The 57,671-nt window shown below is 68.0% G+C and carries 43 protein-coding genes (2 of these 43 cut by a window edge); 25 read left to right on the top strand and 18 right to left on the bottom strand.

Going from position 1 to position 57,671, the window contains the following annotated elements; genetic code table 11:
• Nucleotides 1-353, bottom strand: the 5' portion of a protein-coding gene (locus ACEN9H_RS10145; RefSeq protein ID WP_056135426.1) for a GNAT family N-acetyltransferase. The gene continues 163 nt to the left of window position 1, outside the view; only the first 353 of its 516 coding nucleotides appear in the window; it begins with the start codon at nt 351-353; its stop codon lies off the left edge, out of view.
• A gap of 203 nt (nt 354-556) precedes the next feature.
• Here ACEN9H_RS10145 and ACEN9H_RS10140 point away from each other — a divergent pair, with 203 nt between their 5' ends.
• The 3 genes from ACEN9H_RS10140 (at nt 557) to ACEN9H_RS10130 (ending at nt 3,413) form a co-directional block, all read left to right on the top strand.
• Nucleotides 557-1,573 carry a sulfate ABC transporter substrate-binding protein gene (locus tag ACEN9H_RS10140; RefSeq protein WP_413674663.1) on the top strand — a complete coding sequence of 339 codons (1,017 nt, stop codon included), beginning with the start codon at nt 557-559 and terminating at the stop codon, nt 1,571-1,573.
• A 235-nt stretch (nt 1,574-1,808) separates the two neighbouring features.
• On the top strand, nt 1,809-2,780 hold the full coding sequence (locus ACEN9H_RS10135) for a serine hydrolase (RefSeq protein ID WP_413674662.1): 972 nt from the start codon (nt 1,809-1,811) through the stop codon (nt 2,778-2,780).
• A gap of 69 nt (nt 2,781-2,849) precedes the next feature.
• The gene (locus ACEN9H_RS10130; RefSeq protein ID WP_413674661.1) at nt 2,850-3,413 is read left to right on the top strand and encodes a DUF2939 domain-containing protein; all 564 of its coding nucleotides are present in this window, start codon (nt 2,850-2,852) and stop codon (nt 3,411-3,413) included.
• Between the two features lie 4 nt (nt 3,414-3,417).
• Here ACEN9H_RS10130 and motA read toward each other — a convergent pair whose 3' ends face one another.
• Nucleotides 3,418-4,278: a flagellar motor stator protein MotA gene (gene motA / locus ACEN9H_RS10125; protein ID WP_413674660.1), complete on the bottom strand. Its 861-nt coding sequence runs from the start codon at nt 4,276-4,278 to the stop codon at nt 3,418-3,420.
• Between the two features lie 139 nt (nt 4,279-4,417).
• On the opposite strand from motA, the gene ACEN9H_RS10120 reads away from it, so the two are divergent.
• A complete protein-coding gene (locus ACEN9H_RS10120) occupies nt 4,418-4,975 on the top strand; it encodes a DUF1697 domain-containing protein (protein WP_413674659.1) in 558 nt (185 codons plus the stop codon).
• A gap of 121 nt (nt 4,976-5,096) precedes the next feature.
• On the opposite strand, the gene ACEN9H_RS10115 is transcribed toward ACEN9H_RS10120, so the two are convergent.
• The 8 genes from ACEN9H_RS10115 to ACEN9H_RS10080 all read right to left on the bottom strand — a co-directional run bounded on the left by ACEN9H_RS10115 (nt 5,097) and on the right by ACEN9H_RS10080 (nt 20,907).
• Nucleotides 5,097-5,987, bottom strand: coding sequence for a ribose-phosphate pyrophosphokinase (locus ACEN9H_RS10115; RefSeq protein WP_413674658.1), 891 nt, complete (start codon nt 5,985-5,987; stop codon nt 5,097-5,099).
• Nucleotides 5,984-7,513 (bottom strand): thymidine phosphorylase family protein, encoded by a 1,530-nt coding sequence (locus ACEN9H_RS10110; protein WP_413674657.1) that lies wholly within the window; start codon nt 7,511-7,513, stop codon nt 5,984-5,986. Before ACEN9H_RS10110 ends, ACEN9H_RS10115 begins: the two co-directional genes overlap by 4 nt.
• Nucleotides 7,510-8,868 (bottom strand): MBL fold metallo-hydrolase RNA specificity domain-containing protein, encoded by a 1,359-nt coding sequence (locus ACEN9H_RS10105; RefSeq protein ID WP_413674656.1) that lies wholly within the window; start codon nt 8,866-8,868, stop codon nt 7,510-7,512. Before ACEN9H_RS10105 ends, ACEN9H_RS10110 begins: the two co-directional genes overlap by 4 nt.
• A 101-nt stretch (nt 8,869-8,969) precedes the next feature.
• Nucleotides 8,970-9,236: a UBP-type zinc finger domain-containing protein gene (locus ACEN9H_RS10100; protein ID WP_413674655.1), complete on the bottom strand. Its 267-nt coding sequence runs from the start codon at nt 9,234-9,236 to the stop codon at nt 8,970-8,972.
• 15 nt (nt 9,237-9,251) lie between these two features.
• On the bottom strand, nt 9,252-11,201 hold the full coding sequence (gene recD, locus ACEN9H_RS10095; protein WP_413674654.1) for an exodeoxyribonuclease V subunit alpha: 1,950 nt from the start codon (nt 11,199-11,201) through the stop codon (nt 9,252-9,254).
• Nucleotides 11,191-14,841, bottom strand: a complete 3,651-nt coding sequence (gene recB / locus ACEN9H_RS10090) for an exodeoxyribonuclease V subunit beta (RefSeq protein ID WP_413674653.1) — start codon at nt 14,839-14,841, stop codon at nt 11,191-11,193. Before recB ends, recD begins: the two co-directional genes overlap by 11 nt.
• Nucleotides 14,838-18,227, bottom strand: a complete 3,390-nt coding sequence (gene recC, locus ACEN9H_RS10085; protein ID WP_413674652.1) for an exodeoxyribonuclease V subunit gamma — start codon at nt 18,225-18,227, stop codon at nt 14,838-14,840. Before recC ends, recB begins: the two co-directional genes overlap by 4 nt.
• 70 nt (nt 18,228-18,297) lie before the next feature.
• Entirely contained in the window at nt 18,298-20,907 is a 2,610-nt protein-coding gene (locus ACEN9H_RS10080) for a CHASE domain-containing protein (RefSeq protein WP_413674651.1), read from the bottom strand.
• Nucleotides 20,908-20,994: 87 nt separating this feature from the next.
• On the opposite strand from ACEN9H_RS10080, the gene ACEN9H_RS10075 reads away from it, so the two are divergent.
• On the top strand, nt 20,995-23,034 hold the full coding sequence (locus ACEN9H_RS10075) for a prolyl oligopeptidase family serine peptidase (RefSeq protein ID WP_413674650.1): 2,040 nt from the start codon (nt 20,995-20,997) through the stop codon (nt 23,032-23,034).
• A 165-nt stretch (nt 23,035-23,199) separates the two neighbouring features.
• Nucleotides 23,200-23,475 (top strand): helix-turn-helix transcriptional regulator, encoded by a 276-nt coding sequence (locus ACEN9H_RS10070; RefSeq protein ID WP_056135468.1) that lies wholly within the window; start codon nt 23,200-23,202, stop codon nt 23,473-23,475.
• On the opposite strand, the gene ACEN9H_RS10065 is transcribed toward ACEN9H_RS10070, so the two are convergent.
• Nucleotides 23,450-24,181 (bottom strand): helix-turn-helix transcriptional regulator, encoded by a 732-nt coding sequence (locus tag ACEN9H_RS10065; protein WP_082577398.1) that lies wholly within the window; start codon nt 24,179-24,181, stop codon nt 23,450-23,452. The genes ACEN9H_RS10070 and ACEN9H_RS10065 overlap by 26 nt on opposite strands.
• 392 nt (nt 24,182-24,573) lie before the next feature.
• On the opposite strand from ACEN9H_RS10065, the gene ACEN9H_RS10060 reads away from it, so the two are divergent.
• Nucleotides 24,574-29,487, top strand: a complete 4,914-nt coding sequence (locus ACEN9H_RS10060) for a response regulator (protein WP_371766487.1) — start codon at nt 24,574-24,576, stop codon at nt 29,485-29,487.
• Nucleotides 29,487-30,353 carry a CheR family methyltransferase gene (locus ACEN9H_RS10055; protein ID WP_413674649.1) on the top strand — a complete coding sequence of 289 codons (867 nt, stop codon included), beginning with the start codon at nt 29,487-29,489 and terminating at the stop codon, nt 30,351-30,353. The genes ACEN9H_RS10060 and ACEN9H_RS10055 overlap by 1 nt, the downstream gene beginning before the upstream one ends.
• A gap of 111 nt (nt 30,354-30,464) precedes the next feature.
• On the opposite strand, the gene ACEN9H_RS10050 is transcribed toward ACEN9H_RS10055, so the two are convergent.
• On the bottom strand, nt 30,465-31,088 hold the full coding sequence (locus tag ACEN9H_RS10050) for a glutathione S-transferase family protein (protein ID WP_413674648.1): 624 nt from the start codon (nt 31,086-31,088) through the stop codon (nt 30,465-30,467).
• Between the two features lie 159 nt (nt 31,089-31,247).
• Between ACEN9H_RS10050 and ACEN9H_RS10045 the strand changes: the two genes are divergently transcribed.
• Entirely contained in the window at nt 31,248-33,938 is a 2,691-nt protein-coding gene (locus ACEN9H_RS10045) for a M1 family metallopeptidase (RefSeq protein WP_413674647.1), read from the top strand.
• 10 nt (nt 33,939-33,948) lie between these two features.
• Here ACEN9H_RS10045 and glpD read toward each other — a convergent pair whose 3' ends face one another.
• A complete protein-coding gene (gene glpD / locus ACEN9H_RS10040) occupies nt 33,949-35,496 on the bottom strand; it encodes a glycerol-3-phosphate dehydrogenase (RefSeq protein WP_413674646.1) in 1,548 nt (515 codons plus the stop codon).
• A gap of 166 nt (nt 35,497-35,662) precedes the next feature.
• Here glpD and ACEN9H_RS10035 point away from each other — a divergent pair, with 166 nt between their 5' ends.
• Together ACEN9H_RS10035 and ACEN9H_RS10030 are read left to right on the top strand one after the other, a co-directional pair.
• Entirely contained in the window at nt 35,663-36,289 is a 627-nt protein-coding gene (locus ACEN9H_RS10035; RefSeq protein ID WP_413674645.1) for a phosphohydrolase, read from the top strand.
• Nucleotides 36,286-37,101 (top strand): SIR2 family NAD-dependent protein deacylase, encoded by an 816-nt coding sequence (locus ACEN9H_RS10030; RefSeq protein WP_413674644.1) that lies wholly within the window; start codon nt 36,286-36,288, stop codon nt 37,099-37,101. The genes ACEN9H_RS10035 and ACEN9H_RS10030 overlap by 4 nt, the downstream gene beginning before the upstream one ends.
• A 337-nt stretch (nt 37,102-37,438) precedes the next feature.
• Here ACEN9H_RS10030 and ACEN9H_RS10025 read toward each other — a convergent pair whose 3' ends face one another.
• Together ACEN9H_RS10025 and ACEN9H_RS10020 are read right to left on the bottom strand one after the other, a co-directional pair.
• A complete protein-coding gene (locus tag ACEN9H_RS10025; protein WP_413674643.1) occupies nt 37,439-39,538 on the bottom strand; it encodes an ATP-dependent helicase in 2,100 nt (699 codons plus the stop codon).
• Nucleotides 39,539-39,906: 368 nt separating this feature from the next.
• On the bottom strand, nt 39,907-40,125 hold the full coding sequence (locus tag ACEN9H_RS10020) for a hypothetical protein (RefSeq protein ID WP_056135495.1): 219 nt from the start codon (nt 40,123-40,125) through the stop codon (nt 39,907-39,909).
• Nucleotides 40,126-40,325: 200 nt separating this feature from the next.
• Here ACEN9H_RS10020 and ACEN9H_RS10015 point away from each other — a divergent pair, with 200 nt between their 5' ends.
• The 9 genes from ACEN9H_RS10015 (at nt 40,326) to ACEN9H_RS09975 (ending at nt 47,867) form a co-directional block, all read left to right on the top strand.
• Nucleotides 40,326-40,502: a hypothetical protein gene (locus ACEN9H_RS10015; protein WP_181158672.1), complete on the top strand. Its 177-nt coding sequence runs from the start codon at nt 40,326-40,328 to the stop codon at nt 40,500-40,502.
• Nucleotides 40,503-40,562: 60 nt separating this feature from the next.
• Entirely contained in the window at nt 40,563-41,168 is a 606-nt protein-coding gene (locus tag ACEN9H_RS10010; protein WP_413674642.1) for a chromate transporter, read from the top strand.
• Nucleotides 41,165-41,812 (top strand): chromate transporter, encoded by a 648-nt coding sequence (locus ACEN9H_RS10005; protein WP_413674641.1) that lies wholly within the window; start codon nt 41,165-41,167, stop codon nt 41,810-41,812. The genes ACEN9H_RS10010 and ACEN9H_RS10005 overlap by 4 nt, the downstream gene beginning before the upstream one ends.
• A 74-nt stretch (nt 41,813-41,886) precedes the next feature.
• Entirely contained in the window at nt 41,887-42,729 is an 843-nt protein-coding gene (gene fghA / locus ACEN9H_RS10000; protein WP_413674640.1) for an S-formylglutathione hydrolase, read from the top strand.
• Between the two features lie 215 nt (nt 42,730-42,944).
• On the top strand, nt 42,945-43,412 hold the full coding sequence (locus ACEN9H_RS09995; RefSeq protein WP_082577399.1) for an Hsp20/alpha crystallin family protein: 468 nt from the start codon (nt 42,945-42,947) through the stop codon (nt 43,410-43,412).
• Between the two features lie 114 nt (nt 43,413-43,526).
• Entirely contained in the window at nt 43,527-44,246 is a 720-nt protein-coding gene (locus tag ACEN9H_RS09990) for a phosphoribosyltransferase (protein ID WP_413674639.1), read from the top strand.
• Complete coding sequence (locus ACEN9H_RS09985; protein ID WP_413674638.1) at nt 44,218-45,396, top strand: SRPBCC family protein; 1,179 nt, start codon at nt 44,218-44,220, stop codon at nt 45,394-45,396. Before ACEN9H_RS09990 ends, ACEN9H_RS09985 begins: the two co-directional genes overlap by 29 nt.
• A 7-nt stretch (nt 45,397-45,403) precedes the next feature.
• Nucleotides 45,404-46,747 carry an erythromycin esterase family protein gene (locus ACEN9H_RS09980; protein ID WP_413674637.1) on the top strand — a complete coding sequence of 448 codons (1,344 nt, stop codon included), beginning with the start codon at nt 45,404-45,406 and terminating at the stop codon, nt 46,745-46,747.
• 136 nt (nt 46,748-46,883) lie between these two features.
• Nucleotides 46,884-47,867: a CsgG/HfaB family protein gene (locus ACEN9H_RS09975; protein WP_160407597.1), complete on the top strand. Its 984-nt coding sequence runs from the start codon at nt 46,884-46,886 to the stop codon at nt 47,865-47,867.
• Here the strand turns inward: ACEN9H_RS09975 and ACEN9H_RS09970 are convergent, their stop codons facing one another.
• Nucleotides 47,868-50,228, bottom strand: coding sequence for a diguanylate cyclase domain-containing protein (locus ACEN9H_RS09970; RefSeq protein WP_413674636.1), 2,361 nt, complete (start codon nt 50,226-50,228; stop codon nt 47,868-47,870).
• A gap of 165 nt (nt 50,229-50,393) precedes the next feature.
• Between ACEN9H_RS09970 and ACEN9H_RS09965 the strand changes: the two genes are divergently transcribed.
• From ACEN9H_RS09965 to ACEN9H_RS09955, 3 genes are read left to right on the top strand one after another with little or no spacing between them, the layout of a single operon-like run.
• Nucleotides 50,394-50,876, top strand: a complete 483-nt coding sequence (locus tag ACEN9H_RS09965) for a (2Fe-2S)-binding protein (RefSeq protein ID WP_056135516.1) — start codon at nt 50,394-50,396, stop codon at nt 50,874-50,876.
• On the top strand, nt 50,873-53,128 hold the full coding sequence (locus tag ACEN9H_RS09960) for a molybdopterin cofactor-binding domain-containing protein (protein WP_413674635.1): 2,256 nt from the start codon (nt 50,873-50,875) through the stop codon (nt 53,126-53,128). Before ACEN9H_RS09965 ends, ACEN9H_RS09960 begins: the two co-directional genes overlap by 4 nt.
• Before the next feature lie 4 nt (nt 53,129-53,132).
• Nucleotides 53,133-54,635 (top strand): tetratricopeptide repeat protein, encoded by a 1,503-nt coding sequence (locus ACEN9H_RS09955; protein WP_413674634.1) that lies wholly within the window; start codon nt 53,133-53,135, stop codon nt 54,633-54,635.
• 77 nt (nt 54,636-54,712) lie between these two features.
• Here the strand turns inward: ACEN9H_RS09955 and ACEN9H_RS09950 are convergent, their stop codons facing one another.
• On the bottom strand, nt 54,713-55,318 hold the full coding sequence (locus ACEN9H_RS09950; protein ID WP_413674633.1) for an isochorismatase family protein: 606 nt from the start codon (nt 55,316-55,318) through the stop codon (nt 54,713-54,715).
• Between the two features lie 52 nt (nt 55,319-55,370).
• Nucleotides 55,371-55,730 carry a hypothetical protein gene (locus tag ACEN9H_RS09945; RefSeq protein WP_056135524.1) on the bottom strand — a complete coding sequence of 120 codons (360 nt, stop codon included), beginning with the start codon at nt 55,728-55,730 and terminating at the stop codon, nt 55,371-55,373.
• Nucleotides 55,731-55,932: 202 nt separating this feature from the next.
• Between ACEN9H_RS09945 and ACEN9H_RS09940 the strand changes: the two genes are divergently transcribed.
• Together ACEN9H_RS09940 and ACEN9H_RS09935 are read left to right on the top strand one after the other, a co-directional pair.
• Nucleotides 55,933-57,102: a pyridoxal phosphate-dependent aminotransferase gene (locus ACEN9H_RS09940; RefSeq protein WP_413674632.1), complete on the top strand. Its 1,170-nt coding sequence runs from the start codon at nt 55,933-55,935 to the stop codon at nt 57,100-57,102.
• 4 nt (nt 57,103-57,106) lie between these two features.
• Nucleotides 57,107-57,671, top strand: the start of a protein-coding gene (locus ACEN9H_RS09935) for an ATP-binding protein (protein WP_413674631.1). 1,676 nt of this gene lie beyond the right edge of the window; only the first 565 of its 2,241 coding nucleotides appear in the window; its start codon is at nt 57,107-57,109; its stop codon lies beyond the right edge, outside the window.

Below are 57,671 nucleotides of genomic sequence, written 5' to 3'. Positions count from 1 at the left end.
TGCACCTTGCTGATGTTCCACGCGCGCGCCTGCGTTTCCAGCGCCCGCAGCAGCGCGCGCCCTACGCCCTGGCGCAACAGGTCCGGGCGGACATAACAGAGGGGCACCTTGCCGGCCTGGTTCAGGAGTGCGAAGCCAACCACGTCCCCATCACGCTCCGCCACGACGGCGAAGTTGCTGGGCGACGACAACCAGCCCAGCACGTTCTGGGTCGTCTTGTTGCCGAGCCAGGCTTGCAGGACGTCGGGACGGCCGCCGTGGTCGGGCACGCAGCCCTCTTCGATCGAACGGCGCAGCAGGCGGCATGCGGCCGGCGCGTCATTCGGTGTTGCGTGGCGAATTTCGATACCCATTGTTTTCAGCATCAACCCGGAAAAAACGATGTTTCGGCGAAGGCCGGACTATACCCCAAACGGGACATGGCTGCTTTGTGGCGGCCCGTAGCGTATGCATGCCACATACGCCGTCTAAGCATATGATAAAAATGTTCTTTTGTTTTGCTATTTTTTAACGGATCATCGACCGTCCCTAGAGAGTCTTTACAAGGAAAAACAATATGGCGATCCCATCCGTTTCCTCGCTGCGCCGCGCGCTGCTGGCGCTGGCGCTCGGCAGTGCCGTGGTGCCGTTTGCCGCACAGGCCTCCGACGTGGAACTGCTGAACGTGTCCTACGACGTGGCACGCGAGCTGTACAAGGACATCAACCCGGCCTTCGTCGCCGAATGGAAAAAGTCGACGGGCGACACCGTCACGATCAAGCAATCGCATGGCGGCTCCAGCAAGCAGGCCCGCGCCGTCGCCGACGGCCTCGAAGCGTCCGTCGTGACGATGAACCAGGCCAACGACATCGACATGCTGGCCGACCGCGGCCTCGTCGCGAAGGACTGGGCCAAGAAGTTTCCGGACAATGCGGCGCCCTATTACTCGACCATGGTGTTCCTGGTCCGCAAGGGCAATCCGAAAGGCATCAAGGACTGGGCCGACCTCGCCAAGCCGGGCGTGAAAGTCGTCATCCCGAATCCGAAAACCGCCGGCAACGGCCGCTACACCTACCTGGCGGCCTGGGGCTCGGTGATCAAGAAAGGCGGCAATGAAGCGCAGGCGCGCGACCTCGTCGGCAAGATCTTCAAGAACGTGCCCGTGCTGGACGCCGGCGGCCGCGCCGCCACCACCACCTTCACGCAGCGCCAGATCGGCGACGCCCTCGTCACCTTCGAGAACGAAGTGAACCTCGTGCGCGCCGAGTTCGGCAACGACTTCGAAGTCGTGTACCCGTCCATCTCCGTGCTGGCCGAGTCGCCAGTGGCCGTCGTGGACAAGGTCGTCGACCGCAAGGGCATCCGCAAGCAGGCCACGGGCTACCTCAACTTCCTGTACTCGGAAACGGGCCAGACGATCGGCGCCAAGCACTATATGCGCGTGCGCAACGAAAAAGTCATGAAGCAGTTCGCCGCGAACTACAAGCCGATCAAGCTGTTCACGGTGGATGATGTATTCGGTGGATGGCGTGCCGCGCAGAAACGTCACTTCGACGATGGTGGAGAATTCGATAAGATTTACACGTCGAAATAAGACATTTCACAAAAATCTGTTCAAAAAGAAGGCCCTGCGGAAACGCGGGGCCTTTTTTCTTGTAGAATCTTGCCGTTGGACTCGATATTTCACTGAATGACATAGACATATGTCAATCTTTGGTGCTATCGTTCAATTTTGTTGCTGTATAGCATGTCGCTATCTGCCAACCCGACGTTTTGATGCTCCGCCGCCGTCCGGCGCCCGACCATTAACCGTACCCAGACAACCATCCATGATCAAAAAATTCCTCGCTGCCGTAGTGATGACGATCTCCGGTGCAGCGGCCTTCGCCGTGCCGTTCGGATCGCAATCGGTGCTGGTGGTCGAAGACGACACCGGCAAGGTGCTGTTCGAAAAGAACGCCAGCACCGTCGCGCCGATCGCTTCGCTGACCAAACTCATGACCGCCATGGTCGTGCTCGATGCCCACCAGGACATGAACGAGCCGATCGAGATCGAAAAGCAGGACGTCGACATGCTGAAGCACAGCACGTCGCGCGTGCCCGTCGGCGCCACCATTCCGCGCCGCGACGTGCTGCAGCTGGCCCTGATGTCGTCGGATAACCGCGCCGCCGCCGCGCTGGCCCGCACGTATCCGGGCGGCATCGACGCCTTCCGCGCCGCCGTCAAGCGCAAGATCGCCGCGCTGGGCATGACGCAAACCGTCATCGAGGAACCGACGGGCCTCTCGCCGAGCAACCGCTCGACCGCCGCCGACCTCGTCAAGATGGCGACCGCGGCATCGAACTACGCGGAGATCACCCGCATCACGACGTCGTCGAAGGACCTGATCAACATCAAGGGCCGCGACGTCGAATACCACAACACCAACCGCCTCGTCGGCGCCAAGGGCTGGGACATCGGCCTGTCGAAGACGGGCTACACGCAGGAAGCGGGCCGCTGCCTGATCATGCGCGTGAAGGCGGCCGGCAAGAACGCGACGATGGTGCTGCTGAACGCGGGCGCCTCGTCCGTCCGCATCCTGGACGCCCTGAACATCCGCCGCCACGTGCTGGGCGACGCCGGCCCCGTGGCCACGCGCGCCGTGGCCACGGCCGACGGGTCCCCGCGCGTGCGCGCTTCCGCACGCGGCCCGCGCATCCGCGCCAGCGCGGGCGGTCCGCGCATCCGTGCAAGCGCCGGCGGCACCACGCGCCGCAGCCACAAGCACGTGACCGTCACGCGTCACCGCCGCCATCGCTGAGCCGGCGACTCATATCAATACCGATGGCCGGGACGGGCGACCGTTCCGGCCTTGTCATTTGCGATGCCGATGAACCGTACCCGAATCCTCACCGCCGGCGCCGTCGGCACCCTCCTCGTCGTGGCCGCCACGAGTTTCGCCAGCCCCTGGTGGACATTGAACCGGCTGCGTGCGGCAGTGGAACGCCATGATGCCGAGGGCGTCTCCGCCGAGGTCGACTTCCCTGCCCTGCGCGACAGCGTGAAGAGCCAGCTGCTCGGGTCGATCGCCCGCGACGCAGGCACCAATGCCTTCGCCGCGATCGGCCAGGCCTTCGCACGGGCCGTCGCGGATCCGCTCGTGGACGCGATCGTGTCGCCGGCCGGTGTCGCGGCCATGGTCGAACACGGCAAGGTATCGATCGCCGAACCCACCCGGGACGCCGGGACACCCGACGCGGAGCCGCCACGGGACAATCCGCCGCAGCACAAGCCGCCGCAGCACAAGCCGCCGCAGCAGAAGCCGAATTATGCGCTGCACTACCGCGGCTGGCGCCATTTCGCCGTGACGGCGGAGGACGGCGGCAGCTTCGTGTTCCGGCGCGCCGGCCTGTGGAGCTGGAAGCTGGCGGGGATCGAGCTGCCGCGCAACTGAGAACTCAGCGCGACTTCAACTGGCGCACATGGCCTTCCAGTTCGGCGAAGGTCGGGCGCTCCGTGGCCGAGATGACCTTGCGGCCGAATTCCACGGCGATCGTCGGCGCATAGCTGTTCATCGAGGCCAGCAGCGTCACCTTCACGCATTGCAGCGCCTTGACGACTTCCTGGTGGCGCCGGTGCAGCAGGCTGCCGAGCGGCGCGACGAGGCCGTACGACAGCAGGATGCCGAGGAACGTCCCGACGAGCGCGGCCGCGATCAGGCCGCCCAGCTCCGCCGGCGGCCGGCCGATGGACCCCATCGTGTGCACGACACCCATCACCGCGGCGACGATGCCGAACGCGGGCATGCCGTCGGCCAGCTTGTGGATCGCCTGCACGGGGATGTCGGCGTCTTCCTGGTACGTGGCGATCTCGTTGTCCATCAGGTTTTCCAGCTGGTAGCTGTTCATCGTGCCGGACACCATCAGGCGCAGGTAGTCCGTGATGAAATCCATCAGGTGATCGTCGAGCAGGATGATGCGGTACTTCGTGAAGATGGGGCTTTCGTACGGCGCGTCGATCTCGTTCTCGAGCGCCATCAGCCCTTCCCGGCGCACCTTCGTCAACAGGTCGAACATCAGCGCCATCAACGCCATGTACAGTTCGCGGGTGTAGCGCGAGCCGTGGAACAGCATCGGCAGGCTCCGCCACGTGAGGCCGATCGCCTTGCGGTCGTTGCCGATGACGAAGGCGCCCAGCGCGCCGCCGAAGATCATCAGGAGTTCGTAGGGTTGGAACAGCGCGGCCAGGTGCCCGTCCTGCAGCACGAAGCCGCCGAACACTGCCAGCAGCACGATGACGAAACCCACGACGATCAGCACGATACTGCTCCGATAACTATTCCCAGAACGCAACTTTAACATTGTTGCCGCAGAGAAAGCAAAGAATGTGCGTGAAAGTTGGTCGATGTATTGCGATATAGCAGGTATCGAAGTACGCTCACGTTTTGGTGACGCCGATATGCCGATGAAATTTGCCGCGTTCTTTCGCAATCTAAACCTGGGTCGTCCGCCCGCGCCGACCCGGTCCGTGCTCGAAGCGGCCTTCGCGGCGGCCGGCGCCGTCAACCCCTGCTCGTTCCTGACGAACGGCACGGTGGTGTTCGAAGCAGGGTCGCCGGTCAAGGCCGCGCGCATCCTGACAACCGCGCAGGCCACGTTGCGGCGCGACGGCTTCGACGAACCCGCCGCGCTGCGCGACGTCGCTGGATTGGCTGCGCTGATCGCCAGCGATCCGCTGGCGGGCGTGGCGTTGGACGACGTCTACGCGCCCTGCGCCACGTTCGTGATCGGGACGCCGGCGGATGGCGCGTCCCTGCCGGCGGCCAACCCGAAAGGCGACGTGCGGGTGGTGAGCTGGCATGACGGGATGCTGCTGTCGCTCACCTACAAGCTCGGGACCAGTGCGGGCAGTCCGAACGCGTTCGTCGAACGCACCCTGGACGTGCCGGCGACGACCCGCGTATGGAACACGGTCGTACGGCTCGTACGCAAGCATGGGCCTGGGGCGGCTTCGTGACCGATGGTCGGGCGCCGAGCCAGGACGGCAGCCGCGCGGCCGGTCGACACCGATCGACCTGCGGCAGCCCGCGGCCACCGCGATCGACATCACGGCGTCTGAATTCGGCATCCTTGCGCCGTCACTCCCCCAGCAGGCTGGCCGCGGCCACGCCGAGCAGGGGCGCGACGTCGATCCGGTTGCTTGCATGCGCGATGGAATTCGTGCAGGCCACCCCGGCGACACCGGCCGCCTGCAGTTCGGCATACGCGTCGGCAGCGAACAGCGCGTGGACGGCGATGCAGACGGGTGGGTCCATGCCCGCCTCGCGCACGCGCGCGACGGCGGCGATCATCGTCCGCGCCGTGGAGGCGATATCGTCCACGAGCACGGGCGTACGGCCGCGCCACTGCGCGAGCGCCGGAACGGACACGGTCACGTCGCGGTCGCCGCGCCGTTCCTTGCGCAGCGTGGTGTACGGACAGCCGACCAAGCGCGCCACGTCACCCACCCACTGGTCGCTCTCCTCGTCCGGCCCGATCAGCAGGGGATTGCACACATGGGCGCCGACCCAGGCCGCAATGGCGGGCGCGGCGGCGACCACGCGCGTCGGAATGGCGTAGATCTCGTCCAGGCTGTGGATCCGGTGCAGGTGGGGATCGACGGTCACGAGCCAGTCGCCCGCCATGCCGAGCAGGCGCGCGAAATGCTGCGCAGTGACGCCCTCGCCACCGTGGAAGCGGGCATCCTGGCGCATATAGGCGAGATAGGGGACGACGAGGCCGATGCGTGCCGCGCCCAGTTCGCGGGCCACGCACGCGGTCAGGTAGAGCGGGACGGTCTTGTCGTTCGGACGATCGAGGCTGCACACGAGAACCAGGTCCCTGCCCGCCACGTCGGACAGGAACCGCACATGGCTTTCCCCATCCGGGAACGCGCGCAGTTCCCAGCGCCCCTGTTCCCAGCCGCGCAGCCGGCACAGGTCGGCGCCCAGCGTCTCGTTGCCGGGCAAGGCAAACAGCAGGGGCGTCATTCGTCCTCCACGATGGCGATGATGTCGGGGTGCGTGGCGGCATAGGCCACGGCTTCGGACAGCGTCCCCGCCGAGGCGGCGTGGATGGTGTACAGCGGTCCGCCCGCCTTCACGGTGCGGCCGACGGGCGCGAGGAACAGTACGCCGGCCCCGGCATCCTTCGGCGCGCCGGCCAGCTTGGCCACGCGCGCCAGGCGCCGGTTGTCGATCGCCGCGACATAGCCCGTGCGCCGCGCGAGGACATCGTGCCGGAACGCGCCGACCTCCGGCACGCGCATGCCGCCCTGGGCCGCGCAGATGGCTTCGAACTTGCGCAGGGCGGCGCCGCTCTCGAGCGTGGCACGCGCCAGCGCAAACCCTTCGCCGGCCGCGGCTTTGCCGCCCAGCTCCAGCACATGGCCGGCCAGCGTGAGTGCCCGTGTGCGCAAGTCCGCGGGCGCATCGCGCTGATTGCGCAGGACGGCGAGCGCATCAAGCGCCTCCAGCGCCGGCCCGATGCCGCGCCCGACCGGCTGGCTGCCGTCGCTGATCACGGTCCGGATCGTGAGGCCATAGGCCTGGCCGACCGCCTGGAACAGCCGGACGAGGGACTCGGCGGCCGCCTGCGAGCGCACCTTCGCGCTCGGCCCGACCGGGATGTCGATCAGCACGTGGGTAGAACCGGCCGCCAGCTTCTTCGACAGGACGGATGCCACCATCGCGGCTTCGCCGTCGAAGTCCAGCGGGCGCGAAACGCGGATCAGGACGTCGTCGGCGGGGCTCAGGTTGACGGCGCCGCCCCACACGATGCAACCGCCCTCCTGCTCGACCACGCGGCGCATGCGCTCGGTGTCCAGGTCCACCGGCGCCAGCGTTTCCATGGCGTCCGCCGTGCCGGCCGGCGACGTGATCGAACGGGACGACGTCTTGGGGATCGTCAGGCCGCACGCGGCCACGATCGGCACGATCAGGAGCGTCGTGCGATTCCCGGGCAGGCCGCCGACGCAATGCTTGTCCACGACCGGCGCCGCTGGCCACTCCAGCCGGGTGCCGGCCTGCACCATCGCACCGGTCAGCGCGAACGTCTCCTCCACTTTCAGCGGCCGGCCGGCGCAGGCGGTGATGAAGGCGGCGATCTCGATGTCGGAATACAGGCCGGCGGCGATGTCGCCGACGATCGCGTTCGCGGCCTCGACGGAGAGGTCGGCCCCGAAGATCCGCGAACGCACGAACGCGAACGAACGGGCGGGCGGCGCGAGGCGCACGCGCACTGGCTCGCCTTCGGACGCGCCGAGCCGCTGCCAGGTGAGGTCGGACAGCCCGACCTCGCCGTCGGGCACGATGTCGGCGCGGACGAGGTGCACCAGCGCCGTGACGGTGCGGCGCGCCGTGCTGACCCGCACGCGGGCGCCGGCGGGATATCTCCCCGTCCGGCATGCGCCGCCGCCTGCGGCGAGATACAGGACCGCTGCATTGCCGCTGTCGATGCCCAGCCGGCGCGCGCCCGCGACGAACGACGAAGCGAAGGCTTGCGCGTCGTCCTTCACAGCTGTTCCTCCTGCAGGTGCTCCGGCACGAGGCAGTTCCACCGGAGCTCGTGTTTGATCCGCACGCGCAACGCCTCGGAGGCGGCCGGCTCACCGTGCGTGATGAACGTGCAGCGCGGCGCCGTCTTCAACGCCGCCAGCCACGCCACGATCTGGTTGCTGTCGGCATGCGCCGACATGTTCTGCACGTTGACCACCTGCGCCCGCACGCTTACCTGCTGGCCGTGGATGCGTACCGAGTCCGCGCCTTCGACGAGCGCCGCCCCGCGCGTGCCGCCCGCCTGGAACCCGGCGAACAGGATGGTATTGCGCGGATCCTCCGCGAACGCCTTGATGTGGTGCAGCACGCGTCCGCCGGTCGCCATGCCGCTGGCGGAAATGATGACCTTGGGCGTGTTCCTGACGTCGAGCGCCTTCGATTCGTCCACGGTGTTGATGATGGTGGCCGCGTGGCACATGGCCTCGCACTGGTCGCGCGTCAGCCTGTGGTCGTCGTGGTGCCGGTGGTAGATCGCAGTGGCATCCTTCGCCATCGGGCTGTCCAGGAAGACGGGCAGGAACCCGGGGATCGCCCCGGACGCCTTCAACTGGTGCACGTAGTACATGAGTTCCTGCGCCCGGCCCACGGCGAACGCCGGAATCACGACGACGCCGCCGCGCGCCGCCGTGTCACGAATCGCCTGGCCCAGCTCGACCAGCGGATCGGTCGGTTCATGCACGCGGTTGCCGTAGGTGGATTCGACGACCAGGTAATCGGTCGGCTCGAGCGGGGCGGGTGGCGGCATGACGGGATCGTCCGGGCGCCCCAGGTCGCCGGAAAACGTGATGCTGCGACTGCCGTCGTCGAGCGCGACGGACGCCGCGCCGAGGATGTGGCCAGCCCGGCGCCAGGTTGCGGCCAGTCCGGACGCCACGACGGTATGGACGCCGAACGGCACGGCGACGAACTGGCGCAAGGCGACGCGCGCATCCTCTTCCGTGTACAGCGGCATGGCCGGACTGTGCTGCGTATAGCCATGACGGTTGGCCGCCGCCGCGTCTTCCTCCTGCAGGTGGCCGCTATCGGGCAACAGGATCTTGCACAGGTCGAACGTCGCTCCCGTGCAAAAAATCTTCCCTTTGAAGCCGCACTTGACGAGGAGGGGCAGGTAGCCGCTGTGGTCGAGATGCGCATGAGTCAGCACGACGGCGTCGAGCTTCGCCGGCTCGACAGGCAGCCGGGCCCAGTTGCGCAGCCGGAGTTGTTTGTAACCCTGGAACAGTCCGCAATCGACAAGGATCCTGGCACGACCGGACGTCAGCAGGTACTTGGAGCCCGTGACGGTTCCGGTGCCGCCGAGAAACTGGATTCGCATGATGCCACCTATTGTTGAGCGAGCACATCGTACAGCTCGCTTTCACAATAGTAAGTCGTGGCAAAGAACGCAATCCTTGATTTACATCAAGCCACTCTCTATCAGACCGGGTCCTTGACGACCCGGTCGACGTAGCACCAGCCCCACGTCTCCCCGTGCTCCTTCGAGCGGATCACGGGGTGTCCGGTCGCGTGGAAGTGCTTCGTGGCGTGCTTGTTCTTCGACTGGTCGCAGCAGCCGACGTGGCCGCACGTCAGGCACACGCGCAGGTGCACCCACGTGTCGCCCATGCGAAGGCACTCCTCGCAGCCGTCGGTATTGCCCTCGCGTGTCACGATGTGATGAAAGTGCGTGCAGTCGTTGCTCATGCCAACCTCCCGGTGTTATTTCTCGACCATCCCCCGCAACCCGCTGGCCCGGTGCGTACGGCGCAGGATCGCCTCGCCCAGCACGGCCGGCGCCGGCGTCGTCAGGGTGAACTGGCGGCTCGCGCGCGTGATGCCCGTATAGACTAGCTCGCGCGCCAGCACGGCGCCCCCCTCTTTCGGCAGGGCCAGCACCGTGTGCGCGAATTCCGAGCCCTGCGATTTGTGGACCGTCATCGCGTACGCCGTCTCCACGTGGCGCAGGCGCGTGGCCAGCACGCTGCGCACGTTGTCGCCTTCCAGGAACCACACGCGCAGCGAACCGGGACGCGCCGGGTCCGGCAACGCGAGGCCGATGTCGCCGTTGAACGTGCCCGTCGGGTAGTCGTTGCGGGTGACCATGACGGGGCGGCCCACGTACCAGTCGCCGCGCACGATCAGGCCCGCGTGCGCGAGGCGCAGTTCGATGGCCTCGTTCAGGCCTTCGACGCCCCACTCGCCTTCGCGCACGGCGCACAGCACGCGGAACGCTTCGAAGCGCTGCAGCACGGCGCGCACCCAGTCTTCGTGGCTACCATGGCCTCCGCTGCCGGCGCGCAGCAGTTCGAGATACGGGCGGTAACCCTCGTTCGCCAGCTGGATCACATGGTGCTGGTGCGCGTGCTCGATCCAGCGCAGCACGCCGGCTGCGTCGGGTGCGCGCAGCGCGGCGGCGGCGCCGTCGACGTCGCCCGCGTTGACGGCCAGCGCCAGCTTGCCGATCGGGCCGCCGAAGCGGCGGCTGTGGCGCAGCATCACGGTCTGCTGGGCGAGCGGGCCGCCCTGCCCTTCATATTCGGCGGGGATCGTCTCGCCGCTCGCGGCCCGCACGTACGCGCGCGTGTCGGCATCGTAGCGCCCGGCCTGCGCATCGTGGCACAGGTCGCCCAGCACGGCGCCCGCTTCCACCGACGCCAACTGGTCCTTGTCGCCCAGCAGGACCAGCGTGGCGCCCGCTGGCAGCGCGTCCAGCAGCGACGCCATCATTTCCAGGTGCACCATCGACGCCTCGTCGACGATCAGCACATCGACGTCGAGCGGATTGCCGCGATGATGCGCGAAGCTGCGCGTGTCCGGACGCGCGCCCAGGAGGCTGTGCAAGGTGCGCGCGGCGCCCATGCGCGTCGTCAGTTCGCGCAGCGGCAAGGCGCCGCCGACGCGGTCGGCCAGGTCGGTCAGCGCCTTGTCGATCGACTGCTTCAGGCGCGCCGCCGCCTTGCCCGTCGGGGCGGCCAGTGCGATGCGCTGGCGCGCGGCGTCCGGCGCCGTCGCGAACAACAGCGCCAGCAGCCGCGCCACCGTGTACGTTTTACCGGTACCCGGTCCGCCCGTGATGATGGCGAACGCGCCCCGCAGGGCGACGGCGCAGGCGATGCGCTGCCAGTCCGGCGTCTCGCCCGCGCGCTGGGCGCCGAACAGCGCTTCCAGCCATGTATGCGCCTGGTCGATGTCGACGTCGCGGCGCTCCTGCGCGCGCACGCGCACGCACGTGGCGACGAGCGTCTCGTCGCGCCAGTAGCGGCGCAGGTACAGGCGCGTGTCGTCCAGCACGAGCGGCTGGTCGTAATCGAGGTCGCCCACGCGCCACACCTGGTCGCATGTGGCCAGTTGCGACACCCACCCCTTCACGCCGCGCGGCAGCGGTTTCGCCGCTTTCGCGAGCGCCTTCCAATCCTCGTCGGCCCAGCCGAGCAGCGCGGCCGGATCGCCCGCCAGGTCGTCCAGCAGCAGGCAGCTGTGGCCTCGCCCTTCCAGTTCGGACAGCACGAGGGCCGCGAGCAGCAGCGGCGTCGACTTGGCGCACGCGGCCTCGCCCAGGCTCGCAACGAAGCGGGCGAACACGCCGGACAGGCGGCGCAACTCGCCCGCCTCGGTCAGGCGTTCGACTTCGGCCCAGAAGGCGCCGGTATCGATGACGTCAGGCTTCATGCGCGTCCTTTCCCAGCAGGCGATCGAGGCCGTCCAGCAGTTCCACGTCCGGCTCGATCAGGTAGCAGCCGTGCGTGGCCGGGTTGCCGATCCCGCGCAGGAACAGGAACACGGCGCCGCCCAGGTGCTCGCGCGGCGAATAGTCGGCCCCGAGGCGCGCGCGCAGCAGCCGGTGCACGGCCAGCATGTAGATGGCGCCCTGGATGTCGTAGCGGTGCCCGGCCATGCCGGCCGCCATCGCGGCCTGCGTGTACGCGGTGTCGCCCGGTCCCAGCGCATTCGATTTGTAGTCCAGCACCCAGTAGCGGCCGTGGCATTCGAACACGAGGTCCGTGAAGCCCTTCAGCATGCCGTGCAGCTGGCGCTCCGGCAGGATCGGGCGCGGCGTATTCCCCAGCATGCGCTGGCGGCACAGGCGGTCGAGCGCCGCGACGTCCAGCTGGCGGCTGGGGAACCAGAATTCCATCTCGGCCAGCGGCGCATCGATGTCCGCCAGCGCGCAGCCGACGGGCGGCAGCGGCGTGACGGCGACCATGCGCAGCCAGGCCAGCGCGTCGTCGAGGCGGTTGCCCCAGCCGGCGCGCTGGATGCGCTGCGCGAGGCGGACGCGGAACGCTTCATCGTCGACCTGGCCGAAGCCTTCCCTGGCCATCCACTCGAGTTGCTCGTGCAGGAAGTTGCCGGGACCGGCGCCGCGCGGGAAGCGGTGCCACGGCGCGTCCTCGCTGTGCGTGACCGGCACGACGCCCGGGTCTTCTTCCTCCAGCAAATTCTCTTCCTGCGGCCGCGTCGGCGGCGCGACGGCCACCGTGTTTTTCGTGAGCGACGTGAACGAGCCCACGGCCCAGTTGCGCTCGAAGCGCGCGTCGAACCGCGGCGGCTCGACGAGCTCCGGCCGCACGTCCTGCCTTGCCAGCCGCGTGCAGCCGTCCGGGCTCGCCAGCGCATGCAGCTCGATGCCGTCGACGTCGCCGCGCAGGTGTTCCCAGCGCTCGCGCACGGCGGCCGCGGGCACGGGGGCGCCGCCCGTCAGCAGATAGCCCAGCGCCGATTCGTGCAGCTGGTTCTCGCCCTTCTTGCGCGCGGCGACGGCGGCGACACCCAGCCACAGGAAATGGCGCGCCCGCGTCAACGCGACGTACAGCAGGCGCAGGTCTTCTTCCAGGCGCGCGCGGTCGACGGCTTCCAGCGCCGCGTCGGACAGCGCGAGGTCGATGCGGCGCTCGCCATCCTCTTCCACGTATTCGAAGAATGCGCGGTTGCGGCGGTCCGTCTTGCGCGCGGTGACGGCGAACGGCAGGTACACGAGCGGATATTCCAGGCCCTTCGATTTGTGCACCGTGACGACCTTGACCAGTTCCGCGTCCGACTCGAGCCGCAGCACCCGTTCGTCGCCGCCTTCTCCCACGCCTTCCACCTGTTCGGCGAACCAGCGGATCAGCGCCTGTTCGCCATCCAGTTCGCGGCTCGCTTCCTGCAGCAGTTCCGCGAGGTGCAGCAAATTCGTCAGGCGGCGCTCGCCGCCAGGCGCCGCCAGCAGCTTGGCGGGCAGGCCCAGTTCGTGGATGAAGCGGCGCAGCATCGCCAGCACGCCCTGCCGCTGCCACGCCTGGTGCAGCGATTTCAGTTGTTCGACGCGGAGTTCCCACGCCAGTTCGTCGCTCGCGAGCTGCGCCAGTTCCGCCAGCGGCAGCGCGCACGTCCCGGTCGCGAACGCGGCGCGCGCGAGCGTGACGTCGAGCGGGTTCGCCACCGCCTGCAGCCAGCGCAGCACGTCGCGCGCCTCGTCGCTCTCGACGACGGAATCCTGGTCCGACAGGTACACGCTCGCGACCTTGCGCTGCACGAGCGCGCGCCGCACGGCCGCCGCCTCGCGCCGGTCGCGCACGAGGATCGCGATATCGGCCGGCATCAGGCGTGTCAACGTCCCGGCGTCGTCTTCGAAGCCGACGCGCGCATCGTTCAGCAGCCGGACGATGTGCTCGGCGCAGTGCTGGGCGAAGAATTCGCGGTAGTCGTCCGCGCGCAGGTCGTCGATGTCCGCCAGGCCGACGGCCAGCGCCTGGAACGGTCCGTCGACGCCGACGAGCTGCTGCTTGCGACCCGCCGCGTCGACCGCGTCGAACGGCAGCGGATTCTCGTCGCCCTTGCGGAAGCGGAAGGCGCCCGCCGCATAATTCCCTTCCGCGTGGCGGAACAGCTGGTTGACGGCGGCGACGAGCTGGCGCGTCGAGCGGTAGTTCGTGCCGAGCTGGTAGTGGCGGCCGTGCGTGGCCCGGCGCGCCGACAGGTAGCTGTGGATGTCGGCGCCGCGGAAGCCGTAGATCGACTGCTTCGGGTCGCCGATGAGGAACAGGCCGCGCGCCGGATCGTTGTCGGCCACGCGGTACAGCAGGTCGAAGATGCGGTACTGGTCGGGCGACGTGTCCTGGAATTCGTCGACCATCGCCACCGGATACTGGTCGAGGATGCGGCGGCGCAGCGCCTCGCCGTTCGGCCCCTCCAGCGCATCCTTCAGGCGCGCCAGCATGTCGGCGAAACCGAACTGGCGGTTGCGGCGCTTCAGTTCCGCCATGCGGTGCGCGATGGCGCAGGCGGCGTGGCGCAGCAGCGCGTGCGCTACCGGCGCGATCGCATCGAGTCCTTCCTTGAGCGCGGACGTGTGCTCGAAACATTCGGGAATCGGCGCGGCGTGATCCTTGCTGAACGCATCGAGGATGCCGTCGGGCGTCAGGCGGGCCCACAGCGCGTCGGTGAGTTGCGGATAGTGGGCTTGCGGGTCGTCCGCCCAGCGGCGCAGCGCATCGAACGCTTTCGCCAGCGAATCCGGACGCATCTTGTTGCCGTTGAACGCCTTCGGATTCACGCTGCGCTGCGCCGCGATCCACGATTCCATCGCGTCGGCGCGCGCCTGCCAGCCGTCCTTCAGCCGCTGCAACGCATCGCGCTGCCCGCGTTCCGCCTCGGCGATGATGGCGCCCAGCGGCCGCTCGCCCAGGTTGCCGATGCCGTCGTCGATGCGGCCCGCGCGCTGCACCAGCTCGCGCACGGAGCGCTTCAGCGCGTCGACGTCGCTCCAGCAGGACAGGAGGCTCGTGAGCGCCGCGCCGGACAGCGGGTACACGTGCTGGCGCCAGTAATCGTGCGCGGCATCCTCGAACAGCGCGCGCTCGTCGCTGACGAGTTCTTCGTCGAACAGGCTGCCGCTGTCGAACGCGTGCTCGCGCAGCATGCGCTGGCACCACGCATCGATGGTGAAGATCGCCGCCTCGTCCATCGTCTCGGCCGCGAGGACCAGCCGGTGCGCGGCGACGAGGCGCGACGCTTCGTCGTCATACGCGTCGGCCAGCGCTTCGAGATAGGGATCGTCCGGCTCGATCTCGCCGCGGAAGCACGCCGCCGCCTGCACGAGACGCTCGCGCACGCGGTTCGACAGCTCGCGCGTGGCCGCGCGGGTGAAGGTCATGACGAGGATCTCGGGCGGCATCAGCGGACGGGTGAAACCGTCGTCGCCGCCGTGGCCCAGCACGAGGCGCAGGTACAGCGCGGCGATGGTCCACGTCTTGCCCGTGCCCGCGCTGGCCTCGATGAGGCGCGAGCCGTGCAGCGGGAAGCTCAGGGCGTCGAGCAGCTGGCTCATTGTTCGCCTCCTTCGAAGCGGGTCACCGTCACGCTGTCCTTCAGCCATGCGACCAGCGGACCGTACAACGCTTCCGCCACGAGCGGCCAGCCGCCGGCGGCGCGCAACAAGGCGAATTCGGGCCACAGGCGCGCGAGGCACGGGTCGGTGACTTCGCCGTCGATTTCGAAGCCGCCGTCATACGTCTCGCGCGCGTCGCCGCCGGAGAAGTGCGCCAGCGCCGTCTTGCACGCGACGGGCAGCGGCCGGTCGAGGTTCGAGCGCCACAGCGCCACCAGCGTCTCCAGTTGCGCGAGCGCCTGGCCACGTTCCAGCGGCGCCATCGCGAGGCTCGCGTCGCGCGCGACGAGCACGCCGCCCACGCGCTCGCCCATCGCGGCGGCGGCCAGCTGGCGCAGCCACGGGCCGATCAGTTTGTCGCCGCGCGGCTCGCCCTTGCGGTCCAGCACCTTGGACGACATCTGCAGCAGCCACACGGTGTCCTCGTCGTTGCTGCGCAGGCGGTCGATCCAGTCGTCGATGCGCACGCCGCCCGCCTCCACGCTGACGACGAGTTTCGGCGCCGGTGTCGGATAGCGCGCGCCCAGCGCGAGCCAGGCGCGGCGCACGGGCACGAGGTCGTCGACGAGCTGCTGCTGCCATTGCCGGCCCACGAGGCCGATCGGCAGCACGCCTTCGCGCGCGAGCCGCGCGGCGCGCGTCTCCAGCACCTGGCGCACGTCGTCCGGCGCTTCCGGCGTGCCGCTGTCGTCCAGCAGCGTGTCTTCCAGGAAGTAGCGGTCGAGCGCATCGAGCGAGAACGGTTCCTCGTCCTCGCCGACGACTTCCAGGTCCGTGAACGTCACGCCGAGGCGGCGGCGGAAGAAGAAGCGCGCGGGCTGGCGCAGGAAGCTCGCCAGCTCGCCCAGGGTGAGCCGGTAGTCGGCATCCAGTTCGAACGGCGGCAGCACGTCGTCGCCGACGCCTGCAGCTTCGGCGCCGTGCGCCGACCGCCACTCGCCCGCATACGTGAGCAGGCCGCCGCGCTCGAAATAGCGGCGCGAGAACGGCTGCAGCGCGTGCACGGTCGTGCGCTCGGCCAGGTCGAGGTCCCAGCCGGCGGCAAGATAATCGCGCAGTTGCGACACGAGCACGGACGCCGGCTGCTCCGTATTGTCGCGCACGTTGCGGCCCACCCAGCTCACGTACAGCTTGTCGCGCGCGGCCAGCACCGCTTCCAGCATCAGGTAGCGGTCGTCGTCACGGCGCGAGCGGTCGCCCGGGCGGCTCAAACCCGGCAGAGCCAGCAGGTCGAAATCGGACTGGTGGCCGCGGCGCGGGAAATCGCCATCGTTCATGCCGAGCAGGCAGACGACGCGGAACGGCACGGCGCGCATCGGCATCAGCGTGCAGAACGTGACGCCGCCGGATACGAACTGGTGCGACAGCGCCGGCTGGTCGAGCTGGCCGAGCCACGCCTCACGCATCACGGCGAGCGGCACGGGTTCGTCGAACAGCGCGTTCTCGCAGATCTCCAGCCAACATTGCAGCGCTTCTTCCAGCTGGTGCAGCATCAGGCGGTCTTCCTCGTTCGTCGCGCGGAAGAACCGTGCCAGCAGCGCACGGGCGCAATCGCCCCAGGCCATCGGGGTTTGCACCCTGTCGAGGTCTTCGCGCCATGCGAGCAGCGCTTCGACCAGTTCCGCCAGCGAGCCCGCGAGCGCGGCATCGAGGCCGCCCACTTCCGGATACGGTTCGATATCGCGGAAGCTGGCGCCGTGACCGGTCGCATAGCCGAGCAGCATGCGGCGCACGCCGAACAGCCAGGAATTCTGTTCGCCGGCCGAGCCGAGGCCGAGTCCCGCGCGGTGGCGCTGGTCCAGGCCCCAGCGCACGCTGGCACCCTCGATCCAGTGGCCGAGGATCGGCAGATCGGCTTCTTCCAGGCCGAAGCGGGCGGCCAGCGCGGGCACGTCGAGCAGGTCGCGCACCTCGCTCTGGCGGCAGCGCTGCTGCGGCAGGCGCAGCAGCCATTCGAGTGCGACCAATAAAGGATTGACGCTGCGGTCCTTGACGTCGCCGATCTCGAACGGGATGTAGCGCGGGTCGCTGCGCTTGTGCTGGTCGAACACGGCGTGGACGGCGGCCGAGAAGACCTCGATGTCCGGCACCATCACGACGACGTCGCGCGGACGCAGGGGATCGTCCCCCTCTTGCGCGAACCACGACAGCAGCTGGTCGTGCAGTACCTCGACTTCCCGCTGCGCGCTGTGGGCGATATGGAACTCGATCGACCGGTCGCCGGGCGGAGGCGGCGTGTGCGGATGCTCCGACAGCGGCAGCAAATCGCGTACGGCGGCCTGCACCTGGCCGAGCAAGGTCTCGGGCTCGTCATCGGAGAACAGGTCGATGCGCAGGTTGCCGAATTGCGCGCCTTCTCCGTTGTCGAATTCGTCGAGCATGCGCACGAAGTCGCGGCCCTGCCGTCCCCAGCTCGCGAGCAGCGGGTGGCTGTGCGCGTGCAGCTGTTCGACGGGGATGTCGGACAGGTCGCTCCCGTTGCGGTGCTGTTGCCGTTTATAGGTCGCGCGCAGCAGTTCGCGGCCTTCGATGATGTCGCCCCAGTAGAACTGGCACGGATTCGGCACGGCCAGCAGCACCTGCGTGTGGCGCGACAGGCCCGCCATTGCCTGGATCGTCTGGTACGGCAGGGTCGACATGCCGAACAGGATCACGCGGCGCGGCAGGCGCAGCACGGGTTCGCGGTCTTCCATCACCGCCGCCATGAATTGCTGGTGGATCGTCGCGCGGCCGGACCAGCGGCGCTCCGGCGGCAGGCTCGCGTGGATCTCGCGCCAGAGTTGCGCCTGCCAGCACTGGTCCGGCGCCAGCGGGATCGGCTCGCCTCCGGGGCGGCGCAGCTGGTCACGGTCTTCCGCCCAGTCGGTGAGCCAGTCGGCGCGGTAGACCTGGTACTGGTCGTACAAATCCGCGAGACGTTCGGCCAACTGCAGGCGGCGCTCGGCGTCGCCGTCGGAGAGAAAATGGCGCAGCGGTTCGAATTTATCCTTTTCCAGCAGCTCGGGCAGCAGGCGCATGAGACGCCACGTGAGCGCGTCCTTGTCGAACGGCGAGCGGCGCGGCACCCGTTCCGGACCCAGCATGCCGCGGTACGCCTCCCACTGGAAGCGCGCCGGCAGCGCCACGCGCGTGGCCGCGCACACGCCCAGCTCTTCCGCCAGCGCGATCTTGAGCCACTCGGCGACGCCGTTGGACTGGACGAGCATGATCTCTTCTTCCAGCGGACCGAGCGGATTGTCGCGCAGCCAGTCGAAGACGGCGGCGCGCAACAGCTCCATCTGGTTGCCGTGCAGGATGAGGAGGCCGGGGCGGATCGGGGATGGCATGACGGGACGTGGAGAAGCGACTCGCGCAGCATACTACTTCCGGGGCTCCGGCGGTAGAGCTGACCGGCGTTCAGGCCTGGTGATCCTGCTGGCGCGTGTCCACGCGGCCGAGCGCGCGCGCGATCGTCGCGATCAAGGCCTCGGGCGCCGCCGGCTTCGTCAGGAATTCATCCATGCCGGCCGCGAGGCAGCGGGCCTGGTCCTCGATCCCGGCATTCGCCGTCATCGCGATCACTTTCACGCCGGCCAGCCGCGCATCCGCACGAATGCGGCGCGTGGCCTCGTAGCCATCCATCACGGGCATCTGCACGTCCATCAGGACGCAGTTGACGGGCCCTTCCGCCAGCCGGTCCAGCGCCTGGGCGCCATCGTCCGCGACGACGACGCGCGCGCCGGCATCCTCCAGCAGTTCGCGCGCCACCAGCTGGTTGAACGCATTGTCCTCGACGAGCAGGATCGTGCAGCCCGCGAGCGCCGCCGCTTCTGCACCCGCCTTCGCCTGCGGTGCCGGCGCTGCAGGGCGCAAGGCCGTCAACGGCCGCAGGCGCGCCGTGAACCAGAACGTGCTCCCCTGCCCCGGCACGCTCGTCGCACCGGCCTCGCCGCCCATCAACTCCGCCAGCTGCTTGCTGATGACGAGGCCCAGGCCCGTGCCGCTGTGCACGCGCGTCGACGACGGGTCGGCCTGGTGGAACGGCGTGAACAGCTGCGCCAGGTCGTCCGCGGCGATGCCGATGCCGCGGTCCTCGACCTCGAAGCGCACGAGCACGTCGGCCCCCACCGTCCGTTCGACGCGGGCCCGCACGTGGATGGTGCCCTGGTCGGAAAACTTGATGGCGTTGCCGACGAAGTTCAGCAGCACCTGTTCCAGCCGCAGCGGATCGCCGCGGACGGGCCACTTCAGCTCGGACGCCACGTCGAACACGAGTTCCAGGCCCCGCGCCGACGCCTGCGCGCCCAACTGGCTCTCGACGTTGCGCTTCAGCGCGTCGAATGTGAAGTCGCGCAGTTCCAGCTCGACCTTGCCGGCCTCGATCTTGGAAAAGTCGAGGATGTGGTTGATGATGCCCAGCAGGTGCTGCGCCGAATGCTGGATCTTGCCCAGGTAGTCGCGCTGCTTCGGGTCGTCCGCGCGCTTGCCCGCCAGGTAGGCCATGCCGATAATGCTGTTCATCGGCGTGCGGATCTCGTGGCTCATGTTGGACAGGAAGTCGCTCTTGGCGCGGCTCGCCGCGTCGGCTTGCGCCTTCAGCGCGTGCAGTTCGGTCACGTCCGTCGACACGCACAGCACCGCCCCGGCGTCGCCATCGCCGGCGAAGCGCACGGGCACCCTCACGCTCCACACCTGGCGCGGGACGCCGTCGCTGCCGGCGAAGGCGTTCTGCACCGCGCGTTTTTCGCCCAGTTCCAGCACGGGCTGGTCCAGCGTCCACAGCGCGTCGGCCTGCGCGGACGGCATCACCTCACGGTCGCGCCGCCCCACGATCTCGTGCGCCGGCAGGCCGCAGGCGGCGGCCATCTTCGCGTTGACGTAGCGGTAGCGGCGGTCGCGGTCCTTCAGGTAGACGTAGGCGTCGACGTTGTCCAGCACGAGGTCGAGCAGCCGGCGCTGGTCCACGGCCGTCTTGCGCGAGCGGGCCAGGTTGAGGAACAGCGCAAACGCAAGGAATGTCGCGCCGAAGCCGCCCGCGCCGGCCAGCCAGGGGAAGACGCGGCCGAAACCGTCGACGAGGTCGGCGCGGCGGGCGACGAAGCGGGCTTTCCACAGGTTGTCGTCGAAGCGTACGGGCAGCACGGTTTCCATCAGATCGCCGGCATTGTTCAGCGCCGCGCCGGCGCCGTCGTACAGCAGGTTGTCCGCCTCGTTGACATGCAGCGGGCCGGCCGCCCGGTTGTCGGCGGCCGCATACAGCTGCAGCGCGACCGGTTGGTCGCCGCCCGGCAGCGCGCCGCGCACGAGGGCCGGCACGGAAAAGCCGATGCCGACGGAGCCCGCATACGCGGCGCGCCGGCCTTCGACGTCGGGCGGAACGGCGCCGTCCGTGCGGTAGACGGGCATGCGCAGGCCCAGGCCGAGATGGCGCACGGGATGCTCCACGACGATCGGCTTGCCGGATGCCGTCATGCGGCCGCTGTCGCGCGCCCGCTCGAGCGCCTGCGCGACCGCGGGCGCGCCGCCCGCAAGGTCCGCACCGGCCTTCTCGGCCAGCCACGGCTCCAGGTAAGTCAGCACGGTGTGCGCGGGACGCCGCACGGCGGGCCGGATCGTGAAGTCGGGATAGCCGGCCGGGTCGAGGCTGCGGTCCGCGCGCACGCCCGCAACGAACGCGTCGCGCGCGCCGGCCTCCACGTACGCTGCGTAGTTGACCGATTCGAGCGCCGGATAGTGCTCGGCCACGCCCAGCGTCTGGACGTAGCGGTGGAATTCCAGCCGCGTGACGGTGCCGCTTGCCTGGAACAGGCCGGCCAGGCCCCGCACGACGTCCGCGTAGGAGTGCACCGCGCCGGCCAGTTGCTGGCGGCCGGTGCGCGCCAGGTGGTCGAAGCGGGCCTGGGTCTCGATGTCGACCGCGTGCGCCGCGCCCAGATACAACCCGGCGCCGGCCAGCAGGGCCAGTGCGGCCCCGCCGGCCCAAAGCGCGGCCGTCTTTCCCGTGTTGCGCGTCGTGATGCCACCCATGGCTTAATTGCCTGAAGGAAATCTTTAGATGTTTGCTAGTATGTCCGAATCAGGCCTAAATGGCGAGTTCAACAATAAGGAATACATATGCGTGAAGCGGATAATGGACAACTCGACCCCTGGTTGTGGCTGGAAGACGTCGATTCCGGCCGCGCGCTCGGCTGGGTGGCCGAACGCAACGCGGAGACGGAGCGCGAACTCACCGCCCTGCCCGGCTACGCGGCCTTGCGCACGCGGCTGAAGACGATCCTCGATGCGCGCGACCGCATCCCCTACGCCGGCCACCACGACGGCCGCTTCTACAATTTCTGGCGCGATGCCGACCACGAACGCGGGATCTGGCGCCGCACGACGCTGGCCGAATACCGCAAGCCGGCGCCCGCCTGGGAAACGGTGCTGGACCTGGACGCCCTCGCCCGCCTTGAAAACGAGAACTGGGTGTGGGCGGGCGTCTCCTTCCTGGAACCGCACGGCACGCGCTGCCTCGTCTCGTTGTCGCGCGGCGGCGGCGATGCCCACGTCGTGCGCGAGTTCGACGTGGCGGCACTGTCCTTCGTCGACGGCGGCTTCACCTTGCCGGAAGCGAAGTCGAGCGTCGGCTGGATAGACGCGGATACCCTGTTCGTCGCGACGGACTTCGGGCCGGACTCGATGACGGAATCGGGCTATCCGCGCATCGTCAAGGCGTGGAAGCGCGGCACGCGCCTGGAAGACGCCGCGCTCGTCTACGAAGCGCAGGAAGACGACTTGTCCGTCTCCGCCTGGCACGACCCGACCCCGGGCCACGAGCGCCAGTTCGTGCTGCGCCAGATCGATTTCTACAGCAGCGAGCTGTTCCTGCGCGATCCCGCGAGCGGGCAGCTCGAGCCCATCGACAAACCGCTGGACGCGAACGCGTTCGCGCTGCGCGACCAGTTCATCGTCGAACTGCGCTCGGACTGGACGCTTGGGGACCGCACGTGGCCGCAGGGCGCCCTGCTCGCCATTGCCTTCGACCGCTTCCTGGATGGCAGCCGCGATTTCGACGTGCTGTTCGAACCCTCGCCGACGACGTCGCTGGACGGCATCGCGGCGACGCGGGGCGCGCTGTTCCTCACGATCCTCGACAACGTCAAGAACCGGATCATCGAATGGCAGCGCGCGGATGGCCGCTGGCAACGGCGCGACGTGGACGCACCCGGCATGGGCGCGCTGCACGTCGCCGCGGTCGACGAGTACGAGTCCGACCATGCGTTTCTCACCGTGACCGACTTCCTCACGCCGAGCAGCCTGTATCTGATCGAGGCCGGCCGCGACGGCCGCGAACTGTTGAAGTCGATGCCGGCGTTCTTCGACGCGTCGCCGTATGCCGTCAGCCAGTTCACGGCGCAATCGCCCGACGGCACGCACGTCCCGTATTTCGTCGTGATGCGCAAGGACGCGCCGCTGGACGGCACGCATCCGACCCTGCTGTACGGCTACGGCGGCTTCGAAGTGTCGCTGACGCCGTTCTACAGCGGCACGACGGGCGAGGCGTGGCTCGCGCAGGGCGGCGTGTATGTCCTCGCGAACATCCGCGGCGGTGGCGAGTTCGGGCCGCGCTGGCACCAGGCGGCGCTGAAGGAAAACCGGCAAAAGGCGTTCGACGATTTCCTCGCGGTCGCCGAGGACGTCATCCGCCGCGGCATCACGACCCCGCCCCACCTGGGCATCATGGGCGGCAGCAATGGCGGACTGCTCGTGGGCGCGGCACTGACGCAGCGGCCGGACCTGTTCGGCGCCGTCGCCTGCCAGGTGCCGCTGCTGGACATGCGCCGCTATCACGAGCTGCTGGCCGGCGCGTCGTGGATCGGCGAGTACGGCGACCCGGACGATCCCGACGAATGGGACTACATCGCCCGCTACTCGCCGTACCACAACGTTTCGCCGGACAGGCAGTATCCGCGCGTGCTGTTCACGACGTCGACCCGCGACGACCGCGTCCACCCCGGCCACGCGCGCAAGATGGCGGCGCGGATGCGCGACCAGGGGCACGACGTACTGTACTGGGAAAACACGGAGGGCGGCCATGCCGGCGCGGCGAACAACGAGCAGACGGCGACGATGTGGGCGCTGACCTATGCGTTTCTTTTGAGGGAACTCAAGTAATTGCACTTGGAAAACGCTGGACATGACCCGTTCCGCCGGTAACCATCAGTTAGCGAGCTAACGCAACCGGCACATTCGATATGAAACTAGCAGGGTTGCTAGGACGCTAAATGAATGTTGCATGGAATACTTGTTTCTCACACATCTTTCCATGGAGGAGCGGCGATGGCTAATGATTTCGTTACCGAAGCAAGCCTGCGGGAACCGTCGGCAGGCACCCTGATGATGAAAACGCCCGCATCCCTGGCGCCCTCCGTCAGCGACCTGAAAAAATACCGGATCAGCAAGCGCGAAAGCCAGGAAAAATTCTGGGGCAGATTTGGCGTCACGCAATCCAGCGGCAGCCGCTTCGAAACGGGCCTGGCCATTCCGGCCCCGGTCGCGCTGCTGTTGAAACTCTATGTCAACGGCAAGCTCAACGATGGTGATCTTCTGGGGTAATCAACCCCAGCGAGATGGCCCGCACGACCGCCTGTTGCCGGGTGTTGACGTTGAACTTCTGGCGAATATTGCCCATATGGAAGTTCACCGTCGCCTCGGAACAGCCGGTGATTTTTGAAATTTCCCACGACGATTTGCCCACCATGACCCAGTTGAGCACCTCCAGCTCGCGCGGGGTCAGGCGCGGCGCCGCCTCCTGCGCAGGCGGCGGACAGAAACGCACGCCCGACGCGTACGCATAATCCCGCACCAGCGCCAGATCGGCCAGCATGCTCGACACGTCGCGCAGGAAGGCGCCATCCGCCGCCGTGTCGACGGCAAAACTCAGCAGGCCGAACTCCCCGTTCGGACCGTGGATCGGAAACGTCACGCCGGCGCGGATGCCGTACGTGCAGGCCTCTTCATACAGCGCGCGCTGGGCCGGGCTGCGGAAGATTTCCGGCTGCCAGATCAGCGGCAAGGTGGTGGCGAGGCAATGGCTGACGACCGGATCGACATAGGCGAACCGCTCGGCGTCATAACGTTCGCGCCATTTTGTCGGGTAATTACTCTGTATAAATGCGTTCTCGAGCCGCGCGTGGCGCGAGCCCGACATGCCGAACAAGACCTTCTCGAACCCATAGTGGCGGCCGAGGGCGAACAGCGCTTCGCCCCAACTGGACGCGGTGTCGGTATGTAACAACTCGTCCAAATCGACGGTCTTCATGGATGCCTCGCGCTGTTTGAATGGGGTGTAATGACACCCCGCTATGCTAGTTGAGTTGTAACCAAAAAGCACGAAAAATTGGTCTTTTATTCATTATGGCAGAGCCCTGACATTGGATCAGTTGTCGTTCCGATACATGTTGAACATCGTCCGCCATCGAAGCGTGCGCCAGTCTTTACGATTTTCGAATATCCTCGCGCGAATTGTCCATTTAAAATTTCAAAAATGCAAGTTTATGGTGGATTCGAAACAATCCTGTCGGCCTGGCCATATGCATGCTTGACTCGACCGAACACGGGTGTATCGTTGCGTTTCCTTAGCATTTAACAATGCGCGTTGCCTGAAAACCATGCGCCAGCCCCTTCCGCTTTCTCTTCGAGGATCTTTAGTCAATGAATAACATGACCGACATGGCTGAACAGCTCGATGTCAAGCTGCTGCTGTCCACGCTGATGGCGCTGAAAAAAGGCGACTTCTCGGTACGCATGCCGTCCGACTGGACCGGCGTGTCCGGCAAGATCGCCGACACCTTGAACGACATCATCGAGACCAAGGAAAAAATGGTCGAGGCAGTCACCGAAGTGTCGCGCGTGGTGGGCCGTGAAGGCCATCTGACGCAGCGCGCCTCCGTGCCCGGCGTCGTCGGCGGCTGGTCCACCATCATCAGCTCGGTCAATACGCTGATCGACGACCTCGTGCGCCCGACGACGGAAATGGCGCGCGTCATCGGCGCCGTCGCGAAGGGCGATTTGTCGCAGACGATGGCGCTGGAAGTGGACGGCCACCCGCTGAAGGGCCAGTACCTGCGCGCGGCGACCACCGCGAACACGATGGTGGAACAGCTGTCGTCGTTCTCGTCCGAGGTGACGCGCGTGGCGCGGGAGGTCGGTACCGAGGGCAAGCTGGGCGGCCAGGCGTACGTCCCCGGCGTCGCAGGCACGTGGAAGGACTTGACGGACTCCGTGAACTCGATGGCGGGCAACCTCACGTCGCAGGTGCGTAACATCGCGGAGGTGACCACCGCGGTGGCGAACGGCGACTTGTCGAAGAAAATCACGGTGGACGTGCGCGGCGAGATCCTGCAGCTGAAGGACACCATCAACGTGATGGTGGACCAGCTGCGCTCCTTCGCTTCCGAGGTGACCCGCGTGGCGCGCGAGGTCGGTACCGAAGGCAAGCTCGGTGGCCAGGCGTACGTGCCTGGCGTCGCGGGCACGTGGAAGGACTTGACCGACAACGTGAACTTCATGGCGTCCAACCTCACGGGCCAGGTGCGTAACATCGCGGCCGTGACGACCGCGGTGGCGAACGGCGACCTCGGTAAAAAGATTACCGTGGACGTGAAGGGCGAGATCCTCGAGCTGAAGAACACCATCAACGTGATGGTGGACCAGCTGTCCTCGTTCGCATCGGAGGTGACCCGCGTCGCCAGGGAGGTCGGTACGGAAGGTAAGCTCGGCGGCCAGGCAATGGTGAAAGGCGTCGCGGGCACGTGGAAGGACTTGACGGACTCCGTGAACTCGATGGCGGGTAACCTCACGGGCCAGGTGCGCAACATCGCGGACGTGACCACCGCCGTGGCGAACGGCGACTTGTCGAAGAAGATCACGGTGGACGTGAAGGGCGAGATTCTCGAACTGAAGAACACCATCAACGTGATGGTGGACCAGCTGAACTCCTTCGCGTCCGAGGTGACGCGCGTGGCCCGCGAAGTGGGTACGGAGGGCAAGCTGGGCGGCCAGGCGAACGTGCCGGGTGTCGCGGGTACGTGGAAGGACCTGACGGACGGCGTGAACTCGATGGCGGGTAACCTGACGGCGCAGGTGCGTAACATCGCCGACGTGACCACCGCCGTGGCGAACGGCGACCTGTCGAAGAAGATCACGGTGGACGTGAAGGGCGAGATCCTGGAACTGAAGAACACCATCAACGTGATGGTGGACCAGCTGTCCTCGTTCGCTTCCGAGGTGACCCGCGTGGCGCGCGAGGTGGGTACCGAGGGCAAGCTGGGCGGCCAGGCGTACGTGCCGGGTGTCGGCGGTACCTGGAAAGACTTGACGGACAACGTGAACTTCATGGCGTCGAACCTGACGGGCCAGGTGCGCAACATCGCGGCGGTGACCACCGCCGTGGCGCGCGGCGACCTGTCGAAGAAGATCACCGTGGACGTGAAGGGCGAGATTCTCGAACTGAAGGACACCATCAACGTGATGGTGGACCAGCTGTCCTCGTTCGCCTCCGAGGTGACCCGCGTGGCGCGCGAGGTGGGTACCGAGGGCAAGCTCGGTGGCCAGGCCAACGTGTCCGGTGTCGCGGGTACGTGGAAGGACTTGACGGAGAACGTCAACCAGCTCGCGGCCAACCTGACGAACCAGATGCGCGCGATCGGTGAAGTGGCGACGGCGGTGACGCGCGGCGACCTCTCGCGTTCCATCCAGGTGGAAGCGCGCGGCGAGGTGTCCTACCTGAAGGACAACATCAACGAGATGATCCGCAACCTGAAGGAGACGACGCAGAAGAACGCGCAGCAGGACTGGCTGAAGACCAACCTGGCGCGCTTCACGCGACTGCTGCAGGGCCAGCGCGACCTGCAGGCCGTGACGAAGCTGATCCTGTCCGAACTGGCACCGCTGGTCTCCGCGCACCACGGCGTGTTCTACATGATGGATTCGCAGGAAGCCGATGCGCGCCTGCGCATGATCGCGTCATACGGCTACCGCTCCAGCCGCAAGCTGCCGACGTCGTTCCTGCCGGGCGAAGGCCTCGTCGGCCAGTGCGCGCTGGAGAAGACCCGCATCTGGCTGACGGACGTCCCGCGCGACTACATCGTCGTGTCGTCCGGCCTCGGTTCCGCGCCGCCGACCAACATCGTCGTGCTGCCGATCCTGTTCGAACAGCAGGTCAAGGCCGTCATCGAGATCGCGTCGCTGGACCGCTTCACGGAGACCCACCTCTCCTTCCTCGACCAGCTGATGGAATCGATCGGCGTCGTGCTGAACACCATCGAGGCGAACAGCCGTACGGAATCGCTGCTGACCCAGTCGCAGTCGCTGGCGCAGGAACTGCAGCAGACGAACCAGGAGCTGGCGGAAAAGGCGCGCCTGCTGTCCGAGCAGAACATCGAGGTGGAACGCAAGAACCGCGAAGTGGAACAGGCGAAGCTGGCGCTGGAAGAAAAGGCCACGCAGCTGGCGCTGTCGTCGAAATATAAATCCGAGTTCCTGGCCAATATGTCGCACGAGCTGCGCACGCCCTTGAACTCGCTGCTGATCCTCGCGCAGCAGCTGTCCGACAACCCTGAGGGCAACCTGTCGTCCAAGCAGGTGGAATTCGCGAAGACGATCCACGGCTCCGGCTCCGACCTGCTGACCCTCATTAACGACATTCTCGACCTGTCGAAGATCGAGTCGGGCACGGTCACGCTGGACGTGTCGGAATACCGCTTCTCGAACCTGCGCAACTACGTGGACCGCACGTTCCGCCACATGGCCGAGGCGAAGCACCTCGGCTTCTCGGTGGAGCTGGCGGAGAACCTGCCGACTGCCGTCATGACCGACACGACGCGCCTGCAGCAGGTCCTGAAAAACCTGCTGTCGAACGCGTTCAAGTTCACCAGCCACGGCAACGTGTCGCTGACGATCAGCCTCGTGACGAGCGGCTGGACGGCCGACCACCCGCACCTGCTGCATGCCGACGCCGTGCTGGCGTTCTCCGTGCGCGATACGGGCGTCGGCATCCCGGCCGACAAGCTGCAGCTGATCTTCGAGGCATTCCAGCAGGCCGACGGCTCCACCGCCCGCAAGTACGGCGGCACGGGCCTGGGCCTGTCGATCTCGCGTGAACTGGCACGCCTGCTGGGCGGCGAAATCCGCGTGGAATCCACCGTGAACATCGGTTCCACGTTCACGCTGTACCTGCCGTACAACCGCGCGGGCTTCATCAACTACGAGCAGACCCGCCAGCCGCAACCGGCGCGCCTCGCGCCGCCGCAGCCGCAACCGTCGGCCCTGCCGGCGCCGACGATGCTGCTCGAAGCGGAACCCGAAGCAGTGACCAGCGTCGCCCTGCCCGACCCGTCGGCCAGCCTGGTCGAATACGCGGCCATGCTCGACGACCGCGGCCTGATCGTGCCGGGCGACCCGTCCGTGCTGATCGTCGAGGACGACGAGCGCTTCGCCAAGACGCTGCTCGAATTCGCGCGCGAAAAGAACTTCAAGGGCATCGTCACGCACCGCGGCGATTCCGCGCTGTCGCTGGCGCGCGACTACCTGCCGTCCGCGATCCTGCTCGACATCGACCTGCCGGACATCGACGGCTTCACGGTGCTCGACCGCCTGAAACGCGACCCGAGCACGCGCCACATCCCGGTGCACGTGATGTCGTCGCTGCGCGAGCGCGAGCGCGCGCTGCGCCAGGGCGCGATCTCTTACATCAACAAGCCCGTGAGCCGCGAGATGCTGCAGGAAGAATTCAAGCGCATCCAGAAATTCCTGATGGGCGGCAAGCGTTCGCTGCTCGTCGTCGAGGACGACATGGCGCAGCGCGAATCGATCGTCGGCCTGATCGGCGATTCCGACGTGCGCATCGTGACGGCGGAAGACGGCAAGGCCGCGCTGGAAGCGCTGGCGCAGCAGCACTTCGATTGCATGGTGCTGGACCTCACGCTGCCCGACATCTCCGGCTTCGACCTGCTCGACCAGATCGGCAAGCAGCAGGCGTTGCGCGACCTGCCGATCGTGATCTACACGGCGCAGGAACTGTCGCGCAAGGAGGTCACGAAGCTGAAGCGCTACGCCAAGACCATCGTCGTCAAGGATGCGCGCTCGCCCGAACGCCTGCTCGACGAGACCGCGCTGTTCCTGCACCGCTCGCAGGCCAGTCTGCCGGAGACGCAGCGCCGCATGCTGGAAGAGATCCACGCGGCGGACGGCGGCCTTGCGGGCCGCAAGGTGCTCATCGTCGACGACGACCTGCGCAACATCTTCGCGCTGTCGTCGCTGCTGGAGCGCCAGCAGATGCAGGTGCTGTTCGCCGAGAACGGCCGCGACGGCATCGAGGTGCTGGAAAAGGACCCGACCATCGAGATCGTCCTCATGGACATCATGATGCCGGAGATGGACGGCTACGACACGATGCGCGCCATCCGCCGCATCCCGAAGTTCAAGTCGCTGCCGATCATCACGCTGACCGCGAAGGCGATGAAGGGCGACCGCGACAAGTGCATCGCCGCCGGCGCGTCCGACTACATCACCAAGCCGGTCGACGTCGCCCAGCTTTTGTCGATGATGCGGGTGTGGTTGCACTGATGGCGCCTGCGACACAAGTGAACTCCAGCGCCTGGACCGGCCTCGCGGCCGGGCTGGCGGTCGAGGAGCTGGAAACGGAGCTGCTGCTGGAGGCACTGTTCCAGCGCTACGGCCACGAGTTCCGCGGCTACGACCGGGCGTACCTGCGCCGGCGGCTGGGCGACGCCATGCGCGGCCACGGCGCCGCCACCTTGTCCGGCTTGCAGGAAAAGGTATTGCACGCCCCGGCCGCGGCGTCCGCGCTGCTGCGCATGCTGGCGCCGCAGCCCGTCGACCTGTTCGAGAACACGGGCCACACGCAGCGCCTGCGCACGGTGCTGGCGCCGTCGCTGCGCGCGTGGCCCCTGCCCCGCGTCTGGCTGGCGGAATGCGCGGGCGTCGGCGAAGCGTGGGGCCTGGCCATCGTGCTGGCGGAAGAAGGCGTGCTGGGCAAGCTGGACATCCACGCGACGCTCGCCAACGAGGAACTCGTGGCCGAGATGCAGGACGCGTGGCTGCCCGTGGCCGCGCTGGACGCCGCGCAGACCCGCTACGCCGCGAGCGGCGGCCATGCCGCGCTGTCGACGTATTTCGAAGTGCGCGACGGCCAGGCGCGCCTGCAGCCGCAGCTGCGCCGGCGCATCACGTGGTCGCAGTACAGCCTCGTGACGGATGCGTCGTTCAACGAATTCCAGGCGATCCTGTGCTGCGGCGCGCTGTCGGACTTTGGCCCCGTGCTGCGCCAGCGCGTGCTGCGGCTGTTCCACGACAGCCTGGCGCGCTTCGGCGTACTGTGCCTGGACCGGCCGCTGGCCGTGTCGGATGCGTATGCGGGGAGGTACCAGGCGATCGAGGGGGATCGGCCCTGGTACAAGCGGGTAGGATAGCAGACTGCCGTCATCCCCGCGAAAGCGGGGATCCATGCTGAGGTTCCGAAGTCGCAAAGATATCGAACCCTGAAGCTCAGCATGGGTTCCCGCTTCCGCGGGAACGACGACTCATACGATCCGGGCGCTCGGACGCTCGGCAATCCTGTCCCGCCACGCCTGCAAGTTCGTCAGCCCATCGTCCGACGGCCTGAACTTCATCAACCCGCGCGCAAACTCCAGCGCGCAGAACCCCGTGATGTCGGCGATCGTGAAGCGCTCGCCCGCCAGGAAATCGCGGTCCGCCAGCACGCCGTCGAGCCAGCGCGCCGTCTCGCGCACCCTGGCGCCCTGCGCCGCGCCGAAGTCGGGAAACTGCGGCTGTTCCAGCGGCGCGAGGCCCGGATGGGTGTGGCGCACGCAGTTGGCGATGCGCAGGAACAGCTGCAGCTCGCAGCGGCGGTCCATCATCTCGATGAACGCGCGCTCCTCGAAGTCCTCGCCCATCAGGTTCGGGTTCGGATACATCCCCTCCAGGTACGTACAGATGGCGCGCGTCTCGGCCAAGGTGCGCCCGTCGGGCAGTTCCAGCACGGGCACCTGCGCCATCGGATTGAGCTGGGCGAACGCCTCGCTGCGGTGCTCGGCCTTGCCCAGGTCGATCTGCACGGTGGTGATGTCCGCGATGCCCTTCTCGGCCATGAACATCAGGACGCGGCGCGGGTTCGGCGCGCGGGTGCTCGTGTACAGTTTCATCCAGCGTCTCCTCGGTCGTTGGTCGACGCCGATCATAGCGCATCCTCTCCTTTTGCTCATTTGACAGCGCGCGCAGGTTGGCCGTAGATTGCCGGATTGGCCGCGCGCGTCCATCCGACATCACGCGCGGGTCCGACATACATACACGATAGGATTTCCATGCACCGCAAGCTGCTTTCCGCCGCCGTCGCCCCAGCGTTTACCCTTGCTCTGGCGACTGCGCCCTTTCACGTCAGCGCCGCGCCTACCCGCGCAAGCGCGACGGCGAACGCCGACACCACCACGCAACTGCCGCGCGGCGTCGTCCCGACGCATTACCAGATCGCGCTGACGCCGGACGCCGCCACCGCCTCGTTCGGCGCCCACGCCGTCGTCACGATCGACGTGGCCAAGGCCACCAGCACGATCACGCTGAACGCGGCCGAGCTGAAATTCTCGAAAGTGACGCTGGCCCCGGCGGCCGGCGGCGCCGAACGCGAAGCCTCGGTCGCCGTCGACAACGATGCGCAGACCGCCACATTCACGTTCGCCCAGCCCATCGCACCGGGCATGTACCGCCTGGCGATGGACTACACGGGCGTGATCGGCACGCAGGCCGTCGGCCTGTTCTCGCTGGACTATCCCGGCGCGGACGGCAAGCAGCAGCGCGCGCTGTACACGCAGTTCGAGAACTCGGACGCGCGCCGCATGATCCCGTCCTGGGACGAGCCCGCGTACAAGGCGAGTTTCGCGCTGGACGTCGTCGTGCCGGCCGCGCAGATGGCGGTCAGTAACATGCCGGCGACGAAAACGGAGACCCTGCCGGACGGCCGCAAGCGCGTGAGTTTCGCGACCACGCCGAAGATGTCGACCTACCTGCTGTTCTTCGCGCTCGGCGACTTCGAACGGGCCGCCGCGAAGGTGGGCGGCACGGAAGTCGGCGTCGTCACGCGCCGCGGCGCGCTGCCGCAGGCGAAGTTCGCGCTCGATGCGTCGCAGGCCATCCTGCGCGAATACAACGATTACTTCGGCGTGCGCTACCCGCTGCCGAAGCTGGACAACGTGGCCGGCGCGGGCCGCAGCCAGTTCTTCAGCGCGATGGAAAACTGGGGCGCGATCTTCACGTTCGAATACGCGCTGCTGCTCGATCCCGCGATCGCCACGCAGCATGACCGCGAAGAGATCTTCGCTACCGCCGCGCACGAGATGGCGCACCAGTGGTTCGGCGACCTCGTGACGATGCGCTGGTGGGACGATCTGTGGCTCAACGAAGGCTTCGCGTCGTGGATGGAGAGCCGCACGACCGCGCGCCTGCATCCGGAATGGAACACGCACCTGGGCGCCGTCGGCGTACGCGAAAGCGCGATGCGGCGCGACGCCATCGCCGGCACGCACCCCGTCGTGCAGCATGTGGAGACGGTCGAACAGGCCAACCAGGCCTTCGACGAGATCACGTATTCGAAAGGCGAATCCGTCATCCGCATGCTGGAAGCCTATGTGGGCGCGAACGCGTGGCGCAACGGCGTGCGCGCGTACATGCAGGCGCACGCGTACGGCAACACGGTATCGGACGATTTGTGGAAGCAGATCGAGAAGGCGGCCGGCAAGCCCGTCACCGCGATCGCCCACGACTTCACCTTGCAGCCGGGCGTCCCGCTGATCAAGGTGGGCGAGCCGGCGTGCCGGAACAATGCGACCACGGTCGCGCTGACCCAGGCCGAATTCACGCGCGACCGCGCCGGCAAGGCGCCGCTGGCCTGGCGCGTGCCCGTGATCGCGCAGATCGCCGGCAGCAAGAACCAGGCGAGCACGCTCGTCACGGGCGGCAAGGGCACGATCACGATCCCCGGCTGCGGCGCGGTCATCGTCAACGCGGGCCAGAGCGGCTACTACCGCACGCTGTACGCCTCGGCCGATTTCGCCCAACTGGCCACGCGCTTCGCCAGCCTGGCGCCCATCGACCAGATCGGCCTGCTGGCCGACAGCAGCGCCCTGGGCCAGGCCGGCCTGCAGCCCGCGTCCGACGTGCTCGACCTCGTGAAGGCGACGCCGGCCGGCGCCGATCCAGCCGTGTGGACGCGCATCGCCGTGCTGCTCGACGGCGTCCACAACCGCTACCGCGAACAGGCCCGCGGCGGCGACGCGACCCGCCAGAAGCGTTTCGACACGTTCGCGATCGCGCGCCTGGCGCCGCTGCTGGCGCAGGTCGGGTGGGCTGCGCGGCCGGGCGAGGCGTCGTCCGTCGCCAACCTGCGCGAAGAACTGGTCAATGTGCTGAGCAATCTCGGCGACGCCAACGTCATCGCCGAAGCGCGCCGCCGCTACGCCGCGCTGGCGACGGACGCCAACGCCGTGCCTGGACCGCTGCGCAAGGCCGTGATGGGCGTCGTCGCCCAGCACGCGAACGCCGCCACCTGGGACCAGTTGCACCTGGCCGCCCGCAACGAGACGACGCCGCTCGTGCGCGACCAGCGCTACACCCTGCTGGCCGCGACCGAAGACCGCGCCCTCGCCATGCGCGCGCTGCAGCTCGCGCTGACGGACGAACCGGGCCTCACGATCAGCGCCGCGATGATCTCGGAAGTGGCGCTGCGTTATCCGGACATGGCGTTCGACTTCGCGATCGCCCACCTCGCGCAGATCAACGAACGCGTGGACGCGAGTTCGCGCAGCCGCTACCTGGCGCGCCTTGCGACGGGATCGTCGGATCCGGCGATGGTCGACAAGCTGGGCGCGTACGCACAGGCGAACCTGGCACCGAGCTCGCGCGGCGACGTCGAGGCGGCCATCGCGGCCATCAAGGACCGCATCCAGGTGAACGCGGCGCGCCTGCCCGAGATCGACGCCTGGCTGGCGCAGAACGCGCAGTAAAAAAAGCGCTCTATTGCGCGGCGACCGTGCTGCGGCGCCGCGCCGTCAGCCACGCATCGAGGCGCTGGGCCGCGCCCGGCGCCACGTGCAGGCCCAGCTTCGTGCGGCGCCACAGGATGTCGTCGGCCGCCATCGCCCATTCCTGGCGCACGAGGTAGTCCGCCTCGACCTCGTACAGGCCGGCCACGATTTCCTCGCCCAGGTCGGCACGCGCGCGGCAATGCGCCAGCAGCGTGGCCAGGCGCGTACCGTAGCTGCGGGCATAGCGGGCCAGCAGGCCGTCGGGCAGCCAGGCGAACTGCTGGCGGCGCGTGCGCACCCACGCGTCGTACTCGAGCACCGCGCGCGCGACCGGCTCCTTGCCATACAGGTCGCCGCCCGGCAGGCAGGCATGCGCCGTCCACGCCGGCACCTGGCGGCCCAGCACGGGCCCGATCCAGTCGACGGCCTGTTCCGCCAGCTTGCGGAACGTCGTCACCTTCCCGCCGAACACGGACAGCAGCGGCGCGCCGCCGGCCGTGTCGTGCTCGAAGCGGTAGTCGCGGCTGACGGACGACGCGCTGCCGCCATCGTCCGCGATCAGCGGCCGCACGCCCGCATAACTCCACACCACGTCGTCCGGCCCGATGCGCCGCTCGAAGCAGCGGTTCACGGCGTCGCACAGGTACGCCGTCTCGGCGGGGCTGATGGCGATGCGGTCGACGTCCTGCGCGTCGCAGTCGACGTCGGTCGTGCCGACCAGGGTGAACGCGCCCTCGTACGGCAGCGCGAACACGATGCGGCCGTCCGGCTGCTGCAGCAGGAACGCCTGGTCGCCGTCGAACAGGCGCGGCACGACGATGTGACTGCCCTTCACGAGCCGCAGCGGACGCGCCGGGCCGGCACCCGTCGCCTGCAGGAAGCTGCCCGCCCACGGCCCGGCCGCGTTGACGAGGCAGCGCGCGTGCACGTGGACGGTGCCGTCCGCACCCTCCAGGTCGGCCTCCCACCGCTTGGCATCGCGCCGCACCCGTGCGCAGCGCGCGCGCGTGAGGATCGTCGCGCCCCGTTCGCGCGCATCGAGCGCCGCCAGCACGACGAGGCGCGCGTCGTCGACCCACGCATCCGAATACGCGAACGCCTGCGTGAAGCGGCGCTGCAGCGCGGCGCCGGCCGGATGGTTACGCAACGCGACCGTGCCTGACGCCGGCAGGAAGTCGCGCCGGGCCAGGTGGTCGTACAGGAACAGGCCGGCGCGGATCATCCAGGCGGGACGCTGCCCCGGCGCATGGGGCATCAGGAAACGCAGCGGGCGGATGATGTGCGGCGCGCTCTTGAGCAACACTTCGCGCTCCGCCAGTGCCTTGCGCACGAGCCCGAAATGGTATTGCTCCAGATAGCGCAGGCCGCCGTGGATCAGCTTGCTCGACGCGGACGACGTGTGCTGCGCGAGGTCGTCCTTTTCACACAGCACGACGCGCAGGCCGCGCCCGGCCGCGTCGCGCGCGATGCCGGCGCCGTTGATGCCGCCGCCCACGACGAGGACGTCGCACTCGATTCGTTTGCCGTGTTCACCCATGAAGCCGCACTCCGGATTGCCGGGCCCCCGCCCGGCCGCAGCCTACTCTACACCGCGAACGGGGCCCTGTGTTCGGCCATGTCAATCCGGCCGGGGTCGGCCGGCGCGGCCGTGTAGAATCGGTCCATGCCCACCGTTTCATACCACTGCTGACATGGCGCCCGACATGCGCGCCTGGGTCCGCATGCCATCCGGCAAGCGTCTCGACCTGCTGAATCCGACACCGTTCGACTGGGACGACAGCGACCTCGCCCTCGGCCTCGCGCGCACCTACCGCTGGGGCGGGCACTCCGCGTGGCCGCTGCCGCTGTCCGTGGCCCAGCATTCGATCGCCGTGATGCTGCTGCGGCGCGCGGCGTCGCTGGCGCCGCTCGCCCCCGTCGTCGAACTGCGCGAACTGTTGCACGACGCGGAGGAAGGCCTGCTCGGCTTCGACGCCGTCGCGCCGATCAAGCCATTCCTCGGCGAGGGCTTTCGCGCCCTCACGCGGCGGCTGGAACAAGCCGTGTTCCTGCGCTACCGCCTGCCCGCGTGGACGCCGGCCGAGCACCAGCTCCACAAGCGCGCCGACCGCCTGGCCGCCGCCAGCGAAGCCGTGCATGTGGCGGGCTGGTCGGCGCAGGAAGTGCGCGCGACGTTGAAGATCCGGTCCGCCGTGCTGGCGCACGATCCGCTGGTCGACGTGTATGACTGCGCGCCGTGGGAACCGTGGCCGCCTGGCCTCGCCGCCGAACGCTTCCTGGATGCACTGGAGCATTTGCAGCGCCGCATAGACGAAGGAAACGGCGCGTGAGCGCCGCCGAACTTTCCCGGGCCGCCGCGCTGCTGCGCGCTGCCGACGGTCTCCTGATCGGCGCCGGCGCCGGCATCGGTGTCGATTCCGGCCTGCCCGACTTTCGCGGCGACCACGGCTTCTGGCGCGCCTATCCGCCGCTGGCCGCGCTGGGCATCCGCTTCGTCGAGATCGCCAATCCGCACAGCTTCGACGCGAACCCGGAACTGGCCTGGGGCTTCTACGGCCACCGCCTCGCGCTGTACCGCGCCACGGTCCCGCATGCGGGCTTCGCGATCCTGCGCGACATAGGTAGCCGCCTGGAGCACGGCGCCTTCGTTTTCACCAGCAACGTCGACGGGCAGTTCCAGCGCGCCGGTTTTGGCGACGACCGCCTCGTCGAATGCCACGGTTCCATTCATCACCTGCAATGCACGCGCCCGTGCAGCGATGCGATCTGGCCTGCCGATGGCGTCGATCCCCGCATCGATCCCACGACCTGCCTGATGACGCCGCCGCTGCCCCGCTGTCCACGCTGCGGTGCGCTGGCGCGGCCCAACATCCTGATGTTCGGCGACGGCCGCTGGCTGGACGCCCGCACGGAAGCGCAGTACGCCCGACTCGAGCGCTGGCGCGCGCAGGTGTCGAACCTCGTCGTCATCGAACTGGGGGCCGGCACGGACGTGCCCTCCGTGCGGCGCATGTGCGAAGCGCAGGGTGCGCCGCTCGTCCGCATCAATCCGCGCGAGCCCGACGTACGTACCGGCCGGGGTGTCGGGGTGCCGCTGGGTGCGCTGGACGCCTTGGCGGCGCTCCGTGCAGCGCTCGGTTGACTTGATCCTTATCGACACGAAAATGCTCGATGCGGCATCAAGTCCGCGACCTAAGGCATTGATTCGACGGGATTAATTTTAATATCCACAAGAAATGTGGATAACTGTGTGGACAAGCGCCTCTTGACAAGCCGGAAGCCCAGTATTGATGCGGGTTTCAACAAACTGCCCATTGAACGGGCAAAATCAAAAATCAATTAAATCAACGACTTACTGTTGCTCGTGTTTTAAGCAGGCACTGGAAATGCGGCAAATTCCTACAAAATCGACCCAGCGTGGATAACTTTGTCACAGTGTTCCGATTCTGCCCACTTTTGCCGTCATCTTGCCGTTATTTTCATTTCCAGGCATTGCGGGCGCGTTCGCGCACCATCATCCGCACGCTGTCCGGCATCGGCTTGCGCACCTGCAACGTTTCGGCATTCGTCCAGACGCATTCCTCGAAGTGCTTGAGCATGACGGGCGTGACGAAGCGCGTGCGCTGCGCATAGACGTGGCGGTCGCCCATCTGCGCCTGCTGCTTGATGAAGAAACGGTTCGGGACGATGAGGTGCAGGTGTTCCTTGGCGCGCGTCATGGCCACGTACAGCAGGCGCCGCTCTTCCTCGATGTCCTCGGCACTCCCGGTCGCCATGTCGGATGGGATGCACCCGTCGACGACGTTCAGCACGTGCACGGCCTTCCATTCCTGCCCTTTGGACGAGTGGATCGTCGACAGGATCAGATAATCCTCGTCCAGCAGCGGCGGGCCCGCGCGGTCGCTCGTCGCTTCCGGCGGGTCGAGCGTCAGTTCGGTGAGGAAGTTTTCGCGCGAGCCATAGCCGCCGGCCAGCGCCACCAGCTGGTCGAGGTCGGCCGCGCGGACCGGTGCGTCGTCGTGCAGGCGCTCGAGGTGCGGCAGATACCAGTCGCGGACGAGCTCGATTTCCAGCGGCCAGCGCAGACCCGTCGTGCGCAGTGTGCGGAACAGCGCGGTAAATTGCTCCCACTCCCCTTGCGCGCGTGGAGGCGCGGGAAACGCGTCGACGGCCGCGACGGGGTCAGCCGCCTCGGCCACCGCATCGAGCAGGCGGGCCGCCGTCGCCGGGCCGATTCCGGGAATCAGTTGCACGACGCGGAAGCCCGCCACGCGGCCCGCCGGATTCTGGGCGAAGCGCAGCATGGCGAGCACGTCCTTGATATGCGCCGCTTCCAGGAATTTGAGGCCGCCGAATTTCACGAACGGGATGTTGCGCCGCACGAGTTCCAGCTCCAGCGCCGCGCTGTGGCTGGCGGCGCGGAACAGCACGGCCTGCTGTGTCAGCTTGATGCCCGCCTCGCGCTGTTCCAGCACGCGGTTGCACACCCAGCGCGCCTGCTCGGCCTCGTCCGGGATCAGCACGAGCTGCGGCTTGCCGGTAGCGACCTTATCGGTCCACAAGGTCTTCGCATGGCGCTCCAGCGCGGCGGCGATGACGGCGTTCGACGCGTCGAGGATGGGCTGCGTCGAGCGGTAGTTGCGGTCCAGCGTGATCAGGCGCGTGTGCTCGCCGAACTGCTTCGGGAAGTCGAGGATGTTGCGCACCGTCGCGCCGCGGAACGAATAAATGGATTGCGCATCGTCGCCGACGACCATCACGCCCCGCCCGTCCGGCTTCATGCCTTGCAGGATCGCGGCCTGCAGGCGGTTCGTGTCCTGGTATTCGTCGACGAGCACGTGATCGAACAGCGCGCCCAGTTCCGGCCCGAGTTCCGGATCGGACGCCATCTCGGCCCAGAACAGCAGCAGGTCGTCGTAGTCGAGGACGTTCTGTTCCTGCTTGGCGTCGACGTAGGCGCCGAACAGGCGCTTGAGCTGTTCTTCCCATTCGCTGCACCACGGGAACGTCGACTGCAGCACGTCGGCCAGCGGCTCGCGGGCATTGACGACGCGCGAGTAGATCGCGAGGCACGTGCCCTTCAGCGGAAAGCGCTTCTGGCCGGTCGATGCACCGAGGCCCACATCCTGGCGCACGAGGCCCATCAAGTCTTCGGAATCGGCGCGGTCGTGGATCGTGAACGATGCTTCCAGTCCGATCCGCCCCGCGTACTCGCGCAGCAGGCGGGCGCCGATGCTGTGGAACGTGCCGGCCCATGGCAGGCTGCCCACCGCGGTCGACGTGCCCAGCACGCGCTGCAGCACGCCGGCGGCGCGCTGGCCCATCTCGTTGGCCGCGCGGCGCGAAAACGTCAGCAGCAGGATGCGTTGCGGATCGCTCCCCGCCAGGATCAGCTTCGCGACCCGGTGCGCCAGCGTATTCGTCTTGCCCGAGCCGGCGCCCGCGACCACCAGCAGCGGCCTGACCATCCCCGCGCCCACGTCGTGCTCGAGGGGGGCGCGCTGCTCGGGATTCAGGCCGGCGAACGGATCGGCGGGTGCGGCGGGCCGGGAAACGGGGGTGGCGGTGGCGACGGACATGGCGGTTGAGGATAGATGCTCAACTGTACATTTGTCCAGTATCTTTATGCAAGCGCAGATAGCAATGTCGCAAACCAGCGTCAACGGGCGCGGACGCTCACGGCCCCTGCCCGCCTCGCTTGCCTCTTCAACAAGGCTTGATCAGATATCCACAAAAACTGTGTATAAGGTTGTGGAAAAACACCCTCTTGACATGCCAAAACCAAGCAGGAATGCGGGTTTCAACAATTTGCCCGTTGTGTGGGCAAAACTCAACCTTCACAAAATCAATGAGTTACCAGGACAAGTGACGCACGAATCGAAAAAATAAGCAACATGCAGTCGAGCAAGATTGTGCACAACTGTCGAGCTTGTCGCTCATCGCACCCTTACCTGCACCAGGAGCGCCTGCGCCCCGGCTCCGTCAGCACGCGTTCGATGACGTCGTTGCCGACGTTCTGCGAACGCAGGTATTCCACGGCCGACATCGTATTGCTGCGCTGCTGGAGCGCAATACCCAGGTCGACGATATCCTTCTGGTCGGTATCGCGCCGCTGGTAAGGGACGGACAACTGACCGTCTTCGAGCTCGAGGGTGTCTTGGTTCATCGCAGTTCCTGACTTTGATGGATTGAAGGGATTGCTGCCTAACGAGTATTTCCCACCTTTGGCCAAAGTCAAGATTAATTTTTATCCAATGTGGCATCCGTTTGTGAATTCCTCATGACAAACCCGCGCCGCATGCGCGCGCCGCGCCGTTTTCGCTGCGCCTAGAATGGCCTCGTCGATCCAACCACCACGAGGACTCCATGAGCGCAATGCCCGATCCCGACCTGAAACCCGGCGACGAAGCCGAACCCGGCACGCCAGGCGCCGGCGAAGACCTGTGCGAAACCTGCGGCGGCAGCGGCAAGCTGGCCGACGGCAAGACCTGTCCCGAATGCGAAGGCACGGGACGCGTGATGCGGGGCATCGGCGGCGGCTGACAGCCGGAGCGCCGGAGCGCCACATGGACAGGATGCCGGGCGCGGCGCGATAATCGGTGCATGAATGCCCCGCCCAGCTCCCCGCCGTCCGGCACGTCCGCACCGTCCGCAAGCGCCAACCGTCCCCGCTCCCTCGCCGACCTGTTCATTTCCTTCACCTTGCTGGCCCTGCAGGGGTTCGGCGGCGTGCTGGCCATCGTCCAGCGTGAAATCGTCGACCGCAAGCGCTGGCTGACCCAGGAAGAATTCATCGAAGACTGGGCCGTCGCCCAGATCATGCCCGGACCGAACGTCGTCAACCTGTCGCTGATGATCGGTGGCCGCCATTTCGGCGTCCCCGGCGCCCTCGCCGCACTGGCCGGCTTGCTGACCGTGCCCCTGGTCCTCGTCATCGGGCTGGCCGTGCTGCACGACCGCTTCGCCGACAACCCTGTCGTCGCCGGCGCACTGCACGGCATGGCCGCCGTCTGTGCCGGCCTGATCGGTGCGGCCGGCCTGCGCCTGGCAAGCGCGCTGAAGAAAAGCCCGATGCCCCTGTCCTGGTGCCTGGCCATCGTGGCGGCCGGCTTCATCCTCGTCGCGTTCCTCAAATGTCCGCTCCCCTGGGTGCTGTTCGGCCTCGGCGGCCTGGGCTGCGTCCTCACGTACCGCCGGCTCGCAACATGACGGCGCCCCTGCACCTCGCGCTGGACTGGGCCGACTGGCTCGATTTGCTCGGCCACTTCCTCCAGATGTCGCTGATGTCGGTCGGCGGGGCCATCTCGACGTCGTCCGAGATGCACCGCTTCCTCGTCGAGCAGCACCACTGGCTGACCCAGGAACAGTTCAACCAGTCCATCGCGCTGGCGCAAGCCGCACCGGGGCCGAACGTCCTGTTCGTCGCCCTGATGGGGTGGTACGTCGGCATGAACGGCGGCAGCACGGCGGCCGCGCTGTTCGGCGTGCTCGTGACGATGGTCGGTATCATGACGCCGTCCACCATCATCACCTACACGGCCGCCCGCTGGGGCCACCGCAACCGCGACCTGCGCGCCGTGCGGGCCTTCAAGCAGGGCATGGCGCCCATCGTGATCGCGCTGCTGCTGTCCACCGCCTGGATCATGGCCAGTTCCGCCGGCGCCGGTGTCAGTGCCGGCGCCGGTGTCAGTGCCGGTGCCGGCGCAGCTGCCCCGATCGCGTCCGCCGTCCTGGCGAACTGGCCCCTGTGGCTCGCCGCGGTCGTCAGCGGCCTGATCATCTGGCGCACGCGCATCCATCTGCTGTGGCTGCTCGCGGCCGGCGCCGTGCTGGGGGCGCTCGGGCTGATCTGAAGCGCAGTAGCGGCCCGCCTGCGGACCGGGCATACTTGCGCTTTCGATCAGCCAACCATCCGATGGACCGAGCCATGCCCGAACTCCTCAGCGAACACGTTTGTTTCGACGGCGTCCAGCGCTTCTATAAATACGATTCCGCCGCCATCGGCCTGCCGATGCGTTTTTCCGTGTACCTCCCTCCCGGCGCGCACGGCAAGCGCCTGCCCGTCCTGTTCTACCTCGCCGGCCTGACGTGCACCGAAGAGACCTTCATGATCAAGGCCGGCGCCCAGCGCGTGGCGGCGCAGGAAGGCCTGATCCTGGTCACGCCCGACACGAGCCCGCGCGGCGCCGGCGTGCCGGGCGAGACCGACAGCTGGGACTTCGGCGCCGGCGCCGGTTTCTACGTGGACGCCACCCGCGAACCGTGGTCGACCCACTACCGCATGTACAGCCACATCCTCGAACTGCGCGCGCTGGTGCTCGCCACCTTGCCGGCCGATCCGGCGCGCGTGGGTATCTTCGGCCACTCCATGGGCGGCCACGGCGCGCTGATGCTGGCGCTGCGCAACCCCGACCTGTTCCGCTCCGTGTCGGCCTTCGCCCCCATCGCCGCGCCGTCCCGCTGCCCGTGGGGCGAGAAGGCGTTCGGCGGCTATCTCGGCACCGATCGCGACGCGTGGCGCGTCTACGATGCGACCGAGCTGATGGCCTGCGCCGACGCCCCGCCCTTCCCCAAGGGGATCCTGATCGACCAGGGCCTGGGCGACAAGTTCCTGGCCGAACAACTTTACCCGGAGGCGTTCGAGGAAGCCTGCCGCGCCGTCGGCCAGCCGCTCGAATTGCGCCGCCACCCCGGTTACGACCACGGCTATTACTTCATCTCCACCTTCGTCGAAGACCACTTGCGCTTCCACCGGCGCAACCTCGGCTGACGCCCGCACCTGCCCCGGTCCACACACTGTCGTTGACCGGGGCGGTTGCGCAAGAATTCCCCGCTTTCGTTGGCCTGCTGTCCTGCCTCAAAGGTCCGACCCGGCCCCCGCGCACGGTACGAGACGACGCTTGCAAACCCGATTCGACCGCCCTATAAATGGTGTTGCGGCGCCCTGCGCGCCGCGGGACATCATTCTTGAAAGGGAGGTCTATCATGAACCTGATCAGAAGAGGCACGACGCCGCTTTCCACATTCCGTCCCGGCGCCATGGAAGACCAGTTCGGACGCATGGTCGAGAACATGTTCCAGGACTTCTTCGCGCCGCTCGCCCAGGGGCGCTGGGCCGGCGAGGACGTCGGCATGCCGCGCCTGGACGTCAGCGAGACGGACAAGACCTTCGAGGTGAAGGCCGAACTGCCGGGTGTCAAGAAGGAGGACGTGCACGTCTCGATCGACGGCCAGCGCATCACCATTGAGGGCGAGTGCCAGCAGGCAAACGAACAGCGCCAGGGTGAACAGGTGGTGTATTCTGAGCGCTCGACGCGCAAGTACCAGCGCAGCTTCACGCTGCCCTCCGAAGTCGACGATGCCAGCGCGCAGGCGCGGCTCGAGGACGGCGTCCTGATGCTCTCGCTGCCCAAGAAACAGGGCGGCACGGCGCGCCAGCTGACGATCCAGTAGGGTCGATGAGCCGCACGGCGCGGTTCGCGAGCGGACGGTCTGCGGGCCGCCCGCGACCGCGCTCACGCCGTGCCCGGTTCGAGATCAGGGAAGGACTCTGAAAGCGTGCGCATCATGGCCGACATCCGTCATTTCAAGAATCGCACCGAAGCGGGCCGGCTGCTGGCGCAGCGGCTCGCCGCCTATACCCGGCATCCGGACGCCATCGTGCTGGCACTCCCGCGCGGCGGCGTCCCGGTCGGGTTCGCCGTCGCACAGCGGCTCGGCATCGCGCTCGACGTCCTGCTCGTGCGCAAGCTCGGCATGCCGCGCCACGAGGAATTCGCGATGGGCGCCGTAGGCAGCGGCGGCGTCCGCGTGCTCCAGCCCGGCGTGCCCGGCCTGATGGGCGTCACCGCGCAGGACGTGGAAGCGGTGAGGGCGCGCGAGCTGGCCGAACTGCAGCGGCGCGAGCGCGCCTACCGCGGCGGCCGGCCGCTGCTCGACCTCGCCGGACGCAGCGCGATCCTCGTCGACGACGGCGTCGCCACGGGTTCCACGATGCTGGCCGCCATCGAAGTGGCGCGCCGGCTGGGTCCGCGCGAGCTGGTGCTGGCGATCCCCGTCGCGCCGCCCGACACGGCGGCCGCGCTCGAGGCACGCGTCGACGAACTCGTCTGCCTGTCGACCCCGCCCCACTTCCGCGCCGTCGGCCAGTGGTACGGCGCCTTCGAACAGACCAGCGACGAGGAAGTGCAGGATTTGCTGGCCACCGCCTGGCATGACGAGGCGGCGGCCAGGGCCAGACCAACCGGAGGAGCCAATCATGAAAAACACGACGGACACAGGCTATGAAATCGCGAAGTGGATCGGCGGTGCCGCTGCCGGCGCGCTGCTGATGTACATGCTCGACCCGGACCGCGGCGGGGCGCGGCGCGCGCAATCGGCCGCGGCCGTGCGCAACGCGGGCGCGCGCACGTCCAGCGCGCTGGGCAACGTCTGGCGCGGCGCGGGCGAACGCATCGGCGCCGCCGGCGACGAACTGCGCGACCGCGCGGCCGGCTTGGCAGACGGTGCCGGGGCCAGGTCGGGCTCGGCGCTGGAGCGCATGGGGCACGCGGCGAGCGAAGCGCTCGACGCCGGCATCGACAAGGCGAAGGACGCGCTGGCCAGGGCGGGCGACGCCGTCGGCGGCGGCATGGACAAGGCGCGGCATGCGCTGGGCAGTGCGGCCGACGGGGACGGACATGCAGTCGGCAACGGCATGGACAAGGCCCGCGCCATGGCGCATGACGTCCGCACCCGTGTGCGCGCTACCCTGCAGGCGGGCCCGGGCGGCGAATGGACACCCAGCGCGCGCAATTCCGCCCTGGCCGGCGGCGGCCTGCTGGCCCTGTATGCGCTGAGCCGGCGTTCGCCGCTGGCATGGATGCTGGGCCTGGCCGGCGCCGCGCTGCTGGCCAGGGGCGCCACCAACCAGCCGCTGCTGGGCATGCTGCGCGGCCGCGGCATCGGCATGGACCAGACCATCGACTTCAGCAAGGCGATCCATATCGACGCCGCGCCCGAAGACGTCTACGATCTGTGGACCCATTACGAGAACTTCCCGCACTTCATGTCCCACGTCGTCGAGGTGCGCGACCTCGGCCGCGGCCGCTCGCACTGGGTCGTGCGCGGCCCCGGCGGCAGCGAGTTCGAATGGAATGCCGTGCTCACCGAGCAGACCCGGCCGCACCGCCTGGCGTGGCGCAGCGAAGCGGGCGCCGACATCCCGCAGAGCGGCTCCATCGAGTTCGAGCCGCATCGCGGCGGCACCCGCGTCACCGTGCACATGTCGTACACGCCGCCGGCGGGCGCCGTCGGCCACGGTCTCGCGACCCTGCTCGGATCCGATCCGAAGTCGCAGATGGACGACGATCTCGCGCGCATGAAGGCGTTCATCGAACGGGGCGCCGTGCCGCGCGATGCCGCGCGTCCGCGCACCAGCAGCCGCTGGCTGCACTGAGGTGGTCATGGCGACGCCGCAGACCCCGCAGCACACCATCTCGGCGCTGCGCAACGCCGCGCGTCCTTTGACGGGCGGCGACCGCGACTACGACGCCCTGCTCGACCTCGTGGGCGATGCCCGCTTCGTGCTGCTGGGCGAAGCGACGCACGGCACCCACGAGTTCTACGAGGAACGGGCGCGCATCACCCAGCGCCTGATCGAGGACAAGGGTTTCCACGCCGTTGCCGTCGAGGCGGACTGGCCGGACGCCTACCGCGTCAACCGCTACGTGCGCGGCCGCGGCGATGACCGCAATGCCGACGAAGCCCTGTCCGGCTTCCAGCGCTTTCCGAACTGGATGTGGCGCAACACGGACGTCGCCGCATTCGTCCAATGGCTGCGGCGCCATAACGAGAAAACGGCCGGACCGCGGGTCGGCTTCTACGGCCTGGACCTGTACAGCCTGTTCACGTCGATGGAGGAAGTGCTGCGCTACCTCGACCAGGTCGACCCGAACGCGGCACGCCAGGCGCGCGAGCGTTACGCCTGCTTCGACCATTACCACGAGGACACCCAGCACTACGGCTATACAGCGAGCCTGGACCTGTCCGCGTCGTGCGAACAAGGCGTCCTCGAGCAGTTGCGCCAGCTACAGCAACGGGCCGCCGACTACATGTACCGGGACGGCGACGAGGAAGCGTTTTTCTACGCCGAGCAGAACGCGCGCCTCGTCAAGAATGCCGAGGAATACTATCGGACGATGTTCCGGGGCCGCGTGTCGTCATGGAATTTACGCGACAGCCACATGGCGGAGACGCTGGCTGCGCTTGCCCACCACCTGTCGAAGGATGGCGAGCCATCCAGGATCGTCGTCTGGGAACACAATTCCCACATCGGCGACGCGCGCGCGACGGAAATGGGAGAAATGGGCGAGTGGAACGTTGGCGAACTGGCGCGCAAGGAATACGATGGGCAGGCCCGGCTGATCGGGTTTTCCACGTACGACGGCTTTGTCACGGCCGCCTCGGAATGGGATGCGCCGGCCGAGCACAAGCGCGTCCGGCCGGGTATGCCGGGCAGCTATGAAGCGTTGCTGCACGAGACCGGCATCCCCCGCTTCCTGCTGCCCCTGCGCGATGGAATCGACCAGGACGTACGCGCCACGATGGAGGAACGGCGGCTGGAACGGGCCATCGGCGTCATTTACCTGCCGCGCACGGAGCGCCACAGCCATTATTTCGCTGCCCGCATGGCGCCCCAGTTCGATGCCGTGATCCACATCGACCACACGACGGCCGTGCATCCGCTCGATCAGGGCGGCGGCTGGCATGCGGAGGAACCGCCGGAAACCTATCCTACCGGTATTTGAAACGCGACCGAGGTGTCTGAAAAGTCGGGAAATGTGAAAATTGGCGAGATTGCAACCCTGTACAGACTTGTAAAATGAACAAAGGTGCAAGGCACGCTCCGCGTGCTTTCCTTCTCACTGTTCATTTACAAGGATCATGAAGCCAATCCGGATTTCGATCATCGCCGCCCTGCTCGCGGGCGCCACCTCCCTGCACGCCCAGGAAACCACGTCCAAGGTCGAGCGCTGCGACCGCCCGCTCGGCACCATCGCCGTCACGGAAGCGCAGAGTGAGAGCGCCCACGCGCTGCAGAGTTACGGGCTCGGCTCGCCAGTCGCACTGCTGCGCATCATGATCCAGCAATCGAACTGCTTCCAGGTGGTCGAGCGCGGGGCGGCGATGGCCAATCTGCAGCAGGAACGCGCACTCGCCGCGAATGGCGAGACGCTGTCCGGCAGCAATGTCGGCAAGGGCCAGCTGCAGGCGGCCGACTTCGTGATGACGCCGAACGTGCAATTCGCCGCCGCGAACACGGGCGGCATCGGCGGCGCGATCTCGGATTACGGCGGACGCCTGCTGGGCGGCCTGGGCCGGATCGCGGGCGGCATCGCGGGCAACCTCAAGTTCAAGGAAGCGCAGACGAGCCTGTTGATCGCGGACGTCCGGTCCGGCATCCAGGTGGCGGCGGAAGAAGGCGTCGCGACCAAGACGGACTTCGGTATTTCCGGCTGGAGCTGGGGCGGCGGCGATTATTCGCGCCTGGGCGGCTACACGAACACGCCGGAAGGCAAGATGGTCGCGGCCAGCCTGCTCGACAACTACAACCGCATCGTGGCGCGCATCCGCAACGAGCCGAGTCTCGTGCGCACCAGCAGCGCGGCCAGCAAGGTGAATGCGCAGGCGTCGACCCGCGAGGGCGTGCCCGTGACGGCCGGCGCCAGCGTGTATGCGCGCCTCGCGACCGTCAAGGTGTACACGGAACCGCGTTCCGGCAGCAAGGTGATGGGGACGTTGAAGCGGTCGGAAGAAGCGATCGCCACCGGCGAAGAGCGCGACGGTTTCGTCAAGATCGACGGCGAGAACGTCTCCGGCGGCTGGGTGCAGCGCACGCTGGTGGCCACGCAGCCCGCGCCGCAGTAACTACTTCATCGACACGCCGGCCGCCTCCTCCGCCACGCGCACGACGCAGCGGTTGCGGCCGCCGTGCTTGGCGGCATACAGCGCCGTGTCGGCCCAGCCCAGCACCTCGTCCTGCGTGGGCAGCGGGCCGTCCATGCCGTGCACGAGCGCGATGCCCACGCTGGCCGTGACGTCCAGCAGACCGGCGCCGGTCGCGATGGGCTTCCGGATGGCCTCCACGATCTTGGCGCCGATCCGCTCCGCCTCGTCGACGCCCTTGACGTCTTCCAGCAGGACGACGAATTCGTCGCCGGCCAGGCGCGCGGGCGTGTCCGTGACGCGTACGCAGGCGGCCAGGCGCTGCGCGAATTCCTTCAGCACCTCGTCGCCGACGCCGTGGCCCCACGTGTCGTTGATGGCCTTGAAATGGTCGATGTCCAGGTATGCCAGGCCCATCACCTGCCGCTGGCGGCGCACGCGTTCCAGTGCCTGGCCCAGCAGTTCGCCGAACAGCCGGCGGTTGGCGATGCCGGTCAGGCTGTCGAAGCGCGCCATCTGCACGAGCCGGCTTTCCGCCTCCTTCACCCGCGTCATGTCGTGCGCGAGCGCATACACGCCCGCGACGGCGACGTTCACCCGCCCCTGCGCCTGCACGTCCGGCACGAACGTCCATTCCAGGATGCGGTGCCGGCCCTGCGCCTGCAGCGGCATCTCGAACGTGGCGCCGACGCCTTCGAACGCCTGCTTCAGGCGCGGTCGCGCGGCGTCGTAGGCCGGCTTGCCCAGTACGTCCTGCAAATGCATGCCGGGCAGGCGGACCGGTTCCAGGCCCAGCCACGCCTGGAACGTCGCGTTGCCGAAGCCCAGGCGGTGGTTGCGGTCGATGTAGCAGATCAGCACGGGCAGGTTGTCGGCGATCAGGCGCAGGCGCTGCTCGCTCGCGGCCTGCGCCAGTTCCGCTTCCTTGCGCTCGCTGATGTCCATCGCCATCACGAAGAAGCCGACGATGCGGCCGTCGGCATCGATGTCGGGAATCGTGTCGATCATCTGGTGGCGCTTGGCGTCGTCGCTGCGCACGTCTTCCACGTGGCCATGCTCGCCGCGCAGCGCGGCACGGATCAGCGGTTCCAGGCGCGCGTAGCCGGCTTCGCCCAGCGCTTCGCGCACCGTGCGCCCGATGAACACATCCGGCGCGGATCCGATCATGCGGTCGAAGCCGGCGTTGGTGAATTCGAAGCGTTCGTCGCGGTCGACGTAGGCGATCACGGCCGGGACATTGTCGGCGATCGCGCGCATGCGGGCGGCCGCGCGCCCGCGCGCCTGTACGAGGTCGTGGAAAGCGCGGCCCAGTTCGCCGACCTCGTCGTTGCGGGCGAGCGCCAGCACCGCGCTGTCGACGCCCTCGTGGCGCACCGCGGCCACGTTGCGGCGCAACTCGGCCAGCGGGCGCAGGCCGCGGCGCACGAGCCACCACGCAAGCAGGCCCGCGACCAGCGCGAGGATGCCCGCCACGACCAGCACCGTGCGCCGCACCCGGGCGAGCGGCGCGAACGCCTCTTCCTCGGGATAGCGGGCGCCGAGGATCCAGCCGGTCGTCGCCAGGCGTTTATACGTGACGATGGCGGGACCTGCGCGGTCGCCGCCGATCAGCCAGCCCTCGAAGCCGTGCAGGGCGCGCGCGAGGCCCGGCTGGTCGGCGGGCGGCGCCGTCTGGCGCTCCTTCGCGGGCGAATCGATCAGCGTGCCGTCGGCCGACATCAGGAACAGGTAGCCGGTGCTGCCCGGCCGCAGGGCGTCGACCTGACGCAGGAAGCGCGCATGCTGCAGGTCGATGCGGCCGGTGAGCACGTAGACGATCTCGCCGTGGTCGTCGAACACGGGCGCCGTCACCAGCACCATGTTCGCGCCGGACAGGCGGCTCTGGAACGGATCGGACACGATGCCGCGGCCGCGCAACAGCGTTTCTTCGAAGTACGGACGGCCCGTGGCCGTCAGCGGCTGGGCGGTCGGCATGGAAGTGCCCGACGCCACCAGTTCGCCGTTACGGGCAAAGGCGGCGATGTTGACGAACTCGTCGCCCACGTCGGCCGTGCGGTTCGCGAGCCAGGCCTGCAGGCGGCGCGGATCGTGGCGGGCCTCGACCGGCATGGCCGCGGCCAGCGCGGCCATCTGGCGCAGGCGCGCCTCCAGCAGGTCGTCGAGAAAGGCGGCGGCCCCGGACAGCGACGCATACTGCTGCGCGCCCAGCACGGCGCGCAGGTCGTGCTCGGCCACGTCCACGGCCAGTGGGCCCGCCAGCATGGTGGCGCCCAGCACGAGCACGCCGACGGCACCGGCGAGGCGGCTGCGCAGGTTGGTCGGAAAAGTGATCGGTCGTCGCATGTAAGTGGGGCGTGCGATGCTGCGCATCGGGCCGCTCCAGTATGTCATAGCCCCCGGGTTTCTACTATTGCCACGTAAAAGATCAAATCCCTTGGTCTTGACGGGGCAGTTTGGTTTAGCATTGCACAGTTCAGCTTTGGCAATCCCAACCCATCCCACGAGGACATGAGTAAATACACACTGAACGTCAACGGCAAGGCCCGGGCCGTCGACGTCGAAGCGGATACCCCGCTGCTGTGGGCGCTGCGCGATACCCTCGGCCTCGTCGGCACGAAATACGGCTGCGGCATCGGCGCCTGCGGCGCCTGCACCGTGCACGTGGACGGCCAGCCGGCCCGCGCCTGCCAATTGCCGGTTAGCAGCATCGGCAAGCGCCGCATCACCACGATCGAGGGCCTCGATGCCCGCGCGATGCATCCGCTGCAGCAGGCCTGGACCGAGCTGGACGTGCCGCAGTGCGGCTACTGCCAGGCCGGCCAGATCATGACGGCGTGCGCCCTCCTCAAACAGCATCCGAAGCCGACCGACGCCCAGATCGACGACGCGATGGCCGGCAACCTGTGCCGCTGCGCGACCTACGTCCGCATCCGCGCGGGCATCCACCGGGCCGCGGACATTGCCGCGACCGGCGACAAGGGGAAAGCATGAGCCGCCCCGCCTCCTCCGCGCGCCGCCGCTTCCTCGGCCAGTCGGCGGGTGTTGCCCTGCTGCTGGGCGTGCAGGCGAGCGGCGCCATCGCGGCGCTGGCCGACAACGGCGCGCAAGAGCCCGCGGCGGGCGACTTCGTCCCGAACGCGTTCATCCGCATCGGCGCGGACGGCCGCGTGACGCTCGTCTCCAAGCAGCCGGAAATCGGCCAGGGCATCAAGACGTCGCTGCCGATGGTGCTGGCCGAAGAACTCGAGGTCGACTGGAAATCGGTCCGCGTCGTGCAGGGCGACCTGAACCCGATCTATGGGTCGCAGGGCGCCGGCGGCTCGACGTCGACGCCGACCAACTACGACAACTTCCACCGCCTCGGCGCCACCGCGCGCACGATGCTCGTACGCGCCGCCGCGCAGACGTGGAACGTGCCGGCAGCGGAGTGCCGGGCCGCGGACGGCGCCGTCGTGCACGGCGCCAGCGGCCGCAAGCTGGGCTACGGCGCGCTCGTGCGCACGGCGTCCGCGCTGCCCGTGCCGGATGCGAAAGAGGTCGTGCCGAAGGACCCGGCGACCTATCGCCTGCTCGGCACGCGCGTGGGCGGCGTGGACAACGCGCTCGTCGTCAGCGGCCAGCCGCTGTTCGGCATCGACACGCACCTGCCCGGCATGCTGTACGCGACGTACGTGAAATGCCCCGTGCCGGGCGGCCGTCCCGTCGAGGCGAACCTGGACGCCATCAAGCGCATGCCCGGCGTGAAGGCCGCGTTCCTCGTCGAGGGCACGGAAAACCTGAACGGCCTGCGGCCCGGCGTCGCGATCGTCGCCGACTCGACGTGGAACGCGTTCCGCGCCCGCAAGAACCTGAAAGTGACGTGGGACGAAGGCGAAGGCGCGCGCCACAGCTGGGCCGGCTTCCTCGCCGCCGCCCAGGCCGCGAGCGGGCAGCCCGGCGCCGCCGTGATGCGCAAGGACGGCGACGTCGATGCGGCGCTCGCGGGCGCCGCGCGCACGGTGGAGGCGAACTACGTCTACCCGTTCATCTCGCACGCGAGCATGGAACCGCAGAACTGCACGGCGTGGTTCAAGCCGCTCGAGGGCACCCTCGAACTGTGGGCGCCGACGCAGAATCCGGGCGCGGGCCAGGCCCTCGTCTCCGCGACCTTCAACATCCCGAAAGACAAGATCCTGCTCCACATCACGCGCAGCGGCGGCGGCTTCGGGCGCCGCCTGTCGTCCGACTTCATCGTCGAGGCGGCCGCGATCGCGCAGAAGGTGAAAGCGCCCGTCAAGCTGACGTGGATGCGCGAGGACGACCTGCAGCACGACCATTTCCGCGCCGGCGGCTTCCACTTCCTGCGCGGCGGCGTGGACGAGCAAGGCAAGGTCGTCGCCTGGCACGACCACTTCGTCACGTTCGCCAACCGCATCGAGAAGAAGGAAAGCGACGGCGGCAGCGCGAGCGTGCTGCAGCCGGGCAGCGGCGGCAACCTGTCCGGCGACGAATTCCCCGGCCGCTGGCTCGCCAACTGCCTGATCGAGCAGACGCCGCTCGAATGCCGCATTCCGATGGGGCCGTGGCGCGCGCCGGGCAGCAACGTGTTCGCGTGGGTGTTCCACAGCTTCATCGACGAACTGGCCCATGCGGCGGGGCGCGATCCCCTCGCCTTCCGTCTCGACCTCCTCGGCGACAAGGACCTCGTGGCCGGCACCGGAGAACGCGGCGTGCCGTACAACGTGGGCCGCATGCGCAACGTGCTGAAGGCCGTCGCGGAAAAATCCGGCTGGGGCCAGCGCAAGTTCGCGCGCGGCCAGGGCGCCGGCATCGCCTTCCACTTCAGCCACCGCGGCTATGTCGCGGAGGTGGCGGAGGTGACGGTGTCGAAGGAAGGCCGGCTGCGGGTGGACCGCGTCTTCGTCGTCGCCGACATCGGTGCGCAGATCGTCAACCTGTCCGGCGCCGAGAACCAGGTGCAGGGCTCCGTCATCGACGGCCTGTCCACGCTGATGTATCCGGCGCTCGACATCGACAAGGGCCGCATCGTGCAGAGCAATTTCAACGACTACCCGCTGCTGCGCATCTTCGACACGCCGACGAAGATCGAGACGCACTTCCTCAAGACGGACTACCCCGTCACGGGCCTGGGCGAACCCGTGTTCCCGCCGCTGGCGCCGGCCGTCTGCAACGCGATCTTCGCCGCCACCGGCAAGCGCGTGCGCGAGCTGCCGCTGGCCAAGGCGGACCTGTCCTGGAGCTGACCGGGTGACGGTGGAAGACGCGTCCAACCTGCTGGGCCAGGCCGTCCGCCTGCACCAGCAGGGCCGGCTCGAGCAGGCGCAGGCCCTGTACCGGCGCGTGCTGGACCTCGACCCGCGCCAGTTCGACGCGCTGCACCTGCTGGGCGTGATCGAGCGCCAGCGCGGGCATCCCGGCCGTGCCGTGGAACTGATCGAGGAAGCGCTGCGGATCGACCCGCAGCAGGCGCGCGCCCATTGCAACCTGGGCGCCGCGCTGCAGGACCTCGGCCGCACCGATGCCGCGCTCGCCAACTACGAAGCCGCGCTGCGCCTCGATCCGGGCTATGCGCTCGCCTGGGACAACCGCGGCAACACGCTGCGCCGGCTCGGCCGCCTGGCCGACGCGCTGGACAGCTACGAACGCGCCCTCGGCATCGCCCCGGCGCTGGCCGACGCATGGTGCCACCGCGCCATCGCATTGCACGACCTGGGACGCCATGCGGATGCCGTGGTGAGCGCCGAACAAGCGCTCGCCACGCGGCCCGCGTATGCGGACGCCTTCGTCGCGCTCGGCCACGCACTGCAGGCGCTGGACCGCCACGCGGACAGCGTCGATGCGTACGACAGCGCGCTCGCGCTGGCCCCGCAGGCCGACACCTGGTGCGCGCGCGGCGCGGCGCTGAAGAAATCGGGCGACCTTGCGGCCGCCCTGCACAGCTACGAACGGGCGCTGGCCGTGCGGCCCGACTACGCGCTGGCCGAGCACTATCGGGCGAACACGCTGCGCGGACTGGGGCAGCGCGACGCTGCCGTGGCGTCGTACCGGCGCGCGCTCGACCTGGGCGCGGATGCGGACGAGATCCGGTTTTCACTGGCGGCGCTGGGCGAGGCGGAGCAGCCGGATGCGGCGCCGGCCGACTACGTGAAACACCTGTTCGACCAGTATGCGGGCCGGTTCGACCGCCACCTCGTCGACGTCCTCGGCTACCGCACGCCGGCGCTGCTGGACGCCCTGCTCCGTCCGCACCTGGCGGCGCTGCCGCTGGATGCCGCGCTGGACCTCGGCTGCGGCACGGGACTGTGCGCGACTTTCCTGCGGCCGCTGGCGCGCCACGTCACCGGCGTCGACCTGTCGCAGCGCATGCTGGACAAGGCGGCGGAACTGGACCTGTACGATGACCTGGCCTGTGCCGACATCGCCGACTGGCTGGCGGAGCGTCCCGCCTCGTGCGACCTCGCCGTCGCGGCCGACGTGCTCGTGTACCTCGGCGACCTCGCGCCGCTGTTCGCGCGGGTGCGGCGCGCGCTGCGCGCGGGCGGGCTGTTCGCGTTGTCGTGCGAAGCGCTCGGCGAGGACGATCGCGGTTTCGCGCTCCAGCCGTCGAACCGGTTCGCGCATGCGCTCGATTACGTGCGGCGGACCGCGCAGGCGGCCGGGTTCGACGTCCTCGCGACGGCGCACGCGGTATTGCGCGAGGATCACGGCCGCGGCATCGCCGGCCACCTCGTGCTGCTGCGCGCGGCGTAATCGGGCAGCCGCCACGCCCGCGCCGCTGTCGCTCACGCCCAGCCGCACCACGCCGTCCACGCGCACCGGCGTCCGAATCAGGCGACGGAGAGCGCGACCATCCCGATCTCGCCCAGCCGCACCGGCACCGCCCCGCGCGCGACCATGCGGTCGAGCGCGCGGCGGCCGTCGCCAGGGTTCACGTCGACGGCGCGCATCGCTTCCGGCACGAGAAGCGTATCGAAGCCTTCTTCCAGCGCATCCGTGACGGTGTTCAGCACGCAGTAATCGGTGGCGAGACCCACCACCGTCACGCGCTCCACACCGCGCGCGCGCAGCTGCGCCGCGAGGTCGGTGCCGCCGAACGCGGAATAGGCGTCCACGGCCGCCGTGTCGGCTTTCGAAATCACGATGGCATCGTCGGGCAGCGCCAGCTCGGCCGCGAATGCGGCGCCCGCCGTGCCGGCCACGCAATGCGGCGGCCACGGTCCGCCCTGTGCCGCGAACGAGCAGTGGTCCTGCGGGTGCCAGTCGCGCGACGCGAAAATCGGCAGGCCTTGTGCCTGGTACAGCTCGATCAGGTGGTTGATCGGCGCGACCACTTCATGGCCGCCCGCCACGCCGAGCGCCCCGCCGGGCAGGAAGTCGACCTGCATGTCGATGATCAGCAGGGCATCCTGCTTGTCGAGGTGGATGGCACTCATTCGTCTCTCCTGGAAGCGGTCGCGGACCGCGATGCCTTATTGTCGCGCAAACTCAATGGCGCGTCTCGCGGGCAGCGATGGCGGCGGCATGGGCCGGATCGGGATCGTGCCCGCCGTGCCGGTCGAGGATCGCGGCGGCCCGCTCGGCCAGCGCGGCGTCGGCGGCGTTCACGGTGACCTGGCAGTCGCGCACATCGTCCTGCGCCACCGGCGCGTACGTGTGCGAATAGGCCGTCTTGCCCGTCACCGCGGGCGAATCGCCGACGGTGAAATTGCCCTGCACGGGGCCGGTCTCGTCGATGCGGACGTCGATCGCGACGTCGTCGGCTGCGATGCCCGCGGCCAGCAGTTCGGCGCGCGCCTGTTCGGCGGCCGTCACGTGCTTGAAGGTGCGTACGATGGGTTGCTGCATGGCGTCCTCCCGCAATGGTTCACTTTGCAATCACCGTACCAGAATCCCGCGCCGCGCGGCGCCCGCCGCTCGCCCCAATTTCCCGCGCGCTATTTTCCACCAGTGCGGCATCGTTCTGCCGATTTAGTACAATCAGGCAACACCCAGCCGTTGCACCGTGCGTCATGACTTTTCAACAACACCATCCCAAGAGAACAACAAAATGAAAATTTCTGCCCGGATCGCTTCCTCCCGCCCCCTCGCCACCACCGCCATGCACGGCCGCGTGGAAACGTTGCGCAGCCAGGGCGAGTCCGTGATCGACTTCTCGATCGCCATTTCGCACTTTCCCGCGCCGCGGCCGGTACTGGACGCGGTAGCGGCGGCGATCGAGCGCGAGCGGATCATGCCGTACACGAGCGTGGTCGGCGCACTGGACGTGCGGACACGGCTGGCGGCCAAGCTGAAAAAGGAAAACGACATCGACGCGGGCACGGACGAGATCATCGTCACCAACGGCGCCAAGCAGGGATTGTACGAAGCGCTGTATGCGTTGAGCGATCCGTACGACACCGTCCTGATTTTCAAGCCCCACTGGCCGGCATACGTTGCTACGTCACAACTGTTGGGCCTGCGGACTATCCTGGCCGATCTCCCTGAGGAAATCACGCCGGCACTGCTGGATGGCCTCGGCAAGCCGGACATCGTCATCATCAATAACCCGCACAATCCCACCGGCAAGGTGTACACTCGCCGGGAACTGGAACACCTTCGAGCATGGGTGGAGCGCATCGGGGCCCGGGTGATCGTCGACGAAAGCTACGAACACCTGATCTTCGAAGGCGGACACACCAGCCTGGCGGCCTTGTGCGACTGGCGGGACATCGGCGTGGTAACGCTGTTTTCGGCCTCGCAGAGCTACGCCATGATGGGCTGGCGGGTCGGCTTCGCGCTGGCGCCCGCCGAAGTGGTCAACGCGATGCAGACGCTGCAAGGCCCAATCACGGCGGCCGCGCCGCATTTGTCGCAGGTGGCCGCCGACGTCGCGTTCGCGACCGGCGCGCCGCGCGCGATGATGGCGGACTACCGTGACCGGCGCGACCTGGCGGTGCGGCTGTTTGCCGAGGTCCCCTGGATCGTCATGCACGCGCCGGCCTCCGGTCCGTACCTGTGGGGAGACGTGCGCAGCCTGACGCTGGACACGGTCGGCTTTGCCGAAGCGCTGCTCGAGGAAAAGAGGGTGGCGGTCATGCCGGGCGAGGCGCTGGGCGTGCCCGGCTACATCCGGCTCGGCTATATTTCGGACGACGTGGCGACCTTGCGCGAAGGCATCCGCAGGATCATCGAATTTGGGAATGCGTTTGTTGCCCACAAGGCGGCAGATAGAAGATAGACAAATGACATCTGGCTTGAGCCGCTTCCGGCTGAACAGCCTGCGCAGCCGGCTCATGTTGCTGGTCGCGCTGGCGATCACGCCGCTGGCGGTGATGACGATCCTGTCCGGGATCCGCGAACGCGAACATGCCATCAAGGCATCGGAAGAAAACCTGCGCCGCCTGACGGGCATGGCGGCCGCCAACGAGGCCCAGTCGATCGAGGGTGCGCGCCAGATCCTCGTCGACCTGGCCAGCGTCCCGGACCTGATGGGCGACACGGCGAAATGCACGTCGCTGCTGTCCGACGTCCTCGACCGCAACGAGGGCTTCGTCAACTTCGGCCTCATCCAGCTCAACGGCGACGTCACCTGCAGCGCCGTCCCCCTGCTCCACCCCGTCAACCTGGGCGACCGCAGCCACTTCCGCCGCGCCATCTCGGAACGCCGGTTCATCGCCGGCGACTACGTGTTCGGCCGCGTCATCAAGAAGCACACGATCAACCTCACCTATCCCGTCATCGACCGCAGCGGGAAAGTCCTGGCCGTCGTGTTTGCGGCGATGGACCTGGAAGGCCTCGACACCTTCA

Origin of the sequence: Massilia cellulosiltytica, from assembly GCF_047325105.1 — a bacterium.
Classification (GTDB): Bacteria; Pseudomonadota; Gammaproteobacteria; order Burkholderiales; family Burkholderiaceae_D; genus Telluria; species Telluria orientalis.
The sequence above is the reverse complement of the archived record's forward strand: the minus strand, read 5'-3'. Positions and strand labels throughout refer to the sequence as shown.

Coding starts and splice junctions, on each gene's coding strand:
- ACEN9H_RS10045 (WP_413674647.1), top strand. CDS start 31,248: ATGCACCGCAAGCTGCTTTCCGCCGCCGTCGCCCCAGCGTTTACCCTT.
- fghA (WP_413674640.1), top strand. CDS start 41,887: ATGCCCGAACTCCTCAGCGAACACGTTTGTTTCGACGGCGTCCAGCGC.
- ACEN9H_RS10005 (WP_413674641.1), top strand. CDS start 41,165: ATGACGGCGCCCCTGCACCTCGCGCTGGACTGGGCCGACTGGCTCGAT.
- ACEN9H_RS10020 (WP_056135495.1), bottom strand. CDS start 40,125: ATGAACCAAGACACCCTCGAGCTCGAAGACGGTCAGTTGTCCGTCCCT.
- ACEN9H_RS09950 (WP_413674633.1), bottom strand. CDS start 55,318: ATGAGTGCCATCCACCTCGACAAGCAGGATGCCCTGCTGATCATCGAC.
- recD (WP_413674654.1), bottom strand. CDS start 11,201: ATGAAGCCTGACGTCATCGATACCGGCGCCTTCTGGGCCGAAGTCGAA.
- ACEN9H_RS10025 (WP_413674643.1), bottom strand. CDS start 39,538: ATGTCCGTCGCCACCGCCACCCCCGTTTCCCGGCCCGCCGCACCCGCC.
- ACEN9H_RS09980 (WP_413674637.1), top strand. CDS start 45,404: ATGGCGACGCCGCAGACCCCGCAGCACACCATCTCGGCGCTGCGCAAC.
- ACEN9H_RS10105 (WP_413674656.1), bottom strand. CDS start 8,868: ATGCGAATCCAGTTTCTCGGCGGCACCGGAACCGTCACGGGCTCCAAG.
- glpD (WP_413674646.1), bottom strand. CDS start 35,496: ATGGGTGAACACGGCAAACGAATCGAGTGCGACGTCCTCGTCGTGGGC.
- ACEN9H_RS10015 (WP_181158672.1), top strand. CDS start 40,326: ATGAGCGCAATGCCCGATCCCGACCTGAAACCCGGCGACGAAGCCGAA.
- ACEN9H_RS09970 (WP_413674636.1), bottom strand. CDS start 50,228: ATGCGACGACCGATCACTTTTCCGACCAACCTGCGCAGCCGCCTCGCC.
- ACEN9H_RS10055 (WP_413674649.1), top strand. CDS start 29,487: ATGGCGCCTGCGACACAAGTGAACTCCAGCGCCTGGACCGGCCTCGCG.
- ACEN9H_RS10140 (WP_413674663.1), top strand. CDS start 557: ATGGCGATCCCATCCGTTTCCTCGCTGCGCCGCGCGCTGCTGGCGCTG.
- ACEN9H_RS10070 (WP_056135468.1), top strand. CDS start 23,200: ATGGCTAATGATTTCGTTACCGAAGCAAGCCTGCGGGAACCGTCGGCA.
- ACEN9H_RS09995 (WP_082577399.1), top strand. CDS start 42,945: ATGAACCTGATCAGAAGAGGCACGACGCCGCTTTCCACATTCCGTCCC.
- ACEN9H_RS09945 (WP_056135524.1), bottom strand. CDS start 55,730: ATGCAGCAACCCATCGTACGCACCTTCAAGCACGTGACGGCCGCCGAA.
- ACEN9H_RS10065 (WP_082577398.1), bottom strand. CDS start 24,181: ATGAAGACCGTCGATTTGGACGAGTTGTTACATACCGACACCGCGTCC.
- ACEN9H_RS09990 (WP_413674639.1), top strand. CDS start 43,527: ATGGCCGACATCCGTCATTTCAAGAATCGCACCGAAGCGGGCCGGCTG.
- ACEN9H_RS10060 (WP_371766487.1), top strand. CDS start 24,574: ATGAATAACATGACCGACATGGCTGAACAGCTCGATGTCAAGCTGCTG.
- ACEN9H_RS10075 (WP_413674650.1), top strand. CDS start 20,995: ATGCGTGAAGCGGATAATGGACAACTCGACCCCTGGTTGTGGCTGGAA.
- ACEN9H_RS10010 (WP_413674642.1), top strand. CDS start 40,563: ATGAATGCCCCGCCCAGCTCCCCGCCGTCCGGCACGTCCGCACCGTCC.
- ACEN9H_RS09975 (WP_160407597.1), top strand. CDS start 46,884: ATGAAGCCAATCCGGATTTCGATCATCGCCGCCCTGCTCGCGGGCGCC.
- recC (WP_413674652.1), bottom strand. CDS start 18,227: ATGCCATCCCCGATCCGCCCCGGCCTCCTCATCCTGCACGGCAACCAG.
- ACEN9H_RS10115 (WP_413674658.1), bottom strand. CDS start 5,987: ATGACGCCCCTGCTGTTTGCCTTGCCCGGCAACGAGACGCTGGGCGCC.
- ACEN9H_RS10130 (WP_413674661.1), top strand. CDS start 2,850: ATGAACCGTACCCGAATCCTCACCGCCGGCGCCGTCGGCACCCTCCTC.
- ACEN9H_RS10135 (WP_413674662.1), top strand. CDS start 1,809: ATGATCAAAAAATTCCTCGCTGCCGTAGTGATGACGATCTCCGGTGCA.
- ACEN9H_RS10035 (WP_413674645.1), top strand. CDS start 35,663: ATGCGCGCCTGGGTCCGCATGCCATCCGGCAAGCGTCTCGACCTGCTG.
- ACEN9H_RS09985 (WP_413674638.1), top strand. CDS start 44,218: ATGAAAAACACGACGGACACAGGCTATGAAATCGCGAAGTGGATCGGC.
- recB (WP_413674653.1), bottom strand. CDS start 14,841: ATGAGCCAGCTGCTCGACGCCCTGAGCTTCCCGCTGCACGGCTCGCGC.
- ACEN9H_RS09965 (WP_056135516.1), top strand. CDS start 50,394: ATGAGTAAATACACACTGAACGTCAACGGCAAGGCCCGGGCCGTCGAC.
- ACEN9H_RS09960 (WP_413674635.1), top strand. CDS start 50,873: ATGAGCCGCCCCGCCTCCTCCGCGCGCCGCCGCTTCCTCGGCCAGTCG.
- ACEN9H_RS10100 (WP_413674655.1), bottom strand. CDS start 9,236: ATGAGCAACGACTGCACGCACTTTCATCACATCGTGACACGCGAGGGC.
- ACEN9H_RS09940 (WP_413674632.1), top strand. CDS start 55,933: ATGAAAATTTCTGCCCGGATCGCTTCCTCCCGCCCCCTCGCCACCACC.
- ACEN9H_RS10050 (WP_413674648.1), bottom strand. CDS start 31,088: ATGAAACTGTACACGAGCACCCGCGCGCCGAACCCGCGCCGCGTCCTG.
- ACEN9H_RS10120 (WP_413674659.1), top strand. CDS start 4,418: ATGCCGATGAAATTTGCCGCGTTCTTTCGCAATCTAAACCTGGGTCGT.
- ACEN9H_RS10080 (WP_413674651.1), bottom strand. CDS start 20,907: ATGGGTGGCATCACGACGCGCAACACGGGAAAGACGGCCGCGCTTTGG.